The following is a 56,240-nucleotide window of genomic DNA, read 5'->3' as shown; positions in this document are numbered from 1 at the left end:
CGCGAGCAGGCTGCCCATCCTGGAGATCCCTTCGGCGAGATCACTTTCGTCCAACGCATAGGAAATCCGGAAGTAGCCAGGGGTCCCGAACGCCTCGCCGGGCACCACGGCGACCTCGGCCTCGCGCAGGATCAGATCGGCCAGCGCCACCGTGTCGGCCGGGCGCGCGCCGCGAATTTCCTTACCTAGCAAGGCTTTCACCGACGGGTACACGTAGAAGGCGCCGAGCGGCACCGGAGTCTCGACGCCAGGGATCTCGGACAGCAGGGAAAGTGCCTTCTGGCGCCGGGAGTCGAAGGCTTCGCGCATCGCGAAAACGGCGTCGAGCGGGCCGCTCACCGCGGCCAGCGCGGCTCGTTGCGCCACGTTCGAAACGTTGCCGCACAAGTGCGACTGGTACGCCGTCGCCGCCTTGACCACGTCTTGCGGACCGAGCAGCCAGCCCACCCGCCAGCCGGTCATCGAGTACGTCTTCGCGACACCGTTGAGGACGATCGTCCGGTCGGCGAGCTCCGGGACCAGGACGGGCATCGAGGGCGCTTCGGCACCGTCGTAGACCAGGTGCTCGTAGATCTCGTCGGTGATGACCCAGAGACCGTTCTCGTGTGCCCAGCGCCCGATCGCCTCGACCTGTTCGCGCGGGTACACCGCGCCGGTCGGGTTCGACGGCGACACGAAAAGCAGCACCTTCGTGCGCGGAGTCCTGGCGGCTTCGAGCTGCTCGACGGTGACCAGATAGCCCGTCGTCTCGTCCGCCGTGACCTGCACCGCGACGCCGCCGGCGAGGGAGATCGACTCCGGGTACGTCGTCCAGTACGGCGCGGGCAGCAGCACCTCGTCGCCGGGGTCGAGCAGCGTCGCGAACGCCGAGTAGACCGCCTGCTTGCCGCCGTTGGTCACCAGGACGCGGCTGGGATCGACCTCGAACCCGGAGTCGCGGACGGTCTTCGCCGCGATCGCCTCGCGCAGCTCCGACAGCCCGCCCGCGGCCGTGTAGCCGTGATTGACCTTGTCCCGGACGGCCGCTTCGGCGGCTTCGAGCACGTTGGCCGGGGTGGGGAAGTCCGGCTGCCCGGCGCCGAACCCGATCACCGGACGGCCCTGCGCCTTGAGCTCCCGGGCCTTCGCGTCGACGGCCAGCGTGGCCGAGGGCGTGATGCCGCCGATGCGAGCCGAGACGCGGGTTGCCGTCGAAGGCGAGGGTGCGGGAGCGCTCATGGCGACATCGTGGCACGATCATGGGGTCGGCCGTGGGGGAGTTTTCCCGCGGAAGGCTGCTCCGCGCCGCTTTGAGGGGCGCGGTTGCGAAGCTGTTCGGGGGTTGCCGTAGACTTCTGGTCTTGGAACGCACTACGGTCATCCCCGCCACGGCGGTGGGGACGATGGAATGCGTCCTCGGGAGCTCCAGAGCATCGGGGCTCCAAAGGGGTGTAGCTCAATTGGCAGAGCAGCGGTCTCCAAAACCGCAGGTTGCAGGTTCAAGTCCTGTCACCCCTGCGTTAGCGAACTGGTGAAGGCGGAGGAGTGGTCGTGAGCGACAGCGACGCCAGCGGTGAGAAGGCGCAGGACGGCGCCGGGCAGAAGCCCGACGAGCAGTCCCGCCCGGTGACCGCCGCTGCCCGGCGTGAGCGCCGTGCGTCCGCGCGCCCGTCCGGTAAGGCCGACGCCAAGTCGGACGACAAGACCCGCCCCGCCGGCAAGGCGAAGGCCGGGGACAAGACCGAGAAGTCCAAGGACGCCAAAGGCACGGCGACCCCGAAGCGCGACCGCAAGCCGAAGCAGGCGTCGATCTTCGCCCGGCTCATGCGCTTCATCCGTGAGGTCTGGGCCGAGCTGCGCAAGGTCATCTGGCCGAACCGCAAGCAGATGGTCACCTACACCGCGGTGGTGCTGGTCTTCGTGGTGTTCATGGTGGCGCTGGTGAGCGGCCTCGACCTGGCCTTCAAAGAGGTCGTCGGTGCCGTCTTCGGCAGCTGAGGCAGCCGGCCGCGGTGCCTGAGGGCGCCGCACGGTGGCCTGCGCCACGGCAACCGATCAACTGAGAGGACGGAACGTGACCTCCGACAACGGCACAGCAGCCGGTCATGAGCTGACCGAGCTTTCCGACGAGCAGGTGCACGCGGCACTCGGCGACGAGCAGTCCGAGCACCTGGACTCCGTCGAGGTGCCCGCCGCAGGCGACGAGGTCGACGAAGCCGGAGATGTCGCGGATGCCGAAGAGGCGCCCGTCGAGACCGACGACACCGCCGCCGAGTCCGGCGAGGACGTCGACCCGGTCGCCAAGCTGCGCGCGGAACTCAACGCCGCTCCCGGTGAGTGGTACGTCGTCCACTCGTACGCGGGTTACGAGAACAAGGTGAAGACCAACCTCGAGACCCGCACCCAGACGCTGGACGTCGAGGACTACATCTTCCAGATCGAGGTCCCGACCGAAGAGGTCACCGAGATCAAGAACGGCCAGCGCAAGCAGGTGCAGCGCAAGGTGCTGCCCGGCTACATCCTGGTCCGCATGGACCTGAACGACGCCTCGTGGAGCGCGGTGCGCAACACGCCGGGTGTCACCGGGTTCGTCGGTGCCACGTCGCGTCCGTCGCCGCTGACCGTGGACGAGGTGCTCAAGTTCCTCGCGCCCAAGGTCGAGACGGCCGCCCCCGCCAAGCCCGGCAAGGGCGAGGCCGCTTCCGCCGAGTCGCAGCTGGGTGCCCCCGCGGTCGAGGTGGACTTCGAGGTCGGCGAGTCGGTCACCGTCATGGACGGCCCGTTCGCGACGCTGCCCGCGACGATCTCCGAGGTCAACGTGGACGGACAGAAGCTGAAGGTCCTGGTGTCGATCTTCGGCCGGGAGACCCCGGTCGAGCTGTCGTTCAACCAGGTCTCCAAGATCTGACGGCCGCCAGACGGCCGGCAGTCCCCGCGTACTGGCAGGTGTGCGGGGGACTCAAGTCAGTAAGAAGGAACAAACGAAATGCCACCCAAGAAGAAGAAGCTTGCGGCGATCATCAAGCTGCAGATCAAGGCGGGTGCGGCCAACCCCGCGCCGCCGGTCGGCCCCGCGCTGGGTCAGCACGGCGTCAACATCATGGAGTTCTGCAAGGCCTACAACGCCGCGACCGAGTCGCAGCGCGGGGACGTCGTCCCGGTCGAGATCTCCGTGTACGAAGACCGCACGTTCGACTTCAAGCTCAAGACGCCGCCGGCCGCGAAGCTGCTGCTGAAGGCCGCGGGCGTGGAGAAGGGTTCCGGCGAGCCGCACAAGACCAAGGTCGCCAAGGTCACCTGGGACCAGGTCCGCGACATCGCGAAGACCAAGGAATCCGACCTGAACGCGCACGACATCGACCAGGCCGCGAAGATCATCGCCGGCACCGCCCGCTCGATGGGCATCACGGTCGTCGACTGAGCTCCACCCAGCACCACCGTGGGAGAGCCAAGTGCTGGCTCCAACACCACACTGATCCGTTGAAGAGTTAAGGACAGAAGCAATGCCCAAGCACAGCAAGGCCTACCGCAAGGCTCTTGAGCTGGTGGACCGCGAGCGGCTCTACGCCCCGCTCGAGGCCGCGAAGCTGGCCAAGGAGACTTCCTCCGCGAAGATGGACGCCACCGTCGAGGTCGCCATGCGCCTCGGTGTCGACCCTCGCAAGGCCGACCAGATGGTCCGCGGCACCGTGAACCTGCCGCACGGCACCGGTAAGACCGCCCGCGTCATTGTCTTCGCCGTTGGTGACAAGGCCGCCGAGGCCGAGGCCGCCGGCGCGGACGTGGTCGGCACCGACGAACTGATCGAGCGCATCCAGGGTGGCTGGCTCGAGTTCGACGCCGCGATCGCGACGCCGGACCAGATGGCGAAGGTCGGCCGTATCGCCCGCATCCTCGGCCCGCGTGGCCTGATGCCGAACCCGAAGACCGGCACCGTGACCCCCGCGGTCGCGAAGGCCGTGACGGACATCAAGGGCGGTAAGATCAACTTCCGCGTGGACAAGCAGGCCAACCTGCACTTCGTCATCGGCAAGGCCTCGTTCGACACCGAGAAGCTGGTGGAGAACTACGCGGCCGCGCTGGACGAGATCCTCCGCGCCAAGCCGTCGTCGGCGAAGGGTCGCTACCTGAAGAAGGTCACGATCTCCACGACGATGGGCCCGGGTGTCCCGGTCGACCCGGCCCGGACCCGCAACCTCCTCTCCGAGGACGCGTGAGTCTGAGTTAGACATCACTGAGAAGGGGGCGGTCCCGCTACGGCGGGGCCGCCCCTTTTTCGTGTTTGCTTGAGGGCATGCCTACCTTCGCGTCGTTCGACGGGCTTCAGCTGAGCTACACCGTTTGGGAAGGCCGAGGGCGTCCGGTACTGCTGCAACACGGTTTCGCCGCCGACACGAACGCCAACTGGATCGCGCCGGGCGTCGTCGACACCCTCCAGGACGCGGGGCTGACCGTGATCAGCCTGGACGCGCGCGGCCACGGGCGGTCGGCGAAACCGCACGACGAGGCGAGCTACGGCGACGATGCGATGGTCCGCGACGTGTCGGCGCTGCTCGACACGCTGAACCTCGACGAGGTGTCGATGGTCGGCTACTCGATGGGCGCGATGATCGCGCTTGGCGCCGTGGCCGCCGACCCGCGGATCCGGTGTCTCGCGATCGGCGGGGTCGGTTCGGGGATCGTCGACTTCGGCGGCGTGGACACCCGCGTCGTCACGCCGGAGGCGATCAGCGATGCTCTCCTGGCGGAGGACCCTTCGACGCTTCCGCCGTCTTCGGCGCCGTTTCGTATGCTGGCCGACGCTCTGCGGGCGGACCGGATCGCGCTGGCGGCCGTCGCGCGCGGGACGGCGAACCCGAAACTGGACCTGACGGCGATCGCGGTGCCGACCCTGATCCTGGCCGGGGACACCGACCCGCTGGCCGCGGAACCCGAACGCCTGGCCGCCGCCATCGCCGGCGCCCGCCTGGTCCGCGTGCCCGGCGATCACATGGCCGCCGTCATGCACCCCGCCTTCGGCTCCGCGCTGACCGGCTTCCTGACTTCGCACGACCTCTGACCTGCGTTTAGCCCCCTAATCGCGATCCGGCGCGCACCTGCGTTTAGCCCCCTAATCGCGATCTGGGGTGGAAACGCCCAGGTCAGTTGCCCGTGGGCGGGGCGGGGCAGGGGTTGGGGGAGTTCGCGTGCCCGGTGATCAGCCATTGGCCCATCTCGACTTCCTGCAGGGTGAAGCTGCCCAGCAGGGGGCCACCGCGGATGGTGTACCAGCACGAGTGGATCGTCAGGTTCTGCCGCGGGACCACACTCGACATCGGGCGCACCGCGTAAATGTAGGGCGTGATGTCGGTGACCTTCGCGTTCAGGGCCGGGACGGCGGTCGCGCAGTCCGGGTAGCCGAGGTCGCGGGCGAACTGGGCCTGCGCCTGCTCGCTCATCGACAGGCAGACCTTTTCGACGCGGGTGGCAGGCGGGTACGGCTTGCCGATCGTGTCGTAGATGGCCCGCACCGCCTCCCACGGGTTGGTCGAAAGCACCTGGTTGGTGCGGTGCTTGCCCCCGCCGCCCTGGACGAACGTCGCCGTGTCCTCCCCCGCGTCGCTGGGGAAGATCTGCCGGTAGGCGATGGTCGCGCCGATGCAGATCAGCAGGATCACGATCACCCAGGCGAGGAGCTTCCCGCCCAGACGGCGCAGCCAGCGCGGCGCACGCGGCCGAGGGGCCTTGACGAGTTCACCGGGAGGAGGCCCCGGAGGTACCGGGGGCTGTCCTCCGTAGTGCTGGGTCATGGGCTGCGCGGGCTGCGACGGCACGAGGCCCTGCTGCTGCGCCTCGGTGAACTTCAGATAGTCCTGGAACTGCTGAAACTGCTGGAACTGGCGCAGTTGTTCCTCGTCCAGCCGGGGCGCGGGCTGACCTCCCGCCTTGGGCTCGATGTCCGTGCCGGGCTCGTTGTCCGGCTTTCCGTCATCACGCTGCTCCGCCACGTCACCATGATGCCTCGCGAGCCCTCCCGCGCACTCCGCCGGTCGCGTTTAGCGGGCTAAACGCGATTTGGCAGGGGGTGCCGCCGGGGACGAAACAGGGTCACGTATTCTTGTCAAGGTTCTACCGAAGACCGCTGGTCTTCTCCCGGTCATCTGGCCTGGAGAACGAAGGCCCCGCTAGGGCGGGCGACCCGCGCAGGAGGAACGAGGCTCGTCCATGACGCATGTCGTCGTGTGCTCTGACGCCCCGCGCCTGTCTGCGCTGGGGCGTTTCGTCGTTTCAGGGCTCTCAAGGCCAGTGGACCACTAGCCAAGAGAGGAGGCGACCATGGCGAAGCCCGACAAGGAGGCGGCCGTCGCCGAGATCGCGGAGAGCTTCCGCAGCAGCTCGGCCACAGTCGTTACCCAGTACACCGGCCTCTCCGTGTCCCAGCTGTCCCAGCTGCGCCGCGCTCTCGGCACCAATGCCAAGTACCGGGTCGCGAAGAACACCCTCGTCAAGCGTGCCGCCACGGACGCCGGAATCGAGGGTCTCGAGGACCTGTTCGTCGGCCCGACCGCGATCGCCTTCGTCGAAGGTGAAGCTGTTGACGCCGCGAAGGCGCTTCGCGACTTCGCGAAGGACAACAACGCGCTTGTGATCAAGGGCGGCTACATGGACGGCAAGACGCTGTCCGTGGACGAGATCACCAAGATCGCCGATCTCGACAGCCGTGAGGTCCTGCTCGCCAAGGCGGCGGGCGCGTTCAAGGCGAAGCTGTCCCAGGCCGCCGCGCTGTTCCAGGCGCCGGCGTCCCAGGTCGCCCGCCTGGCTGCCGCGCTGGAGGAGAAGCAGCGCAACGCCGGTACCGAAGCAGCCGAAGCACCCGCCGAGAGCTGAACACCCCCACCCCCGAACTTTTAGTTCGTTTCAGAGAGGAAAGCCACCATGGCGAAGCTGAGCACCGCCGAGCTGATCGACGCCTTCAAGGAGCTCACCCTTCTTGAGCTGTCCGAGTTCGTGAAGGAATTCGAGACCACCTTCGACGTGACCGCGGCCGCCCCGGCTGCCGTCGTCGCCGCCGCCCCGGGTGCCGCCCCCGCCGCGGCCGCCGAGGAGCAGGACGAGTTCGACGTCGTCCTCGAGTCCGCCGGTGACAAGAAGATCCAGGTCATCAAGGTCGTCCGTGAGGTCGTCTCGGGTCTGGGCCTGAAGGAGGCCAAGGAGCTGGTCGAGGCCGCTCCCAAGGCCCTCCTGGAGAAGGTTGACAAGGAGGCCGCCGAGGCCGCCAAGGAGAAGCTCGAGGCCGCGGGCGCCAAGATCACCATCAAGTGATCCCGGGCGCGTCAGCGCCTAACGCAGCACCGCCGAAGGGGCGGGCATCCACACGGATGCCCGCCCCTTCGCTGTCTCCGGCTCCTCCCGCCCCGACCTGCGTTTAGCCCCCTGATCGCGACGCGTAGCCACGCTAAGCATCTGGGCGCGCCCAGGGCATCGGATCGCGTTTAGCCCGCTAAACGCGATCCGCGCGGCGCGGAGGACGGCAGGGGCCCTGACCTGCGTTTAGCCCCCTAATCGCGATCCGGCCTGGGCAGTGCCGCTGTGGATCTGCGCGCGGGAGTGACGTGCACTACGGTGCTGCAAGCGGTGCACGGGCAGGCGGCGGGCTGCGCGAAAAGTTACCCGTGGGTCTGGCCAGAAAAGAAAACTGGTGAGTAACCTGTTCGCACTCAGCTCGTTGCACCTGGTTGACGCGGGTATCGCTGCGCGAACGCATGCGTCCTCCCGGGCCAGTGGCACGGGAAGGCAGTGCGCGACGACGCGGAACAGCTCCTGGAGGTGCGATGGGTGCCGAGGTGGTCATCGAAGGTCTTTCCAAGTCCTTCGGTAAGCAGGCCATCTGGCGGGACGTCACGCTGACCCTGCCTCCGGGCGAGGTTTCGGCGATGCTCGGTCCGTCCGGAACCGGTAAGTCCGTCTTCTTGAAGTCGATGATCGGTCTGCTCAAGCCGGACCGTGGCCGTTGCATGATCAACGGCGTCGACATCGTGACGTGCTCCGAACACCAGCTCTACGAGGTGCGCAAGCTCTTCGGCGTCCTTTTCCAGGACGGCGCGCTCTTCGGCTCGATGAACCTCTACGACAACGTGGCGTTCCCCCTGCGGGAGCACACGAAGAAGTCGGAGACCGAGGTCCGCCGGATCGTGCTCGAGAAGCTCGAGATGACCGGTCTCAACGGCGCCGACAAGAAGCTGCCCGGCGAGATCTCCGGCGGTATGCGCAAGCGCGCCGGGCTCGCCCGCGCCCTGGTGCTCGACCCGCAGATCATCCTGGTCGACGAGCCGGACTCCGGTCTCGACCCGGTCCGCACCACCTACATCTCCCAGCTCTTCCTCGACGTCAACGCGCAGATCGACGCGACGTTCCTGATCGTCACGCACAACATCAACCTCGCCCGCACCGTCCCGGACAACCTGGGCATGCTCTTCCGCAAAGAACTGGTCATGTTCGGCCCGCGCGAGGTGCTGCTGACCAGCGAGGAGCCGGTAGTCAAGCAGTTCCTCAACGGCAAGATGGACGGCCCCATCGGCATGAGCGAGGAGAAGGACTCGGCCCAGCTCGCCGCGGAGCGCGCGATGTTCGAGGCCGGTCACCACGCGGGCGGTGTCGAGGACGTCAGCGGGGTGCCGCCGCAGATGCAGCCGACGCCCGGCGTGCCGACCCGGATGGGCGCGGTCCGCCGCAAGGACCGCGTCATGCAGATCCTGCACGGCCTGCCGCCCGAGGCGCAGCAGAGCATCATCGAGTCGCTCTCCCCGGAGGAGCAGCAGCGTTACGGTGTCCGCCCGCAGCGCCTCGCGACCGCCGGCCACCGGTCGTCGCCCGCCGAGACCTCGATCCCGAACCACCACCAGGGCCAGCTGCCCGACGACCAGGTCGCCCACATCCCGCATCCCGGGAGAGCGGGCAACCACCGCTTGCGGCCACAAGATCCGGGGTCGGGTGGCGCGTGAGCTCTTCCGCTTCATCGGCGAAGATCCCCGGGATCGGCATGGTGCGCGAGACCGGGAACCTGTTCGCTCTCGGCCTCGACATCGTTCGTGGCATTTTCCAGCGCCCGTTCCAGCTGCGGGAGTTCATCCAGCAGGCCTGGTTCATCGCGAGCGTCACGATCCTGCCGACGGCGCTCGTCGCGATCCCGTTCGGCGCGGTCATCTCGCTGCAGTTCGGATCGCTCGCCCGCCAGCTCGGCGCCCAGTCCTACACGGGCGCCGGGTCGGTGCTCGCCACCGTGCAGCAGGCCAGTCCGCTGGTCACGGCGCTGCTGGTCGCGGGCGCCGGCGGTAGCGCGGTCTGCGCGGACATCGGCGCGCGGACGATCCGCGAAGAGATCGACGCCATGGAGGTGCTCGGGGTCTCCGCGGTGCAGCGCCTGATCGTGCCGCGTGTGCTCGCGATGATGCTGGTGGCGCTCCTGCTGAACGGCATGGTCAGCGTCATCGGCGTGCTCGGCGGGTACTTCTTCAACGTCGTCCTCCAGGGCGGGACGCCGGGCGCGTACCTGGCGAGCTTCTCCGCGCTGGCCCAGCTGCCGGACCTCTGGGTCGGCGAGCTGAAGGCGCTGATCTTCGGCTTCATCGCCGCGGTCGTCGCCTCCTACCGGGGACTGAACCCGTCCGGCGGCCCGAAGGGCGTCGGTGACGCGGTGAACCAGTCGGTCGTCATCACGTTCCTCATGCTGTTCGTGGTGAACTTCGTGATCACGCTGATCTACCTGCAGATCGTGCCCGGAAAGCTGGACTGACGCATGACCTTCCTCCAGGGCGCCAAGCGGGTCGCCAACCGTCCTTTGCAGACTCTGGACAACCTCGGTGACCAGATGTCGTTCTACGGCCGCGCGTTGCTGTGGACGCCGAGGACGCTTCGCCGCTACATGAAAGAAGTTCTACGGCTGCTCGCCGAGGTGAGCTTCGGTTCCGGCTCGCTCGCGGTCATCGGCGGCACGGTCGGCGTGATGGTCGGCCTGACCCTGTTCACCGGTGTCCTCGTCGGTCTTCAGGGTTACTCGGCGCTGAACTCGATCGGCACCTCGGCCTTCACCGGCTTCCTGACCGCCTTCTTCAACACCCGCGAGATCGCCCCGCTGGTCGCCGGGCTCGCGCTTTCGGCGACGGTCGGCGCCGGGTTCACCGCCCAGCTGGGCGCGATGCGTATCTCGGAGGAGATCGACGCGCTCGAGGTCATGGGCGTGCCGAGCCTGCCGTACCTGGTGACCACGCGGATCATCGCCGGTTTCGTCGCGGTCATCCCGCTGTACGTCATCGGCCTGCTGAGTTCGTATCTCGCGTCGCGGTTGGTCGTTATCTACATCTACAACCAGTCAGCGGGTACCTACGACCATTATTTCGACCTGTTCCTACCACCACAGGATGTGTTGTATTCCTTCATCAAGGTGCTGTTGTTCAGCGTCTTGATCATCCTGTCCCATTGCTATTTCGGATACCGGGCCTCCGGTGGCCCCGCCGGTGTCGGCGTGGCCGTCGGTAAAGCGGTCCGGCTGAGCATCGTCACGGTGTCCATCATGAACTTCTTCATCGGTTTCGCGATCTGGGGAACCGACGTCACGGTGAGGATCGCAGGATGATCGCGACAATCCGGCGCAGGCTGCTGGGCCTGCTTCTGGTCGCCGTGCTCATCGGCGGAGTGGCGCTGAGCATCGCGCTGTACCAAAGGGCGTTCACGCCCGTCGTCAGCGTGAAGCTCCAGTCGGGCAACATCGGGAACCAGTTGCTGAAGCAGTCCGACGTGAAGGTCCGCGGTCTGATCGTCGGTTCGGTGAAGGACATCGCCGCGACGCCGGACGGCGCCGAACTCACGCTCGCGCTGAATCCGGAGTCGGCGAAACTGATCCCCCAGAACGTTTCGGCGCGATTCCTGCCGAAGACCTTGTTCGGTGAGCGCTTCGTTTCCCTCGAAATCCCGGACGTGCCTTCGGAGAAGACGATCGCCGAGGGCGACGTGATCACCCAGGACCGTACGTCCGGCGCGGTCGAGCTGGAGCAGGCCTTCGCCCACCTGATGCCGGTCTTGCAGGCCGTCCAGCCGCAGAAGCTGTCGAGCACGCTTTCGGCGATCTCGACCGCGCTCAACGGCCGCGGCGACCAACTCGGCGACACCCTCGCGCAGCTCGGCAATTACGTCGGCGAACTGAACCCGCACGAGCCCAAGCTCCAGCAGAACCTCAAGGAGCTCGCGAAGTTCTCGGACAACCTCGACGCCGTCGCCCCGGATCTGGTGCAGACCCTGGACAACCTGAGCACCACCACCCGCACCGTGGTTGACCAGAAGATGAACCTGGCGAACCTCTACGGCAGCGTCACCCAGGCTTCGGTCGATCTGCAGACGTTCCTGCGGAACAACGCGGACAACCTGATCCGGCTCGCCGACACCGCCCGCCCGACGGCGGAGCTGCTGGCGAAGTACTCGCCGGAGTACCCGTGCGTGATCGGGCAGATGGCGGCCAACCTGCCGAAGATCGACAAGGCCCTCGGCAAGGGCACCGACCGGCCCGGTCTGCACGCGACCATCGAGGTCACCGTCAACCGCGGGCCGTACCTGCCGGGCAAGGACGAGCCGAGGTTCGAGGACAAACGCGGTCCGCGCTGCTACGACCTGAAGCAGTTCCCGGACCCGTTCCCGCAGTACCCGCCGGACGGCCCGATCAAGGACGGCAGCACGGTCAAACCCCCGGCACGCTCGGCGAACGACGGTCTCTCGCCTTCGAACGGCTTCGCGAACTACGGCGGCTACAACGGCGGGGGAGCGCCCGGCGGTAGCCCGTCCTACAGCGCGTCCGAATCGGACTTCCTCGCGCAGCTGGTCGCCCCGCAGGTCGGCATGGCCGCGTCGGACGTGCCCGGCTGGGGCTCGCTGCTCGTCGGCCCGCTCTATCGAGGAGCGGAGGTGCACGTCAAATGACTGGAACGGTAGTTGCGCCCCTGGTCGAGAAGGCGGCCGGAGCGCGCGCGCTCCGGCCGGAGGCCTCGCTATCGCGGGGGCAGGCCGCCTTCTCCGCACGACCGCCGGTTTCGGCTGGTAGCCGCGGCCTGGCCAGGCGATCGCGATCGCGCGCGAACGGGGGAAGGGCATGAGGGGTCTGCTCGCTCCGCTGATCAAACTCGGCGCCTTCATCGTCGTCACCGTGCTGTTCACGACCATCCTCGGGATCAGCATCGCCAACGTGAACACCACCAGTACCAACGCCTACAAGGCGCGGTTCAGCGACGCGACCCTCGTGCTGCCCAACGACGACGTCCGCATCGCCGGTGTCCGGGTCGGGCAGGTCAAGGAGGTCCGCATCGTCGACCGGCGTCAGGCCGAGATCGAGTTCGAAGTGGACGCCGGCCGCAAACTGCCCGCCGGGGTGACCGCGCAGATCAAGTTCCGGAACCTGGTCGGCCAGCGCTACCTCTCACTCGGGCAGGGCACCGACACCTCCGGCAAGACACTGGAGCCCGGCGGGAACATCCCGCTGGAGCGGACCACGCCCGCGCTCGACCTGACGCAGTTGTTCAACGGGTTCAAGCCGCTGTTCACCGCGCTCAACCCGGACGACATCAACAAGCTGTCCTACGAGGTCATCCAGGTCCTTCAGGGCGAGGGCGGCACGGTCGAAAGCCTGTTGAAGCACACCGCGTCGCTGGCCACCACGATCGCCGACAAGGACAAGGTGATCGGCGAGGTCATCGACAATCTGAACTCGGTGCTCGACACGGTCAACGCGCATACGCCGCAGCTGAACGACCTGATCGTCAAGCTGCAGCAGCTGGTCTCCGGGCTGGCCGCGGACCGCGAGCCGATCGGCGACGCCATCGACTCGCTCGGCACCCTCGCCCAGACGACCTCCGGTCTGCTCGGCGAGGCCCGCGAGCCGCTCAAGCAGGACATCGCCGCGCTCGGCACGCTGACGAAGAACCTCAACGACAGCCAGCCGATCGTCGAGCACTTCATCCAGTTCCTGCCGCAGAAGGTGACGGCGCTGACCCGCACGGCCGACTACGGCTCCTGGTTCAACTTCTTCGCTTGTGAGATGACGGGAGCCGTCGCCCTGCCTCCGCTGATCAACGAACCGATCAACCTGCCGCTGCTGCCGGTGAACCGGGCGAGGTGCACGGCATGAAGTCGTTCCAGAAACGCAATCCGATCCCGATCGCGCTGGTCGGCATCTCGGTGCTGCTGCTCGGTTTCCTCGCCGCGCTCAACTCGGAGGACCTGCCGGTCATCGGCGGCGGGACGACGTACTCCGCGGACTTCAGCGAGGCTTCCGGCCTGCAGGAGGACAACGACGTGCGGGTCGCCGGCGTGAAGGTCGGCAAGGTCTCCGAGATCAAGCTCGACGGCGACAAGGTCCGGATCTCCTTCAAGGTCAAGGACGCCTGGCTGGGTGACAAGACCAGCGCGGCCATCAAGATCAAGACCGTGCTCGGCCAGAAGTACCTGGCGCTCGACCCGCAGGGGCAGCGCACGCTCGACCCGAGCGCGACGATCCCGCGTGAGCGCACGATGTCGCCGTTCGACGTCCTCGACGCCTTCCGCGGGCTTTCGCAGACCGTCGACGACATCGACACGACGCAGCTGGCGAAGAGCTTCGACGTCATCACGGACACGTTCGCGGACACCCCGGCCGACGTGAAGGGCGCCCTGAACGGCCTTTCCCGGCTTTCGGACACCATCGCCAAGCGTGACTCGCAGCTGTCGAGCCTGCTCGCGAACACGCGGCAGGTCTCGCAGACGCTCGTCGACCGCGACGCCGAGTTCCAGAAGCTGCTCGCCGACGGCAACAAGCTGCTCGGCGAGGTGGCCAAGCGCAAAGACGCGATCTCCGCGCTGCTGGACGGCTCGCGCAACCTCGCCACCCAGCTCAAGGGCCTGGTCGACGACAACGACGCGCAGCTCGACCCGGTGCTCACCCAGCTCGACCAGCTGACCTCGATGCTCCAGCGCAACCAGGACGCCCTCGGCCAGGGCATCGCGCGGTTCGCGCCGTTCATCCGGGTGTTCACGAACACGATCGGCAACGGCCGCTGGTTCGACAACTACATCTGCGGGCTGGTCCTGCCGTCGTTCGGGCCGATCAACGACAAGGGGTGCTACGAGAAATGAGTACCCGTCTCGGAGCCGGATTGGCTCGCGGCTTCACCATCGCGATCGTGCTCGCGCTGGTCGTCGCCGGCGCGCTGTGGTGGACGCTCAAGGACGCCGGCCGCAACCACGTGACCGCGTACTTCGCCGGCACCGTCGGCCTCTACGAGGGCAACAGTGTCCGCATGCTCGGCGTCGACATGGGCACGGTCACCAAGATCCAGCCGATGGGCAACCAGGTCCGCGTCGAACTCGAGTACGACCGTTCGGTGGCCGTGCCCGCGGACGCGAAGGCGATCATCGTGTCGCCGTCGCTGGTCAGTGACCGCTACGTACAGCTCGCCCCGGCCTACAAGGGCGGCCCGCGGATCGCCGACGGCGCCGTCATCGGGCTCGACCGCACCGAGGTCCCGCTGGAAGTCGACGAGCTCGCCGCCAGCCTCTCCCGGGTCAGCAAGTCGCTCGGGCCCAACGGCGCCAACAAGAACGGTTCGCTGTCGAACCTGCTCGACACCGCCGCCAAGAACTTCGACGGCAACGGGCAGGCACTGCACGACACGATCACGAAACTCGGCCAGGCCGCGGGCACGTTGTCGGGCAACAAGGACGACCTGTTCAAGACCGTCGAGAACCTCGGCTCGTTCTCGCAGACGCTGGTGAACAGCGACAAGCAGGTCCGCGACTTCGAGCGGCAGCTCGCCGACGTCAGCGGATTCCTCGCGGGCGAACGGGAAAACCTTTCGGCCACGGTGAAGCAGCTGTCCGACACGCTCACCGCGGTGCAGGCGTTCATCGAGAAGAACCGCGACCGGCTCAAGTCCAATGTGGACAAGCTGGCCAGCGTGACCAAGGTGCTCGTGGACCAGCGCGGCGCGCTCGCCGAGATCCTCGACGTCGCCCCGGTCGGCCTCGGGAACCTGGTCAACACCTACAACGCCTCGTCGGGCACGCTCGACGCGCGGGCCAACCTCAACGAGCTCACCCAGCCGCCGCTGGTGATGGTGTGCAACCTGCTCAAGCAGACCCCGGACGCGCTCGACGCGCTGGGCGACGCGTGCAAGGGGGTCGCCGGACTGGTCGACGGGCTGGTGCCGCTGCCGTCGATCGCGCAGGTGATCCAGTCTTCGCAGGCGGGCCAGTTGCCGCCGCTTCCGCTCCCGATCGCCGGTGAGCTCTACGGTTCGGGGGCGAAGTGATGAAGAAGATCGCTCTTATCGCCTCCGGGACGGTCGCGGCGCTGACGTTGAGCGGCTGCGGGTTCAGCGGGATCTACGACGTCCCGCTGCCCGGTGGCGCCGAACTCGGCGACCACCCGTACACGGTCAAGGTGCAGTTCCGGGACGTGCTCGACCTGACCCCGCAGGCCGGGGTGAAGGTCAACGAGGTCGCCATCGGCCGTGTCGAAGCGATCGGGCTGACCCAGGACGGCTGGAACGCCGAGGTCACCCTCCGGGTCAACGGCGACGTGAAGCTGCCGGCGAACGCGCTCGCCAACGTCAAGCAGTCCAGTCTCCTCGGTGAGAAGTACGTCGAGCTGGCGGCGCCCGCCGACGGGCAGGGCAAGCTCGCCGACAACGCCGTGATCCCGCTGGCCCGCACGAACCGCAGCGTCGAGGTCGAAGAACTGCTCGGCGCGCTTTCGCTGCTGCTCAACGGTGGCGGGGTCGAACAGCTCAACACCATCACCAAGGAACTCAACAACGCCACCACCGGCCGCTCGCCGGAGCTCAAGGCGCTGCTGAACAACACCAACGAGCTGGTCACGAACCTGGACAAGCAGTCCGCGAACATCACGCGGGCGCTCGACGGGCTGAACCGGCTCTCGCTCACCCTGAACGGCCAGAAGGACAAGCTGGTCGGCGCGGTCGACAACCTCGGCCCCGGTCTCGGCGTGCTGGAGCAGCAGCGCGGTCAGCTGGTGACCATGCTGAACGCGCTCAACCACCTCTCCGGGGTCGCCGTCGACACGGTGAACAAGAGCAAGGAAGACCTCGTCGCCGACCTCAAGGCGCTGCAGCCGACGCTGCAGAAGCTCGGCGAGGCGGGCTCGGATCTGCCGAAGGCGCTGGAGATCCTGCTGACCTTCCCGTTCAGCGACGCCGCCTACGACGGCGTCAAGGGCGACTACTTCAACCTGTTCGCGAAGATCGACCTGAACCTGAACGAGATCCTCAAGAACCTCGGCCGCAGCCGGGAGAACCCGCTCAAGGACGCCATCCCGGTCCCGGGGCTGACCGGCGGCACCGAAGGGCCGGGCGCGAACCCGCCGCTGCCGATCCCGGACAGCGTCGGCGGTGTCGCCGGCGGCCAGGCGAGCGCGCCGCAGGGCGGCGGACAGCCGCAACAGACCGGACCCGCCGGTATCTTCGGCGTGCTGTCGGGAGGTGCCGGCTGATGCTGGTCCGTAGGACGAAGATCCAGCTGGTCGCGTTCGCGATCATCTCCGTGGTCGCCATCGTGTACGCGCTGATCCGGTTCGCCGGGCTCGGCCAGGTCTTCGGCGACGAGGGCTACACGGTGAAACTGCAGCTCAAGCAGTCGGGCGGCATCTTCCAGAACGCCGAGGTCACGTACCGGGGCTTCAACATCGGCCGGGTCGGCGAACTGCGCCTGACCAAGACCGGGCTGGAGGCGGACCTCAACATCTCGCCGGACGCCCCGCGGGTGCCCGCCGATCTCGATGCCGTCGTCGCGAACCGGTCGGCGGTCGGTGAACAGTTCGTCGACCTGCGGCCGAAGAGCGAGAACGGGCCGTTCCTGAACTCGGGTTCGGTCATCCCGGCCGACAAGGTCAAGACTCCCGTGCCCACCGAGCAGCTCATCGGCGACCTCGACAGCCTCGCGGCTTCGGTGCCGACCGACTCGCTGCGCAAGGTCGTCGACGAGTCGTACAACGCCTTCAACGGCACCGGTCCGGACCTGCAGCGGCTGCTCGACACCGCGCGGAGCTTCACCGCGACCGCGCAGGAATACCTGCCGCAGACTGTCCAGCTGCTGGAAAAGGGCGGGCAGGTCCTCGAAACGCAGAACGACATGGCGAGCTCGATGAAGTCGTTCAGCGCGGACCTCAACAAGCTCTCCGGCACCCTGAAGAACTCCGACGCCGACATCCGGAAGCTGATCGGGATCACCCCGCAGGTGGCGAACCAGATCAGCGAGGTGCTCGCCGAATCCGGACCGGGGCTGGGCGCGCTGACGGCGAACCTGCTCACGACGTCGAACCTGCTGGTGACCCGGCTCGACGGGCTCGAGCAGGGCCTGGTGACGTACCCGATGCTGGCCGCGGGCGCGAACAGCGTCGCCAACGACGGCACCGCGCACCTGGGCCTCGCGCTCAACCTGTTCAACCCGCCTTCGTGCACCAAGGGTTACATCGGCCTCGACAAGTACCGCGAAGGCACCGACACGACGCCTCGCGCGCCGAAGGACGACGCGTACTGCGCCGAGCCGAAGGGCAGCCCGATCAACGTGCGCGGTTCGCAGAACGTGCCGTACAACGGGGTCCCGCAGATCCCGTCGGAAGGCGACGTCGCGGCGAACGCCGGCCGCTCGGCCGAGGAACTGGCCAGCCTGCGCGCGGCACAGGGCATGCCGAGCGTCCTGCAGAGCCCAGGGGTCAGCCTGCCCACCCTCGGCACGCTGCTGGGCCTGCCCGGCTGAGGCCGAGACCGTATATCTAACCTGGAGTGTCATGAGTTCTTCTCGATCGCGGACCCTGGTCCTCGGGGCGGCGGCGTTCGCGCTCGCCGCCTTCGTCGCCGCGGCGATCTTCGGTGTCATGTGGGCCGTGGCCGCGTCGGACGACAACGCCGACCTGGCGCGCTCGCGGGACGAAGTGGTCAGGGCGGGCGGCACCGCGATCAAGGCGTACACCGAGGTCGACTTCGAGAAACTCGACGAGTTCTTCGCCAAGCAGAAGGCCGTCTCCGACGACAAGATGAGCCAGCAGCTGGCCCAGCTGGAGCCGACCTACCGCAAGGCGCTCGGCGATGCGAAGACCAAGGTCGTGACCACCATCCAGGACATCGCGGTCGAGGAGCTCGACGACCACGAGGGCAAGGCGAGCTTCCTCGCCGCCATCTCCACCCAGGTCACCCAGGGCGACAAGGCGAGCTCGAAGGCGCTGCGCCTGGAGGTCTCGATGACCAGGGTCGGCGATGAGTGGAAGCTGTCCGGGATCGACAACGTGCCCCTCGTCGCGGCCGGTCAGTAAGAGCGTCACCTAGAACGGAGCCACGTAGTGCCCCCCTCCCGTCGCCAGCCCCCTCGCAGCACTCCGCCGGTGCGCCGCCCCCGGGTGGCCGGCCTGCGACGGCCCGGTGCGTCTCCTGCTCCCGCCTCTCCCGAAGTCCCAGCTTCAGAGGTCGAGGTCGACGAAACGCCGGCGCCGGTTCGCCGCCCGTCGCCGCGACCGGCTCCGCGTCCTGCCCCTGAACCCGAGCCTGAGACCGTTGAGACGGCTGAGCCCGTTGAGGCTGAGGCTGAGCATGCGGTGGCCGCTGTCGAGGTCCCTGAAGAGCCCTCCGAAGACGAGGTTGTCGCGAAGCCGAGCCCGCGTGCGAAGGTCCGCGCGGCTGCCGAAGAGAAGCCGGACGACCTCGAAGAAGCCGAAGCCGAGGTCGCTTCCGATGAGGATTCAGACTCTTCGGAGACCAAGAAGCCGGGTTCCAGGCAGCTGATCCTGGCGGGTGCGCTGGTCGTCGTCGGCCTGCTGCTGGCCGCGACCGCGGTGCTCTTCAAGATCCAGGCCGACGAGGTGTCCAGCTCGACGGACAACACCGCGCTGCTGGACGTCGCGAAGACCGCGCAGGTCAAGGACCAGGTCGCGAAGGCGACCGAGGCGCTGTTCTCGTACGACTACAACAACATCGCGAAGACCGAGACCGCGGCGGGTGACCTGCTGGTCAACGACGAGGTGCGGGCGAAGTACAACCTGCTGATGGGCGAGGTCAAGCGGCTGGCCCCGCAGCAGAAGATGGTCGTGACCTGCAAGGTCACCCGCAGCGCCGTCATCCGGCTGGAAGGCGACCGGGCCGACGTGATGGTGTTCGTCGACCAGAGCTCGACGCGGGCCGACACGAACAAGACCACCGCCGGGAGCGCGCAGCTGCACTTGAACGCGGAGCTGCAGGGCGACAAGTGGAAGATCACGGCGATGAACACCTACGCCGCTCCGCCCAACCCGGCCGCTTCCTCGGCCCCCGCCGCACCCCCGGCCCCCTCGAAGTGACCCCGCCCGGATCGCGTTTAGCCCGCTGAACGCGATCCGCCATGGTGAGCCGCCCAAGACGTCAACGGTCCACAAGGGACACTAGCTCTCGTCAGGGCGCTTGCGCGGGTCGTGAGTGGGGTTTCGGGTTCTAACCCGAAACCCCACTCACGACCACCTGCGCCGACCATGCCACGTTTGCCTTACCCCTCAATAACCGTCCTTATCACTCACGACAGACATGAACCGGACGCTCAACTGGTGCGGCATGTCACTTGTGGACACCTCCTGGGAGGTCGGCTCGGTTCAGAAACCGCGCAGATAGGTGTCAATCAGACGTTTCACCGTCAAAGAGGGATCCCTCGCGGACAGCTACGGCCGGTTCTGTCGTCTTGGGCTCGCCCCGCCCGAATGCCCGACGGCATCATCAGACGTCGCGCGCTGTGGCATTCGCGACACACACCGAGACCATGGACCTCGCTCAGCGCCACGTCGGAGGCGCGGCGAAGGGGCCCTTCCCCGTATTCGAGGAGGCCTTCGCGATACCCCGGGTACTGACCGCCGTGCATCGCCGATCACGCCAGCCTCACGATTCACGTGCCGACCCGAACCGTCACTCACGCCCCCGGCACCCGCTGACGTTCCGGCCGGATCGCGTTTAGCGGGCTAAACGCGATCCGGCCCTGAGCAGAGTGCTTCAGCGGCGCAGCGCGTACCGCGCCTCCTTGGCCTGTTTCGCGATCTTCCGGTCTGGGTGGTCCTCGGCGATCACGTCGAGCAGTTCCAACCTGGCCGGGTGGGCGGCCGACGCGAGAACCTCGATGACACTCGCCTGGTCATCCATTGAGCGCAGCTCATCGAGGAAGCCGCCCAACTCGTGCAACGCCGCGAAATGGTCGGCGAACCCGAGGGCCATTTCCTCAGGGGCGATCGTCTCCGGGGTGACCGCGCCTCGCTCGACCAACCAGACCGCCGCCGCCGCTCCGGCGACGCCGCCCTCGGATCGGACGCGGGCGCCGGCGGTCAAACCAGGGTCTCCGGCTTCGGTCAGGGTCAGGAAGGCGAGGAGTCGCTCGGATGGGCTTTCGGTCCGTCGAAGGAACTCCGCGGCCTCATGAGCGGCGTCGCCCGGAGAACGGTGGTTCACCCATGCCCTGATCTCGGCTTCCATCACCTCGGGTGAGGACAGCGAGAGACGGGCGAACATCTCGTCGAGACCCACACCGGCCAGCTCGCCCACTACCGGCGCGTCGATCCCCGACTCACGGAGCATCCGATTGGTCGCCCACACCCCGATCGGCGTCAGCCCGACGAGCGTCGGGTCGGGGGCTGCCTTGCCGGTCAGTTCGGCCAGCTTGGCCAGCTCCGCCGGGTCGGTCGTCGTGCTCCGTTCGACCGCGCCGAGCCGTTCCATCAGATCCAGCGTGAGCATGAGGCCGTGCCGCCACTCGGGATCGGGTTCGACGCCAAGGTCGAGTCCGGCGAGCAGCGACGGCATTTCATCGGCGAGTTCATAGACGAGTTCAAGGGGGATCAGGCTGTCGGCCGCCGAATACAGCGTCATCCGGAGCGCGGCCAGGAACTGGGGGAATACGGGGCCGAAGGAAAACGGTACCGGGTGTTCCTCGGCGACGAAGCCGTAACCGGCTTCCTCCATCGCCCGGTAGGCCCGCTCCCAGAGCTCTAGCGGTTGTTTGAGCAACTTCGCGTTTTTCTTCATCGGCACGTGGGCGCCCTGTGGATCCGGACCAGGCCGCACGCTTCAGCCCAGCGAGGAATCACGGTCATCCTCGGCTCGCCTGTGCCGCTCAGTTCCGCGACGTAGCGTCGTAGCTCCCGCAAAGCGGCGCTGCGTTCCGCCGCATCCAGAAGTTCGGCCGCGGAAGGCAGTAACACGGGCGCCTCGGCTGGCATCTCATCGTCTTCCAAGTCCAGATCAAGCTCGCACGCTCGGCATATCACCCCAGTTTCCCAATCCGCGTCCAGCATCCGCTCTTGGCCCCCGGATCGCGTTTAGGGGGCTAAACGCGATCCGGGCCTCTTTCCTGTGCGTCGCACCAGCCGGCTCACCGGTCACAGCCGCCACACGCCCCGGAGCGCCCCGAGGACCTGCCAGGGCACCCCGCCCTAGGCCCGGTGAACTCTCCGAGTCGACCTCCACGGGATCGCGTTTAGCCCGCTAAACGCAGGTCGGCGCCCCAACGCCGTCACCTGCGGGTACCGGGCGGTAACCAGGATGATCGTCCTGTGAAGCACGCCGGGAGGAGCTTCTTAAACGCTGCGCCAACCGGCGGGACCACCGCGCGGCATCTTGACTCAGAGCCCCTGTGGGGTCACGCTTACTGGCAACGGTGAGAACCGGCGGTGCCCTTGCGGGAGGGTCGGTCCGGGGAGGCCGAGGAGAGGCATACCTGAAGACGTTGCGATGCAGGCTGGGCCCCATCGGGAGCGCCCCCTGGACAGACCGCGACGTTCGGGCTAGACTGCTTCTTTGCGCTGCCCTCTTTCAGGCTGCCCGGAGCCGGTAGTTAGGATAGTGGGCACACGGCACCCTTGACAGATCGCATCAGCTGTTGCTGACGCGGCTGCTCACCGCTCATTGTCCCCGGAAGGACGCATCTTGGCAGTCTCTCCCGCGAACCAGGCCACTGCTGCGACCACCTCGGCTGTATCTCGCTCGGAGTCCACGGGAATCCCGGGAGCCCCCAAGCGGGTCTCCTTCGCAAAGATTCGCGAGCCGCTCAGCACCCCGAACCTGCTCGACGTGCAGATCAGGTCCTTTGAATGGTTCACCGGCGACGAGGCGTGGTTCGAACGCCGCGTCGAAGAAGGTGAAGAAAACCCGGTCGGCGGCCTGGAAGAGGTCCTCAACGAGATCTCGCCGATCGAAGACTTCTCCGGATCCATGTCGCTGTCCTTCTCCGACCCGCGCTTCGACGAGGTCAAGGCCTCCGTCGAGGAGTGCAAGGACAAGGACATGACGTACGCGGCCCCGCTGTTCGTGACCGCCGAGTTCGTGAACAACAACACCGGCGAGATCAAGAGCCAGACGGTCTTCATGGGCGACTTCCCGGTGATGACCGACAAGGGCACCTTCGTCATCAACGGCACCGAGCGTGTCGTCGTGTCCCAGCTGGTCCGTTCGCCGGGTGTGTACTTCGACACCAGCGTCGACAAGACCACCGACAAGGACGTCTTCAACGTCCGCGTCATCCCGAGCCGGGGTGCCTGGCTCGAGTTCGACGTCGACAAGCGCGACACCGTCGGCGTCCGCATCGACCGCAAGCGCCGCCAGCCGGTCACCGTGCTGCTGAAGGCGCTCGGCTGGACCACCGAGGCGATCCGCGAGCGCTTCTCCTTCTCCGAGACGCTGCTCGCCACCCTCGAGAAGGACCACACCGCCGGCACCGACGAGGCGCTGCTCGACATCTACCGCAAGCTGCGCCCGGGCGAACCGCCCACGAAGGAGAGCGCGCAGACGCTGCTGGAGAACCTGTTCTTCAAGCCGAAGCGCTACGACCTGGCCAAGGTCGGCCGGTACAAGCTGAACAAGAAGCTCGGCCTGACCACGCCGTACGACACCGGGACGCTGACCGAAGAGGACATCGTCTCGACGATCGAGTACCTGGTCCGCCTGCACGCGGGCGAGGACAAGGCGACCGTCGGCGACCAGACCATCCCGGTCGAGACCGACGACATCGACCACTTCGGCAACCGCCGTCTCCGCACCGTCGGCGAGCTCATCCAGAACCAGATCCGCGTGGGTCTGTCCCGGATGGAGCGCGTCGTCCGCGAGCGGATGACCACCCAGGACGTCGAGGCGATCACGCCGCAGACCCTGATCAACATCCGTCCCGTCGTGGCGGCGATCAAGGAGTTCTTCGGTACTTCGCAGCTGTCGCAGTTCATGGACCAGAACAACCCGCTGTCGGGGCTGACGCACAAGCGTCGTCTGTCCGCCCTCGGCCCGGGTGGTCTGTCGCGTGAGCGCGCCGGCATGGAGGTCCGTGACGTCCACCCGTCGCACTACGGCCGCATGTGCCCGATCGAGACGCCGGAAGGCCCGAACATCGGCCTGATCGGTTCGCTCTGCTCGTACGCGCGGGTCAACCCGTTCGGTTTCATCGAGACCCCGTACCGCAAGGTCGTCGAGGGTCGCGTCACCGACCAGGTCGACTACCTCACCGCGGACGAGGAAGACCGCTACGTGAAGGCGCAGGCGAACGCGCCTATCTCGGAAGACGGCACCTTCGTCGAAGACCGCGTCCTGGTCCGTAAGAAGGGCGGCGAGGTCGAGCTGATCGACCCGCTGGACGTGGACTACATGGACGTCTCACCGCGGCAGATGGTCTCGGTCGCGACGGCGATGATCCCGTTCCTCGAGCACGACGACGCGAACCGCGCCCTGATGGGTGCGAACATGCAGCGCCAGGCCGTGCCGCTGCTCCGCAACCAGGCGCCGTACGTCGGCACCGGGGTGGAGCTGCGTGCCGCGGTCGACGCCGGTGACGTGCTCGTCGCCGAGCAGTCCGGTGTCGTCGAGGAGCTCTCGGCCGACCTGATCACGATCATGCACGACGACGGCACGCGGAAGAGCTACGGACTGTACAAGTTCCGTCGCTCGAACCACGGCACCTGCTTCAACCACCGCCCGATCGTCAACGAGGGCGACCGGGTCGAGCAGGGTCAGGTCATCGCCGACGGCCCGTCCACCGAGAACGGTGAGATGGCGCTCGGCAAGAACCTGCTCGTCGCGGTCATGCCGTGGGAGGGCCACAACTACGAGGACGCGATCATCCTCTCCGAGCGCCTGGTGCAGGACGACGTGCTCACGTCGATCCACATCGAGGAGCACGAGATCGACGCCCGCGACACCAAGCTGGGCGCCGAGGAGATCACCCGGGACATCCCGAACGTCTCCGAGGAGGTCCTGGCCGACCTCGACGAGCGCGGCATCATCCGCATCGGTGCCGAGGTCCGCGACGGCGACATCCTGGTCGGCAAGGTCACGCCCAAGGGTGAGACCGAGCTGACCCCGGAGGAGCGCCTGCTCCGCGCGATCTTCGGCGAGAAGGCCCGTGAGGTCCGCGACACCTCGCTGAAGGTGCCGCACGGTGAGACCGGCAAGGTCATCGGCATCCGCGTGTTCTCGCGCGAGGACGACGACGAGCTGCCCCCGGGCGTCAACGAACTGGTCCGCGTCTACGTGGCCCAGAAGCGGAAGATCCAGCCGGGCGACAAGCTCGCCGGCCGCCACGGGAACAAGGGTGTCATCGGCAAGATCCTCCCCGCCGAGGACATGCCGTTCATGGAGGACGGCACGCCCGTCGACATCATCCTGAACACCCACGGTGTCCCGCGGCGTATGAACATCGGCCAGGTCCTGGAGCTTCACCTGGGCTGGCTGGCGTCGCAGGGGTGGAAGATCGAGGGCAACCCGGACTGGGCGAAGAACCTCAACGAGGAGCTCTACGACGTCGACCCCGGCACGAACACCGCGACCCCGGTGTTCGACGGCGCGAAGGAAGAGGAGCTCACCGGGCTGCTCGGCGCGACCAAGCCGAACCGCGACGGCGAGCGCATGGTCAAGCAGAACGGCAAGGCCACGCTGCTGGACGGCCGCTCCGGCGAGCCGTTCCCGTACCCGGTCTCGGTCGGCTACATGTACATCCTGAAGCTGCACCACCTGGTCGACGACAAGATCCACGCCCGGTCCACCGGTCCGTACTCGATGATCACGCAGCAGCCGCTGGGTGGTAAGGCGCAGTTCGGTGGCCAGCGGTTCGGCGAGATGGAGTGCTGGGCGATGCAGGCGTACGGCGCCGCATACACCCTGCAGGAGCTCCTGACGATCAAGTCGGACGACGTGGTCGGCCGCGTCAAGGTGTACGAGGCCATCGTCAAGGGGGAGAACATCCCCGAGCCGGGTATCCCGGAGTCGTTCAAGGTGCTCCTGAAGGAGCTCCAGTCGCTCTGCCTCAACGTCGAGGTGCTGTCCAGCGACGGCGCCGCGATCGAGATGCGCGACTCCGACGACGAGGACCTCGAGCGTGCCGCGGCCAACCTCGGCATCAACCTGTCCCGCAACGAGTCGCCCTCGGTGGACGACGTCGTGCACTGACCCGCGATGAGGCGGGAGTCCCTCGGGCTCCCGCCTCCGCTCGCCAACTCCTCTAGTCGCATCAACCCCAAGGGGATGTAAAGACGTGCTGGACGTCAACTTCTTCGATGAGCTCCGCATCGGCCTCGCCACCGCCGACGACATTCGTCAGTGGTCCTTCGGCGAGGTGAAGAAGCCGGAGACCATCAACTACCGGACGCTCAAGCCCGAGAAGGACGGCCTCTTCTGCGAGAAGATCTTCGGCCCGACCCGGGACTGGGAGTGCTACTGCGGTAAGTACAAGCGGGTCCGCTTCAAGGGCATCATCTGCGAGCGCTGTGGCGTCGAGGTCACCCGCGCCAAGGTGCGTCGTGAGCGGATGGGCCACATCGAGCTGGCCGCTCCCGTCACCCACATCTGGTACTTCAAGGGTGTTCCCTCCCGCCTGGGCTACTTGCTCGACCTGGCGCCGAAGGACCTCGAGAAGATCATCTACTTCGCGGCCTACGTGATCACCGGTGTGAACACCGAGCTGCGGCATAACGACCTGCCGACCCTCGAGAACGAGATCGGTGTCGAGCGCAAGAACCTCGAGACCAAGCGCGACGCGGACATCGAGGCACGGGCGCAGAAGCTGGAAGCCGACCTGGCCGAGCTGGAGGCGGAGGGCGCCAAGTCCGACGTCCGCCGCAAGGTCAAGGAAGGCGGCGAGCGCGAGATGCGTCAGCTGCGTGACCGCGCCGGTCGCGAGCTGGACCGTCTCGAGGAGGTCTGGACGACCTTCACGAAGCTCGACACCCGTCAGCTGATCGCCGACGAGCTGCTCTACCGCGAGCTCGTCGACCGCTACGGCGAGTACTTCACCGGCGGCATGGGCGCGGAGGCCATCCAGAAGCTGGCCACCGAGTTCGACGTCGCCGCGGAGGCCGAGAGCCTGCGCGACACCATCCGCAACGGCAAGGGGCAGAAGAAGCTCCGCGCGCTGAAGCGGCTCAAGGTCGTCGCGGCCTTCCAGGCCACCGGCAACGATCCGCGCGGCATGGTGCTCGACGCCGTCCCGGTGATCCCGCCGGACCTGCGCCCGATGGTCCAGCTCGACGGTGGCCGGTTCGCCACCTCCGACCTGAACGACCTCTACCGCCGGGTCATCAACCGGAACAACCGGTTGAAGCGGCTGATCGACCTCGGCGCGCCCGAGATCATCGTCAACAACGAGAAGCGGATGCTGCAGGAGGCCGTCGACGCGCTGTTCGACAACGGCCGCCGCGGCCGCCCGGTCACCGGTCCAGGTAACCGCCCGCTGAAGTCGCTGTCCGACCTGCTCAAGGGCAAGCAGGGCCGGTTCCGCCAGAACCTGCTCGGCAAGCGTGTCGACTACTCCGGCCGTTCGGTCATCATCGTCGGTCCGCAGCTGAAGCTGCACCAGTGCGGTCTGCCGAAGGACATGGCGCTCGAGCTGTTCAAGCCGTTCGTCATGAAGCGGCTGGTCGACCTGAACCACGCGCAGAACATCAAGTCCGCCAAGCGGATGGTGGAGCGGTCGCGTCCGCAGGTGTGGGACGTGCTCGAAGAGGTCATCACCGGCCACCCGGTGATGCTGAACCGTGCGCCGACCCTGCACCGCCTCGGTATCCAGGCCTTCGAGCCGCAGCTGGTCGAAGGCAAGGCCATCCAGCTGCACCCGCTGGTCTGTGAAGCGTTCAACGCGGACTTCGACGGTGACCAGATGGCCGTGCACCTCCCGCTGTCCGCGGAGGCGCAGGCCGAGGCCCGCATCCTGATGCTGTCGGCGAACAACATCCTTTCGCCGGCGTCGGGTCGTCCGCTCGCCATGCCGCGTCTGGACATGGTGACCGGTCTGTTCCACCTGACCCGCCTGAACGAGAACGCCGACGGCGCGGGCAACGCGTACTCGTCGCCCGCCGAGGCGATCATGGCGTTCGACCGCAAGGCGCTGAGCCTGCACGCCCCGATCAAGATCCGCATCACCGACCGTCAGCCCGCCAAGGCGGACGAAGCGGCGCTGGCGGAGAAGGGCTGGGAGCCGGGCAAGGCGTGGCTGGCCGAGACCACCCTGGGCCGTGTGCTGTTCAACGAGCTGCTGCCGGCGGACTACCCGTTCATCAACGAGCCGATGCCGAAGAAGCGTCAGGCCGCGATCGTGAACGACCTCGCCGAGCGCTACTCGATGACCCAGGTCGCGCAGACCCTGGACCGCCTGAAGGACGCCGGTTTCTACTGGGCGACCCGTTCGGGTGTCACGGTCGCGATCTCCGACGTGCTCGTCCCGGCAGGCAAGAAGGCCATTCTGGACGAGTACGAAGGCAAGGCCGACCAGGTCGAGAAGCGGTACCAGCGTGGTCAGCTGTCGCACGCCGAGCGCAACAACGAGCTCGTCAAGGTGTGGACGCAGGCCACCGAAGAGGTCCACAAGATCATGGAGACGGCGCTGCCGGACGACAACCCGATCGCGATGATCGTGAAGTCGGGCGCGGCGGGCAACATGACGCAGGTCCGGTCGCTGGCCGGTATGCGTGGTCTGGTGTCGAACCCGAAGGGTGAGTACATCCCGCGTCCGATCAAGGCCAACTTCCGTGAAGGCCTGTCGGTGGCGGAGTACTTCATCGCGACGCACGGTGCCCGTAAGGGTCTGGCGGACACGGCGCTCCGTACCGCCGACTCGGGTTACCTGACCCGTCGTCTGGTGGACGTGTCGCAGGACGTCATCGTCCGCGAGATCGACTGTGGCACCACCCGCGGCATCAACATGCCGATCGGTGAGGACATCGGCGACGGCAAGGTCCTGCGCGACCAGCACGTCGAGACCAGCGTGTACGCGCGGAACCTGGCGACCGACGCGGTCGACGCCAAGGGCAACGTCGTGCTCAACGCCGGTGACGACATCGGTGACCCGGCGATCGACAAGCTCATCTCGAGCGGGATCTCCAAGGTCAAGGTGCGCTCGGTGCTGACCTGCGAGTCGGCCGTCGGTATCTGCGCCACCTGCTACGGCCGGTCCATGGCGACCGGTCAGCTCGTCGACGTCGGCGAGGCCGTGGGTATCGTCGCGGCCCAGTCGATCGGTGAGCCGGGTACGCAGCTGACGATGCGTACGTTCCACCAGGGTGGTGTCGCCGGTGACGACATCACGACCGGTCTGCCCCGTGTCCAGGAGCTGTTCGAGGCCCGGGTCCCGAAGGGCAAGGCGCCGATCGCCGACGTCGATGGCCGTGTGCGCATCGAGGAGAGCGAGCGGTTCTGGAAGATCACGCTGATCCCGGACGACGGCAGCGAAGAGATCGTCTTCGACAAGCTGTCCAAGCGTCAGCGGCTCGCGAACACCCCGAACGGCCCGCTGGGCGACGGTGACCGCGTCAACGTCGGTCAGCAGCTGCTCGAAGGCACGCCGGACCCGCACGAGGTCCTGCGCGTGATGGGACCGCGCGAGGCGCAGATGCACCTGGTGGACGAGGTCCAGAAGGTGTACCGGGCGCAGGGTGTGTCGATCCACGACAAGCACATCGAGGTCATCGTCCGGCAGATGCTGCGCCGGGTGACGATCATCGACTCCGGTGCCACGGACTTCCTGCCGGGCGAGCTGCCCGAGCGGACCAAGTTCGAGGCGAAGAACCGGGCGTCGGTCGCCGAGGGCGGCGAGCCCGCCTCGGGTCGTCCGGTGCTGATGGGGATCACGAAGGCCTCGCTGACCACGGACTCGTGGCTGTCGGCGGCCTCGTTCCAGGAGACCACGCGTGTCCTGACCGACGCGGCCATCAACGGCCGCTCGGACAAGCTCGTGGGCCTCAAGGAGAACGTGATCATCGGTAAGCTGATCCCGGCCGGTACCGGGATCAACAAGTACCGCAACATCCAGGTGCAGCCGACCGAGGAGGCGCGGGTCGCCGCTTACGCGATCCCGTCCTACGACGACGGCTACTACACCCCGGATGTGTTCGGCTCCACGCCGGGCGCCGCGGTGCCGCTGGACGACTATGACTTCGGCCGCGACTTCCGCTGACCGAAGCGAAATCCACGAGAAGGGCCCCCGCCGATCCGGCGGGGGCCCTTCCCGTTTCCCGGAATGTTCCAGTTTGAGTCCACCTCACCCGAAACGGGTACGAACTCTTCACCACACTCGCTAGGGTGATCGGGTTCTACGCGGTTCGGGGGCTCTGCGCATTTCCAACGGGTATTCAGGGGTGACTCTGCGTGAACAAATCACCTGGGGTGAGATCCATCGCGCGTACCGCGGGGATCTATCTCGCGACGATCGCCGCCGGCGCGGCCCTGACCGGTGTGTTCGCCGCGCCCGCCCTGGCGGATCCGGAGCCTTCGGCCCCGCCCTCCAGCGCGCCGACGACGTCCGAAGCGCCGAGTAGCACTCCCGCCCCGACGCCCAGCGCGCCGCCGGCCGAGAGTTCTGCACCCGCGGCGCCGAAGCCGCAGGCCGAGCGAGCGAAGGTCGAAGCTTCGGTCACGTTCGAAAAAGACTCCTACCGGATCGACGAAGACGTCCGTTTCACCTTCAAGGTCAAGAACGTCGGCGAAACCCGCGCGGTCGGACTTCAGGTCCACCAATTCTTCAGTGAGCCGGGAGCCCTGTCGATTCCCTACGAGCCGGGCTGGGGAGCGTGGGGACGTGCACCGGGGGTGAGCCTCGAGCCCGACGAGACCAAAGAGCTGACCGTCACCGGGCAGATCGGGGACCTCGACAAGGACATCGCGGTCGTCCGGGGCTTTGTCGCCGACGAGACCGGGTTCAGCGCCGGTGAGTTCAACGGCACTGTCTCCGTCGAGAAGGTCACCGGCCGCGTGGCGGGTGTCGTGTTCGGCGACAAGAACGGCAACGGCAAGCTCGATGACGGCGAACAGCTGGCCGATATCCCGCTCACCTTGCGGTACACCATCGGTTCCAAGGAGTACAAGGCCACGAGCGACGCCGACGGGAAAATCGATTTCGGGGACGTCCCGGCCGTCGAATATCTTCTCAGCGGCGGCAGCGACTCGATCAAGGGCTGGTTGTTCCCCCTCAAGGTCATTCGGGCCGGCGCGGACACCACGGACTTGCCCATCCGTGGGGTGCAGCCGTTGAACGGTGCACTCAAAGCGTCGGTGTCCTTCACCAAGGACACCTACAAAGTCGGCGAGCTCGCCCACGTCACCGTGACACTGACGAACTCGGGAACCATTCCGCTCGTCGGCATCGTGGCCGGGTGCAATCGCGCCGGAGCGGACTTCGCGCTGAAGAGCAATGGTCCTGGTTGGGGAGAGCTTTCCTACCTCGCGGGTGGGGCGACCATCGCTCCCGGCCAGACCCGCACCTTCGACGTGACCGAGAAGGTCCCGGACGCCGCGCTGCACCATGGCCGCGTCGCGGTGGGTTGTGACTTCGGCTATGCCGACGTCGGTATCGACGGCAACCCGGTCGCGAACGACGAAGCCTCGGTGCCGGGTGGGATCGCCTCCCTCGCGGGTCAGGTGGTCCACAACACGGACCCGGGCAAACTCGAGGCGGGGCTCGCCGGGGTCAAGGTCGTACTCGCCTCCGACGGTGACTGCCCGACCATCGTCGAGACGACGACCGACGGGGAGGGACACTTCAAGATCGCCAACTTGGTGCCGGGGCCGAAGTACCGCCTGTTCTTCGCCCCGCCGCAGGGTTGGCGGATCATGCATGACAACCCGAAGTCGATCTACGTCGTCGGTCCGGCGGACAACCCTGCCCGGCTTCGCGTCGAAGCCACGAAGGGCGAGGAACCGCCGCTCACCTTGCCCACCCGGCGTCCTGGCTGTGACGCGTCCGGGACCAGCACACCCGCCCCCGGCGCGCCAGGTAACCAGGCTTCCGGCGGCGGAACGGGTCTGGCCCGCACCGGTGCCGACGTCCTCGGCCTCGGCGCTCTCGCCCTGGCCACCCTGGTACTCGGTGCGGGTCTGGTCTTCACCTCGCGCCGCCGTCACCGCCAGGCTGACTGACCTGCGTTTAGCCCCCTAATCGCGATCTGCCACCTGCCCGCGTCCGGTGCCACCGGATCGCGTTTAGCGGGCTAAACGCGATCCGGTGGCACTTGCGTTTAGCGGGCTAAACGCGATCCGCCCACACGCCGCCCGACGCCTCGCCCGACCTGCGTTTAGCCCCCTAATCGCGATCCGGAGGGCGGGGCCGCAGGTCAGTAGGTGTTCGGAAGGGTGCCACCATGCCTCGGCGAGTTCCGGGTTTCGGCCGCCGCGAGTCTCGCACGCCGGGGCCGGCGGGTCGGTGTGCGAGAGCGTGTCCAAGCAGTCGTGCCCGGTGCCCATGTCGACCGTGTTGTCCGGTATCGGATCGCCTGCGCCGAGGGGGAGATCTTCGACGTGTGCCGCCTCGTGGGTCCGCGAAGTGGCAGAGTTCCCGGGAAAGCATAACGAACCCATAATGGCCGCGGTCGTGCCGGACGCGGGTTACTGGTCCGTTGTGACCTGCGGTAGTGCTGCCAGGTGGCCTAATTCCCAACGCTCGGAAAATCGCCACCTGTTCGGCGCAATGACCCATCCGCATCGCGGGAAATTCACCCTGCCGTGGCATGTCCCATTCTTTGATCGCGAGATTGACACTCCAGCGGCTTCGCACGAGTATTTCGCCCATGCAATCCCCCGTCGCCTTGGTGTGGCGCCGGCACGTTGACTTGCGGCAGCAGGCAAGCGCGCTGTGTACGGATTCCTGACCTATTCCGGGCTGGTCGCGTCGTAGGCGAATCCGCGTATCCGAAACGGATGCGCCTGATCTTTGCGCGCTGACGCTTTCCGCTGTGCCGCAACGGTTCCCCGCTGGAACCGGCGGTTGATTGCTTTCCCTTTGATCCGTGCCGGTGACGCCTGCGCGAAAAGGGAGAGGCGTGCCAATTGTCTGGCGCTTCGGTAGCGAAAACAGGGAGAAAGAATGCTATCCGACTCGCCAAAGTGGCGAAAAGTGGTGATCGGCGCCTTGGCGGCGGCGCTCGCCGTGGGCACGGTGACCTATACCGGCTCCACGACGAGCGCCTACGCCGACGTCCAGGTCGTCAAGGACGCGAAGAAGGCGGCCGACGGCAAGGAGTACTGGGTCCAGAACCACCTGGTGTCCAAGGATGTCGCGGCGTCCCGGAGCGCGGACGGCAAGCGCCAGAAGTGGCTGCTGGTCTGGGCCGGTGACGAGAACATCGCCGACACCCTGGTCAAGGACATCAAGAACCTGCCGGGTTCGCTCGGTGGCGGCCTGAACAAGATCAAAAACGCGTTGCCCGGTCCGGACTTCCTCGCCGTGATCGACGCGACGCAGGGTTCCCCGACGTACGGCAAGGTCGTCAACACCGCCACCGTCGGGCCGCTCGTCGAGAACGAGCCGCACCACATGCAGTACGTGTGGCACAAGGGAGACACGATCTACGCCGGCGCGCTGTTCGCCGCCGCGACGTACGCCTTCGACGTCTCCGCGTTGCCGCAACTGAAGCTCAAGGGCGTCAGCCTCCCGACGCAGACCCTCGGCGGCTCAGTCCCGGACGCGTACTGGGTGCTCAAGGACGGCACCGCCTACGGCACCTACATGGGCGGCCCGGCCCGCACACCTACGCCAACGGTTCCACCGTGGTGGGCAACGGTTTCGCCGGTAGCCCCGGCGAGGTCGTCCGCTTCGACCAGAACGCGCAGGTGCTGTCGGAGCCCCGGCGGCCACGCCGCAGGGTGACAACAAGAAGCTGTGCGACAACCTCCCGCGACTGGACGAGCCGACCTGCGCCAACCCGCACGGCATCCAGGCCCGTGAGGACCTCAACACCCTGGTCACCAGTGACTACGCCGAGCCGCGCAACATCATCCTCGACCCGGTGAAGCAGTCGTCGCCGTATCTGCGGCGGCCGACCGTCCGCATGTGGGACATCTCCGACCGCAACAAGCCGAAGCTCAAGGCGGTCTCGTACCTGCCGGACGGCCCTCGCGCCGATCCCGCGGACCCGCTGCACGCGGAAAGCCGCGCGGTCATGGAGACCACGGTGACCAACCTGCCCGGCCGCAAGGGCGCCTTCGCCCAGACCATGCAGGGTGGCGCGGTGTTCTACACACCGGACATCACCGCCAAGGAACCGCATTGGATCCAGGTGTTCGACGACGGCGCCGCGAACAAGGCGATCCACCCGAACAACGACTCCAACGGCGGTGGCTCCAACGGCGGCTGGATCCAGACCAGCCCCGACGACAAGTACCTCTACCGCGCGATCACCGGACGCTCCAAGGGCGCGCTCGGCCCGCACGACCCCGGCACCACCGGCGGCGTGTACGTCCTCGACATCCAGAAGCTGGTCGCCGCGGGCGACAAGGTCGAGAACATCAAAGGCCGGATCGACACGAAGGAGAAGTCCCAGCAGGGCGGTGGCGGCGATCTGCCGACCGTCGTCGGCGCGGCGCCGATCAACCCGGGCACGCCCGGCGGCGGCCCGCACTGGGGCGCGTACGACAACTTCGTGCTCGGCGACGACGGCTACTACCACGAAACCGACAAACCGCAGCACCTCGCGGTGTCGAACTACTTCGTCGCACGGTCCGGTTTGGACGGTGACCACAAGGTCAACCTGCTGAACCTCGGCGAGGACGGGAAGGTCGCGGTCGACCAGAACTTCCGGGACGAGTTCACCGGACAGGTCGGGATCAACTTCAACCGGAAGACCTGGCCGCACGGGTCCTTCGGCAACGCCAAGCCGCACTCCGAACTGTTCGTCGTGGCGGACGCGGATCTCAAGTAACCCTGCTCGGCGCGGAAGGTCATGGGTGGCGGGCGCACCCCGCCACCCACGGCTCCGCCGATCTGTTCGGAGAAGGTCCCATGGATCACCACGTCATCCCGGCGAGTTCGGGTTCGGCCGGAGTCGACATCGCCCTCGTCCTGCTCCGGCTCGGACTTCTGCTGGCGACCGCTTTCCTTGCCGGCACGGGGATCCTGCGCCCGCTGGCGGGTGAGCTGCCCCGACGGCTTCGGCTCGCCATCGCCGTACTCGGCGGGCTTTCCGCCGCGCTCGCCGCGGTTTCCGCCTTCGCGACCGACGTCAACGTCATCGCGCTGATCGTGCATCTCGTGCTCGCGCTGGCCATTCCCGTCCTGATCCGCCGTCCGCCGGCGGGCCGCTGGGCGGCCCTCGCGCTCGCCGCATTGGTGGTGCTCGAAACCTCGCTCGGGCGGACAGGCGTCGACTTCGCCATAGACACCGTCTACGTCGCGGCCGCGGCCTTGTGGTTCGGCGTCACCGTTCTTTCCGTCTGGGTGCCCGCGGAGCAATGGCGCCAGACGAACTTCCGGCTCGGCCCGCTTTCCCTGACACTGGGCGGACTTCTCGTCGTCGCGGGCGCGCTGTCCGGACTCGCCGGCGGGGTCGCCTCGGCCGACCCGCTGCCGGGTCTGCCCACCGGCGGCGACCCCGCGGTCTGGCTGATCCCCGGCCTCGACCTCGGCGGACTGCTCGGACCGGCCGTCCCCGTGCCCACCGACCTCCTCGCCCCGATCTACGGGATCATCACGCCGATTTCGTAAAACCGTTACCAGCAAAGGAGAATCTCATGAAGAAGACCTTCGTCCGCGCGGTCACCGGCGCCGCGCTCGCCGGTCTCGTCGTGCTCGGCTCGGCGGCTTCCGCGCTCGCCGCGCAGGACGCCCCGAACGATGTCGTGGTCGTCGACGAACCCGACACGAGCGACCTCCACAACATCTGGACGTTCGCGCCGCTCGGCGTCCCGGTGCTGGGCCTCGTCCAGTCCCTCAACGGCGTCCCCGGCCGGCTGCTGCCGTCCTGACTTCCGCGGCGGCGCGGCTCCCGGGGCCGCGCCGCCGCTTTCGGTGAGGAGACCGATGGCCGACAGACACCTGATCGGGCGCATCGCCATCGCGGGGATCGTGGTGGCCGCGCTCGCGACGTGTGTGGTGCTGCTCAACGGCGGTGAGGAACCGCAGGCCGAGACCGTGGCCGTGGTCGGCGAGCCGACCGAGGCCGAACCGTCGCGGGGGCCGGATCGCACGATCACGCGGACGCCCAGTCAGGCGCAGCCGGTGTCGAACGACTGGCGGATCGCGTACGAGCTGGCCGGGACGGGGACCGCGACCGTGGTCCACGACTCGAACGGGCTGGGGCTCGTGCACCAGGAGCTGCAGGTGACGCTGCCGTGGCGCAAGGAGCTCACGTGGAAGAACACCGGCACGCCGCCGACCGTCCAGCTGATGGGGCAGGGCGAGGGCGCCACCTACGCCGGCCGCCTCGCCCCTCCTGACCTGCGTTTAGCCCCCTAATCGCGATCCGGCGCGCAGCGAAAACCGGTGGCCACGATGGGCAGAATGTAGCCATGACCTGGAGCTTCGAAGTCACCCCCGTCGATCACCCGGACGCCGCCCAGCTGCTGCGCGAGTACTTGGACGAGATCGCGTCGCGCTACTACGAGCGCCAGGTCACCGAAGAGGAGCTCGACGTCTTGCTCGAGGAGAACCACAGCCGCGACATGGTCCCGCCGACAGGTGCCTTCCTCCTCGCGCGACGGGACGGGGTGCTGGCCGGCTGCGCCGGTCTCCGGGTCGTCGCGCCCGACACCACCGAACTCAAACGCGTCTTCCTGCGGAAGTCCGAGCGCGGCAAGGGCGGCGCGGCGCTGCTCGTGGCCGCCGCCGAGGACGTCGCCCGCGGCCTCGGGGCCACGCTGATCCGCCTCGACACCCGAGACGACCTCGTCGAGGCGAGGGCTCTGTACGCACGCCTCGGCTACGAGACGGTCGAGCCCTTCAACGACGACCCCTACGCGCACCACTACTTCGCGAAGTCCCTGGCCCCGGCGGTGCCGGATCGCGTTTAGCCCGCTAAACGCGACGCGGGCGCGGGGCGAAGGTCGCCTTGGCGAGGAGGGCACCGGCGAGGACGGGCGCCAGCCCGATCAGCAGCAGGAAGACGCCGGTGTCCTTGCCCTCGATCAGCGGATGCCACCACAGCGGCGTCACGGCGATGTCGACGACGTCACCCCGCTCCGGGAACGTTCCGAAGGACATCCACCGCAGGTCCTTCACCTCGTGCGTCTCGCCGTCGAGTTCGTAGGTGCCGTCCACCAGGTTGCCGTTGCCGCAGCTGGTGCAGCTCGAAGTGCTCGCCTCCGCCCGCAGCGTCGCGGTCACGGTGAGCCGCGCCTCGGGGGCGAGCCCGGTCAGCGCGGTCAGCGCGTTCACCGCGAGCGCCAGCCCCGGCAGCACCAGGGCGAGCGCGACGACCGTGCGCGCCACCAGCGACAGCGTCGACAGCGGCTGTCGTCCGGCCGTTTCCCGGCGCCGGTTGAGCGGACCGCGGAGTCCGGCGAGCGGGCCTCGCCGTCCGCCGAGCCAGCCGGCGTCGCTGGTGTCGGACGCGGCCGCCACCGAACGAAAGTCCGCGTCTTCCCAGTCCACTTCGGACGCCAGGACGGCCAGACGGCGCGAGTCGGCGAACATCATCTCTTCGGTCAGCGTCCCGGCTTCGGAGGTCCACAGTGAACCGCCGTGGAAGGCGACTTCGCGGACCCGGAACCACGGATCGCCTTCGAACAGCGCGCGGACGCCGGGGGAGAGAAGAGCCTCGGCGAACTCCGGATCGGACGTCGTCACGGTGAACCGGCGGTCGAACTCCGTGCCGGTCTCGAACCGCTGCAGCAGGGCATCCGGCTTCGGCGCCCCGACGGTGTTCCGCGTGATGCGGGCGTCCTCCAGCGGCGTGAACCGCTCCGGCTCGAAAGCACCCGTCGCGGGGGTGATGACGACCGACGGCACGACCGGCGTCCGAAGCTGGATCAGGGCGTACGTCCCATCGGTCAGGTCGGCTGTCCTGGCCGGCTCCGGGAAGTCCGCCGAGCCGCCGAGCCGGTACTCGACTCCGAGCAGGCGGTGCCCGTTGTGGTCGAACTCGACCGCGGTCGCCACCGACTCGGGCGACGCGTGGGTGACGGCGATCCCCCGCGAGGGGAGTACGCCGAAGCTAGGCTCACCGGATCCGTCGAGCCTGCCGATCCACGTCTTCTGCCGATACCCCCGCCAGGCCGCCAGAGCCGCGATGACCAGGGGGAACGCGAACCACAGCCAGCCGGGCACCGCGCTGCCGGACCCCGTCGAGAGCCAGTACAGCGACGTCTCGGAGACGAGGATCCCGCAGAGCGCGTAGCTGACGGCGGCCGCGGTGGGCCGCCGTCCGTCGAATCGCCCGCCGAACAGCAACAGCGCCAGGGCCAGGGTGTATCCACCGGCGATGAGCCACGGCCCGGCCAGCTGATCGTCCATCGGGCGACCCTACTGGTCCATGTCGAGGTTCTCGCGCGTCTCCTCTTCGCTGTGGCGACCGCCGGTCCGGCCGTACTCCTGCCCGGCGGTGACGTTCTTCGTGTTGTCGATGACCTTGTTCGCGACGTCGAAGGCCGCCTTGCCCTGGTACGCCGAACCCTTCGACAGATCGCTGGGGTTGACCCCGACCACCTGCTTGATCGCCTGGTTCGGCACACCCTTGAGGACGTCCTTCGCGGCGTCGCCGAAGGTGCCCAGCTGAGTCCCGGAGCCCTTCGCGAACGCGCCGACGATCGCCTTCTCCTGGCCGGGGGTCATCCCGACCTTGCCGGCCTTCGTCAGCTTCGAACCCTGTTTCACCAGGTCGTCGGTCCACTTGAGCATGAAGCCCATGAACTTGTCGAGCAGCTTGCCGAGTTTGCCGAGGTGCTTGGTGATCTTGCCCATCGCGCTCGCGGCCTTGGCGATCGTCGCGGTCATCGCGGCGGCCACCGACGAGCCGAGGCTCACCACCGAAGCGGCCAGCGCGGGCAGCCAGATGTAGATGGCCCAGGTGACCAGCTCGGAGATGATCGATTTGACGACCTCTTCGATGACGGTCATCACCATCGACCACATCTGCAGCGTCTCGGCCACCGTCCCGGCGCTGTTGCCGATGCCCTTGATGCCGACGGCGAAGTCGCCGAGCGCGTTCCTGGCGGCGTCGCCCGCGTCGCCCACCCAGTCCTTCAGGGACTCGTCGCCGGTCTTGACGAAGTCGTCGGCCAGCGTGACGAAGCCCTTGGCGATGTTGCCGAAGTTGCCCGCCGCGGTCTTGAGCGCCGGGCCGTCACCCGTGACGAAGTGCAGCGCGTCCTGCAGTGGCTGGATCAGCTCGATCAGGATGTTGAGGCCGTTGCTGACCAGCCAGCCGACCGGGTCGAGCACGAAGCTCGCGAGATCCGCGCCGGCCCCCGCGATGAACCCGGCGCCGTCCTGTACCAGCTGCCCCCCGGCGGCCACCAGGTCGCCGGGGCCCTGCGCGGTGCTGAACTTCTCGTAGGCGTTGGCGACGGTGGTGACGCCCTTGCCCGCGATCGGCACCTTCTTCGCCGCGTCGAGCGCGTTCTTGCCGAAGCTGTCGTCACCCGTGATCTTGACGCCGGCGGCGATGCTCGCCTTCTCGTCGGTCATGCCGTCCCCCAGCTCACTTCGGTCCGTCGATCTTGGCTTCGTACTTCCCCAGGGTGATCGTCGCGTCGTTTTCGAAGCCGTTGTAGATCGACGCCGCCTGGGTCATCTTCCCGGAGAACGAGTCGACCCCGGTCTTCATCAGCTCGAGCAGCTCACGCAGGTCGGCGAGTTTGCCGGTGTAGGTCTGCTTCACCGCGAGCCCGATCAGGCCCCACGACTTGTCCGTGACGTCCGCCTGGTCGACGAGATCGCCGAATTTGCCGGCCTCGTCCTTGTAATAGCCGAGCTTGTTGGCGTAGTCGGTCAAGGCCTGCGTCTTGACCGCGTGCCCGCCTGGTCCGGTCATCGGTGATCCTCCTCGTCGAACAGGTTCTTGAGGAACTGGTCACCGGCCGAGTTCCCGCCGGACGGCGCCGGCCCGGGAGTCGGTTCGTCCGACCGCCGGAGCACCGTCTCCTCGCTGAAGTCGTCTTCGTTCCGAGGGCGGCGCGCGGTGTTCTGTGGTGGCTCCTCCGACATCTGAGACCGCAGATCGTCCGCCGTGGTTCCCAGCGCTTCCGCTTGGGCTTCGAGGACCTGTTCTTCGACGTTCAGATGGAAGGCTCCGCCGAACTGCGCGTCGACGATCCCCGCCTGCTTCCGTGCCGCGTCGGCCACCGCGGTGTGCAAAGTGGACAGAATGGCGGCGGCGAGCTGTTGTGGCTGCTGCCGAAGGGCTTCCGGGCTGAGACGAATGTCCTTCACGGACCCGCCGGGCCCCGCGACGACGGTGACCGAGCGGTCCGGCGATGTCGCCACCGACTCCAGTTCCGCCAGTTCGCCCTGCATCTCGCCGACCTTCGCGAACTGCGTCTCGGCCTGTTTGATCTTGGATTGGAATTTCTCGAACTCGGCGACCAGCTGTTCGAACTCGGCCGACATGGAGCCTCCCCGTGCAAGTGCGTGTGACCGCTATCACCGCGGCCATCGTGACCTATTCACGGGTCTGACGCGATGGCGTGCTTTCCGGATCCATCCGGCTCACCCGATAGGGGATATAGGTAGCGTGGTCCGCCGAGCAGGGCGGTATCAGTACGGACGAGGGGAGGCGTCGTGGACGCCGAGCAGAAGGAAAGCAGCGAAGAACCCAGGCGGGGGAGTCACGCGGCGCCGGAGGGGGCACCCGTGCATCCGTTGATCGATCTCTCCCGGGACCCGCATCCGGGCCGGGCGGACCACGCCAAGCCCGACGAGGAATGAAGGCCGGGCGCGCAGCGCGTCCGGTGAGGGCGATGGCGGGGCCGGGGGTGGAGAACCGGCCCGAAACGCCGTTCCATCAGGGTCGCCGCGGCATGACGCCCGGCACGATATAGTTATCGACCCCCCGATTTGGCCGGTCCGGAAGTGGCCGGGTATCTTTGGAGACCGTGCCCGGCAGGCGTCGGGCCGTCCCGTGTGCCGTGCGGCATGGACGGGGTGCTCAGGCATCCGGTCCGAAGGCTTCGCCCACGCGGGATCCGACGGAAAATCCCTACGGGAAGTTACCGGTCGCGAGACCGTGACGCGGGCCGACACGCCCGACCGCGGGGGCCGGAGACAACACGTAGTAGCAAGATCGCGAACAGAAAGCTGGTCCATTGCCCACGATCCAGCAGCTGGTCCGTAAGGGCCGCCAGGACAAGGCTGCCAAGCAGAAGACCGCGGCCCTCAAGGGGAGCCCGCAGCGGCGTGGCGTGTGCACTCGCGTGTACACCACAACCCCCAAGAAGCCGAACTCGGCGCTTCGCAAGGTCGCTCGTGTGAAGCTGACCAGCGGCATCGAGGTCACCGCCTACATTCCCGGTGAAGGCCACAACCTGCAGGAGCACTCGATGGTGCTCGTGCGCGGTGGTCGTGTGAAGGACCTGCCGGGTGTCCGTTACAAGATCATCCGCGGTTCGCTCGACACCCAGGGTGTCAAGAACCGTAAGCAGGCGCGCAGCCGGTATGGCGCGAAGAAGGAGAAGAGCTAATGCCCCGCAAGGGTCCGGCCCCGAAGCGGCCGCTGATCTCTGACCCCGTCTACGCATCCCCGCTGGTCACCCAGCTGGTGAACAAGGTGCTGAAGGACGGCAAGCGGTCCCTGGCCGAGCGCATCGTCTACGGCGCCCTCGAAGGTGCTCGCGAGAAGACCGGCACCGACCCGGTCGTCACGCTGAAGCGCGCCCTCGACAACGTGAAGCCCACCATCGAGGTGAAGAGCCGCCGCGTCGGTGGTGCCACCTACCAGGTGCCGATCGAGGTCAAGCCGGGACGCTCCACCACGCTCGCGCTTCGCTGGCTGGTCTCTTTCTCGCAGGCTCGTCGCGAGAAGACCATGATCGAGCGTCTGCAGAACGAGCTCCTCGACGCGAGCAACGGCCTCGGCGCCAGCGTGAAGCGGCGCGAGGACACGCACAAGATGGCCGAGTCCAACAAGGCCTTCGCGCACTACCGCTGGTGATGTCCGCCCGGCTGCCGATCAAAGCCTTGCCGGGCCCCAATTTTGAGACAGGGGAACACTCTCGTGGCACGTGAAGTGCTGACCGACCTGAACAAGGTCCGCAACATCGGCATCATGGCCCACATCGACGCCGGTAAGACCACCACCACCGAGCGGATCCTGTTCTACACCGGGGTCAACTACAAGATCGGTGAAGTCCACGATGGCGCCGCCACCATGGACTGGATGGAGGAGGAGCAGAAGCGGGGTATCACCATCACCTCGGCTGCCACCACCACTTTCTGGGCCGATCACCAGATCAACATCATCGACACCCCGGGCCACGTCGACTTCACCGTCGAGGTGGAGCGTTCGCTCCGCGTGCTCGATGGTGCCGTCGCCGTCTTCGACGGCAAAGAGGGTGTCGAGCCGCAGTCCGAGCAGGTCTGGCGTCAGGCGGACAAGTACGAGGTTCCTCGTATCTGCTTCGTCAACAAGATGGACAAGCTCGGCGCGGACTTCTACTTCACCGTCCGCACCATCGAGGAGCGCCTCGGCGCCCGCCCGCTGGTCATCCAGCTGCCGATCGGCGCCGAGAACGAGTTCGAAGGCGTCGTCGACCTGGTCCGCATGAAGGCGCTGACCTGGCGCGGCGAGGTCCAGAAGGGCGAGGACTACGCCGTCGAGGAGATCCCGGCCGAGCTCGCCGACAAGGCGGCCGAGTACCGGGAGAAGCTGGTCGAGGCCATCGCCGAGACCGACGACTCCCTGATGGAGAAGTTCCTCGAGGGCGAGGAGCTGACCGAGGCCGAGATCAAGGCCGGTATCCGGAAGCTCACCGTGAACCGCGAGGCGTACCCGGTGCTCACTGGTTCCGCGTTCAAGAACAAGGGCGTCCAGCCCATGCTCGACGCGGTCATCGACTACCTTCCGTCGCCGCTGGACGTGCCGGCCGTCGAGGGCACGCTGCCCGACGGCGAGACCGTCGTGTCGCGCAAGCCGTCGACCGAGGAGCCCTTCTCCGCTCTGGCGTTCAAGATCGCCGCGCACCCGTTCTTCGGCAAGCTGACCTACATCCGGGTGTACTCGGGCAAGGTCGCCTCCGGCGCGCAGCTGATCAACGCCACCAAGGAGCGCAAGGAGCGCATCGGGAAGCTCTTCCAGATGCACTCCAACAAGGAGAACCCGGTGGACGAGGCCCAGGCGGGCCACATCTACGCGGTCATCGGCCTGAAGGACACCACCACCGGTGACACCCTCGCCGACCCGCAGAACCCGGTCGTCCTCGAGTCGATGACGTTCCCGGCGCCGGTCATCCGCGTCGCGATCGAGCCGAAGACCAAGGCCGACCAGGAGAAGCTGTCCCTGGCGATCCAGAAGCTGGCCGAAGAGGACCCGACGTTCCAGGTCAACCTGGACGAGGACACCGGCCAGACGATCATCGCAGGTATGGGCGAGCTGCACCTCGAGGTGCTGGTCAACCGCATGAAGTCCGACTACAAAGTCGAGGCGAACATCGGTAAGCCGCAGGTCGCCTACCGCGAGACGGTGCGCAAGACGGTCGAGAAGCTCGACTACGTGCACAAGAAGCAGACCGGTGGTTCCGGTCAGTTCGCGAAGGTCATCGTCAAGCTCGAGCCGCTCGAGTCCACCGACGGTGCCCTCTACGAGTTCGACAACAAGGTCACCGGTGGTCGCGTGCCGCGGGAGTACATCCCGTCGGTCGACGCGGGCGCACAGGACGCCATGCAGTACGGCGTGCTGGCCGGCTACCCGCTCGTCGGGTTGAAGTTCACCTTGTTGGACGGCGCGTACCACGAGGTCGACTCTTCGGAAATGGCCTTCAAGATCGCCGGCTCCATGGCGATGAAGGAAGCCGCGAAGAAGGCCGGTCCGGTCATCCTCGAGCCGCTGATGGCCGTCGAGGTCACCACGCCCGAGGACTACATGGGCGATGTGATCGGCGACCTCAACTCCCGCCGTGGCCAGATCCAGGCCATGGAGGAGCGCGCCGGTACCCGTGTCGTCAAGGCACTGGTCCCGCTGTCGGAGATGTTCGGTTACGTCGGCGACCTGCGTTCGCGTACGCAGGGACGTGCCAACTACTCCATGGTGTTCGACTCCTACGCCGAGGTTCCCGCGAACGTCGCGAAGGAAATCATCGCGAAGGCGACGGGGGAGTAGTTCCCGTCCGCTCGCGGGCATAAGGAACACTCCTGAACGTCCGCAGCATCCGTCAAGAAACGAATCCCCGTCCGACAGCCACGTTGGCCGGTGAGTAAGCAAAACAGTCCAGGAGGACATTCCAGTGGCGAAGGCGAAATTCGAGCGGACCAAGCCGCACGTCAACATCGGGACCATCGGTCACGTCGACCACGGTAAGACCACTCTGACCGCGGCGATCACCAAGGTTCTGCACGACAAGTACCCCGAGCTGAACACCGCTTCGGCGTTCGACCAGATCGACAACGCGCCGGAAGAGAAGCAGCGCGGTATCACGATCAACATCTCGCACGTCGAGTACCAGACCGAGAAGCGTCACTACGCCCACGTGGACGCCCCCGGTCACGCGGACTACATCAAGAACATGATCACCGGTGCGGCGCAGATGGACGGCGCGATCCTCGTGGTCGCGGCGACCGACGGCCCGATGCCGCAGACCCGTGAGCACGTGCTGCTCGCGAAGCAGGTCGGCGTGCCCTACATCGTGGTCGCGCTGAACAAGGCCGACATGGTCGACGACGAGGAGATCCTGGAGCTCGTCGAGCTCGAGGTCCGCGAGCTGCTGTCCTCCCAGGACTTCCCGGGTGACGACGCTCCGGTCATCAAGGTCTCCGGCCTGAAGGCCCTCGAGGGCGACGCCAAGTGGGGCGAGAGCGTTCTCGAGCTGATGGAAGCCGTCGACGAGAACGTGCCGGACCCGGTGCGCGAGCTCGACAAGCCGTTCCTGATGCCGATCGAAGACGTCTTCACGATCACCGGCCGTGGCACGGTCGTGACCGGCCGTATCGAGCGTGGCCGCGTCAACGTGAACGAAGAGGTCGAGATCGTCGGCATCAAGGAGAAGTCGACCAAGACCACCGTCACCGGTGTCGAGATGTTCCGCAAGCTGCTCGACCAGGGTGAGGCCGGCGACAACGTCGGTCTGCTGGTCCGCGGTATCAAGCGCGAGGACGTCGAGCGCGGCCAGGTCGTCGTGAAGCCGGGCACCACCACCCCGCACACGGAGTTCGAGGGCTCGGTCTACATCCTGTCGAAGGACGAGGGTGGCCGTCACACCCCGTTCTTCAACAACTACCGCCCGCAGTTCTACTTCCGTACCACGGACGTGACCGGCGTCGTCACCCTCAAGGAGGGTGTCGAGATGGTCATGCCGGGCGACAACACGGACATCAGCGTCGTGCTGATCCAGCCGGTCGCCATGGACGAGGGTCTGCGTTTCGCCATCCGTGAGGGTGGACGGACCGTGGGCGCCGGCCAGGTCACCAAGATCATCAAGTGATTTAACGCCGACCCGGGGGTCTGATACACCCCCGGGTTCAAGGCGTCAAATCACGTGTGCGACACTATTCAGGTTGCTCGTCCTGGGGCGGCCGAACTCGTACTTCTTCGGAAAACGGGTTCCGGCCGCCCTGGTATGAGCGGCCACGGTCCGCGGAGCACTTCCTTCGGGTGAGGCTAGCGGGCAAGGGCGTTTGAGACGGCGATCAAGCATTTCCGCCGGCTCGATGCCTCCTCACGTTGAGGAAGACCAGGCAAGACGAAGATCCCGCGGGATCCGTCTGTGCGTCGGGCTCGACACGCCCGACCGCGTGGACCGGGGACAGGGCCGTTGAACTGGGAAAACCTCAGTCAGACTGAGGTTTGAAAAGACAAAAGCGGCACGAGACGACAAGGAACGAGCAGCCACCATGGCGGGACAGAAGATCCGCATCCGGCTCAAGGCCTACGACCACGAGGCGATCGACACCTCGGCGCGCAAGATCGTCGAGACGGTCACGCGCACCGGCGCCCGTGTTGTCGGGCCGGTGCCGCTGCCCACCGAGAAGAACGTTTACTGCGTCATCCGCTCGCCGCACAAGTACAAGGACTCACGCGAGCACTTCGAGATGCGCACGCACAAGCGTCTGATCGACATCCTCGACCCGACGCCGAAGACGGTCGACGCGCTCATGCGCATCGACCTGCCGGCGAGCGTCGACGTCAACATCCAGTAGCAGCGGCTGGCGAGCGGCGGAGAGTAAGAGACTCATGTCTGACAGGCAAGTGAAGGGCATCCTGGGCACCAAGCTCGGCATGACCCAGGTCTTCGACGAGAACAACCGGGTCGTCCCGGTGACCGTCGTCCAGGCCGGGCCGAACGTGGTCACCCAGGTTCGGACCCAGGAGAACGACGGCTACAAGGCCGTGCAGCTGGCTTTCGGCGCGGTCGACCCGCGCCGGGTGAACAAGCCGCGCACCGGCCACTTCGACAAGGCGAGCGTGACCCCGCGTCGTTACCTTGCGGAGCTGCGTACCACCGACGCCGAGACCTACGAGGTCGGCCAGGAGATCACCGCCGAGGTGTTCGAGGCCGGTATCGAGGTCGACGTGACCGGTACCAGCAAGGGCAAGGGCTACGCCGGTGTCATGAAGCGTCACGGCTTCAAGGGCCAGGGCGCGAGCCACGGTGCCCAGGCCGTGCACCGCAAGCCCGGCTCGATCGGTGGCTGCGCCACCCCGGGCCGTGTCTTCAAGGGCCTGCGCATGGCGGGCCGGATGGGCAACGACCGGGTCACCACGCAGAACCTGACCGTGCACGCGGTGCGTGCCGAGGACGGCCTGCTGCTGATCAAGGGCGCCGTGCCCGGTCCCAAGGGCGGCCTGCTGTTCGTTCGCAGCGCCGCGAAGGGTGGTAACTGAACATGACCAGCGTCGAGCTGAAGACCCCGGCCGGTAAAGCCGACGGCACGGTCGAGCTCCCCTCGGAGATCTTCGACGTGCAGGCCAACGTGCCCCTCATGCACCAGGTCGTGGTGGCCCAGCTGGCCGCCGCCCGCCAGGGCACGCATGACACCAAGACCCGCGGTGAAGTCCGCGGTGGTGGCAAGAAGCCGTACCGCCAGAAGGGCACCGGCCGCGCCCGCCAGGGTTCGACCCGTGCGCCGCAGTTCGTCGGCGGTGGTGTCGTCCACGGCCCCACGCCGCGCGACTACACCCAGCGGACCCCGAAGAAGATGAAGGCCGCCGCTCTGCGTGGCGCCCTCTCCGACCGGGCCCGTGCCGGACAGTTGCACGTCATCACCGAACTGGTGACCGGCGAGAAGCCGTCCACCAAGTCCGCCAAGGCCGCCATCGCCGCGGTGACCCAGGCCAAGCGCGTTCTCGTGGTGCTGCACCGCGACGACGAGCTGGGCTGGAACTCCGTGCGCAACCTGGCCGAGGTCCACATCATCACGCCCGACCAGCTCAACACCTACGACGTGTTGGTCAACGACGACGTGGTGTTCACCAAGGCCGCTTACGACGTGTTCGTCGCCGGCCCCGTCCGGGGCAAGGGCGCGAAGGCTTCGGCTCGGTCGAGCGAGGTTGAAGGGAGTGACGAGCAGTGAGTGCGATCGCCATCCCCGATCCCCGCGACATCTTGCTCGCGCCGGTGATCTCCGAGAAGTCCTACGGGCTGCTCGAGGACCACAAGTACACGTTCATCGTCCGCCCGGACGCCAACAAGACCCAGATCAAGATCGCGGTCGAGAAGGTGTTCGGCGTCAAGGTGGTCAGCGTCAACACGGCCAACCGCCAGGGCAAGCGTAAGCGGACTCGCGCCGGCTTCGGCAAGCGCAAGGACACCAAGCGCGCCATCGTGACTCTTTCGGCTGAGAGCAAGCCGATCGAGATCTTCGGCGGACCCACCGCGTAAAGGACTGAGCTGACACATGGGCATCCGCAAGTACAAGCCGACGACCCCGGGTCGTCGCGGTTCCAGCGTCTCCGACTTCGCCGAGATCACTCGGTCCACCCCGGAGAAGTCGCTGCTGCGTCCGCTGAGCAAGTCCGGCGGCCGTAACTCCAGCGGCAAGATCACCACCCGGCACAAGGGTGGTGGCCACAAGCGTGCGTACCGGCTGATCGACTTCCGCCGGAACGACAAGGACGGCGTTCCCGCCAAGGTCGCGCACATCGAGTACGACCCCAACCGGTCCGCTCGTATCGCGCTGCTGCACTACGCCGACGGCGAGAAGCGCTACATCATCGCCCCGGAGAAGCTCAAGCAGGGTGACACGGTCGAGAACGGCCCCCGTGCCGACATCAAGCCGGGTAACAACCTGCCGCTGCGCAACATCCCGGTCGGCACCGTGATCCACGCGATCGAGCTCCGCCCCGGTGGCGGCGCGAAGATGGCGCGGTCCGCCGGTGCCAAGGTGCAGCTGGTGGCGAAGGACGGGCCGTACGCCCAGCTTCGTCTCCCGTCGGGCGAGATCCGCAACGTCGACGTGCGCAACCGCGCCACCATCGGCGAGGTCGGCAACTCCGAGCACTCCAACATCAACTGGGGCAAGGCGGGCCGTAACCGCTGGCGCGGCAAGCGCCCCACCGTCCGTGGTGTCGTCATGAACCCGGTCGACCACCCGCACGGTGGTGGTGAGGGTAAGACCTCCGGTGGTCGCCACCCGGTGAACCCGAACGGAAAGCCCGAAGGCCGCACCCGCCGCCGCAAGGCCTCCGACGCCATGATCGTCCGCCGCCGGCGTACCGGCAAGAAGCGCTGAGCAGGGAGGTAGAAGAACATGCCACGTAGCCTCAAAAAGGGCCCCTTCGTGGACGACCACCTGCTCAAGAAGGTGGACGCTCTCAACGAGTCGGGCAAGAAGACCGTGATCAAGACGTGGTCGCGTCGCTCCACGATCATCCCGGATTTCCTGGGTCACACGATCGCTGTGCACGACGGCCGCAAGCACGTCCCGGTGTTCGTCACCGAGGCGATGGTGGGTCACAAGTTGGGCGAATTCGCGCCGACTCGGACCTTCAAGGGCCACATCAAGGACGACCGCAAGTCGCGCCGCCGCTGAGCGGGCACGAGAGAACAAGGAAGCTAGCGATGAACGCCCAGAACGACGTGGCCGAGGCTCTGCCGACGGCTTACGCGCGGGCTCGCTTCGTCCGGGACTCGCCTACCAAGGTGCGCCGGGTGATCGAGCTGATCAAGGGACGTAGCGCCGCCGACGCCTTGGCCGTGCTCCAGTTCGCCCCGCAGGCGGCAAGCGAGCCGGTCGCGAAGGTGCTCGCCAGCGCCGTGGCCAACGCCGAAAACAACCTCGATCTCGACCCGGACACCCTCTGGGTCAAGAACGCCTACGCCGACGAGGGCCCGACCCTCAAGCGCATCCGTCCGCGGGCCCAGGGCCGCGCGTACCGGATCCGCAAGCGGACCAGCCACATCACCGTCGAGGTGGAGTCGCGTCCGAAGGCCGAGGCCAAGAAGGCACAGGGCAAGAAGAAGGCAGGTGGCCGGTAGTGGGCCAGAAGATCAACCCGCACGGCTTCCGCCTGGGTATCACCACGGACTGGAAGTCGCGTTGGTACGCCGACAAGCAGTACGCGGAGTACGTGGCCGAGGACGTCAAGATCCGGAAGCTGCTGTCCACGGGCATGGAGCGCGCCGGGATCTCCAAGGTCGAGATCGAGCGCACCCGTGACCGGGTCCGCGTCGACATCCACACCGCCCGGCCGGGCATCGTCATCGGCCGTCGCGGCGCGGAGGCCGACCGCATCCGCGGCGCGCTGGAGAAGCTGACCGCCAAGCAGGTCCAGCTGAACATCCTCGAGGTCAAGAACCCCGAGGCCGACGCCCAGCTCGTCGCTCAGGGTGTCGCGGAGCAGCTGAGCAACCGTGTGGCGTTCCGCCGCGCGATGCGCAAGGCGATCCAGACCTCCATGCGTTCGCCGCAGGTCAAGGGCATCCGCGTGCAGTGCGGCGGTCGTCTCGGCGGTGCCGAGATGTCCCGCTCCGAGCACTACCGCGATGGCCGCGTCCCGCTGCACACGCTGCGTGCCGACATCGACTACGGCTTCTTCGAGGCCAAGACGACGTTCGGTCGCATCGGCGTGAAGGTGTGGATCTACAAGGGCGAGCTCGTGGGTGGCCTCAAGGCCAAGGAGGCGCGTGACGCCGCCGCGGCCGCCGAGCGTGCCCCGCGCCGTGACCGTGGTGACCGTCCGTCCCGACCGCGCCGTTCCGGCTCGTCGGGCACGACGCCGACCTCGACCGAAGCCGGTCGGGCTGCCGCCGCCGCCAAGAGCGACGACGCCGCCCCCGCGGCCACCGAGGCCCCGGCTGCTGAGACTGCAGAAAAGACGGAGGGCTGACACGTGCTCATCCCGCGCAGGGTCAAGCACCGGAAGCAGCACTCCCCGAAGCGCCACGGTGCCGCCAAGGGCGGTACGAAGGTGAACTTCGGCGAGTACGGCATCCAGGCGCTTGAGCACAGCTACGTGACCAACCGGCAGATCGAGTCCGCTCGTATCGCCATGACGCGTCACATCAAGCGTGGCGGCAAGGTGTGGACGACCATCTACCCGGACCGCCCGCTGACCAAGAAGCCGGCGGAAACCCGCATGGGTTCCGGTAAGGGTTCGCCCGAGTGGTGGATCGCCAACGTGAAGCCGGGCCGCGTGATGTTCGAGATCTCGTTCCCGAACGAGGAGACCGCCCGCGAGGCGCTCCGTCGCGCGATCCACAAGCTGCCCATGAAGTGCCGCATCGTGACCCGTGAAGGTGGTGAGTTCTGATGGCGAAGGCAGGTGCCGCCCAGGCATCGGAGCTGCGTGAGCTCACCGCGGAAGAGCTCGTTCTGCGTCTGAAGGAATACAAGGAGGAGCTCTTCAACCTCCGCTTCCAGATGGCGACCGGACAGCTCGACAACAACCGCCGTCTGCGCACCGTCCGTACGGACATCGCGCGGATCTACACGGTCATGCGCGAGCGTGAACTCGGCCTGTCCGTTTCCCCTGACGCCGAGAGTGAAGGTGCCGCATGAGCGAGCAGCCCAACGCTGAGGCGGCCCCCCGCAACGACCGCAAGGTCCGTGAGGGTTACGTCGTCTCGGACAAGATGAACAAGACGATCGTGGTCGAGCTCGAAGACCGCAAGAAGCACCGTCGTTACGCCAAGGTTCTCCGCAGCACCAGCAAGGTCAAGGTGCACGACGAGAACAACGAGGCGGGCGTGGGCGACCGGGTCACCCTGATGGAGACCCGCCCGCTGTCGGCGACCAAGCGCTGGCGTCTGGTGCAGATCGTGGAGAAGGCCAAGTAAGTAGGGCTCTCTGAGTCCCTTAGTTCCGCAAGGCTCGCGGCTGAAACATCGAAAGATGAACGCGAGAACCAGCGCGACATACAGGAGTAGACGTGATCCAGCAGGAGTCGCGGCTTCGGGTTGCCGACAACACGGGCGCGAAGGAAATCCTTTGCATCCGCGTTCTCGGTGGCTCGGGGCGGCGCTACGCGGGCATCGGCGACATCATCGTCGCCACCGTGAAGGACGCCATGCCGGCCGCCGGCGTGAAGAAGGGTGACGTCGTCAAGGCGGTCATCGTTCGCACGCGCAAGGAGCGCCGTCGTCCGGACGGTTCTTACATCCGCTTCGACGAGAACGCTGCTGTGCTCATCAAGAACGACAATGAGCCCCGCGGCACCCGCATCTTCGGGCCGGTCGGCCGCGAGCTGCGCGACCGAAAGTTCATGAAGATCATTTCGCTCGCGCCGGAGGTGTTGTAGAGCATGAAGGTGAAGAAGGGCGACACGGTCGTCGTCATCGCCGGCAAGGACAAGGGTGCCAAGGGCAAGGTCATCCAGGCCTACCCCGAGCGCGAGCGCGTGCTGGTCGAGGGCGTGAACCGGATCAAGAAGCACACGCGGATCTCCCAGACCCAGCGCGGCGCGCAGTCCGGCGGCATCGTCACGCAGGAAGCGCCCATCCACGTCTCGAACGTGATGGTCGTCGACTCCGACGGCAAGCCGACCCGGGTGGGCTACCGCATCGGCGAGGACGGCAAGAAGGTCCGGGTCTCGCGCCGGAACGGTAAGGACATCTGATCATGACCACCGCAGAGAAGATCGCCCCGCGCCTCAAGGTGCGGTACCGCGAGGAGATCAAGGGGCAGCTCCAGCAGGAGTTCTCCTTCGAGAACGTCCACCAGATCCCGGGCGTCGTCAAGGTCGTCGTGAACATGGGTGTCGGTGACGCCGCCCGTGACAGCAAGCTGATCGAAGGCGCCATCCGCGACCTGGCCGCGATCACCGGGCAGAAGCCCGAGGTTCGCAAGGCTCGTAAGTCCATCGCGCAGTTCAAGCTGCGTGAGGGCCAGCCGATCGGCGCGCGCGTCACGCTGCGCGGCGACCGGATGTGGGAGTTCCTCGACCGGCTGCTGACCATCGCGCTGCCGCGTATCCGTGACTTCCGCGGGCTTTCGCCGAAGCAGTTCGACGGCAACGGCAACTACACGTTCGGTCTCAACGAGCAGTCCATGTTCCACGAGATCGACCCGGACGCCATCGACCGCCCGCGCGGTATGGACGTCACTGTCGTCACCACCGCCAACACCGACGACGAGGGCCGCGCGCTGCTTCGCAAGCTCGGCTTCCCGTTCAAGGAGAACTGAGTCGATGGCCAAGAAAGCACTGGTCCACAAGGCCGCGAAGACGCCGAAGTTCAAGGTTCGCGGTTACACGCGTTGCCAGCGGTGCGGTCGCCCGCACTCGGTGTTCCGCAAGTTCGGGCTCTGCCGGATCTGCCTTCGCGAGATGGCACACGCGGGCGAGCTGCCCGGCGTCCGCAAGTCCAGCTGGTAAGAGTCTTTTTTAACTCCCACTTCGCCACAGGCCCTGCACGTACCGCAGGGAACCAGGGCGAGAAAGGTTGACAGGTCACCATGACGATGACCGACCCCATCGCAGACTTCTTGACCCGTCTGCGTAACGCGAACTCGGCGTACCACGACGAGGTCGTGCTTCCCCACTCGAAGATCAAGGCGAACATCGCCGAGATCCTCAAGCGCGAGGGTTACATCTCGGGCTACCGCGATGAGCCGGGCGAGAAGCACAAGAACCTCGTCGTGGAGCTGAAGTACGGCCCCAACCGTGAGCGCAGCATCGCCGGCCTCCGCCGCGTGTCCAAGCCCGGCCTGCGGGTCTACGCAAAATCGACCGAACTGCCGTCGGTTCTCGGTGGCCTCGGCGTCGCGATCATCTCGACGTCGTCCGGCCTCCAGACCGACCGTCAGGCCAAGCGAAACAGCGTGGGCGGCGAAGTCCTCGCCTACGTCTGGTAAGGAAGGGGGCAAAGACATGTCACGCATTGGAAAGCTGCCGGTCGCCGTCCCCTCCGGGGTCGAGGTGACCATCGAAGGTCAGCAGATCAAGGTCAAGGGGCCCAAGGGCACCCTTGAGCACACCATCGCCGAGCCGATCACCGTCGAGAAGGCTGAGAACGGCACGCTCGAGGTGAAGCGTCCCGACGAGGAGCGCACCAGCCGTGCCCTGCACGGTCTCACCCGGACGCTGGTCAACAACCTCGTCGTCGGTGTGACCGAGGGCTACGAGAAGAAGCTCGAGATCCACGGTGTCGGTTACCGCGTGCAGGCCAAGGGCTCGGACCTCGAGTTCGCCCTCGGCTACAGCCACCCGGTGAAGATCGAGGCCCCGGAAGGCATCACCTTCAAGGTCGAGACCCCCACCCGGTTCTCGGTCTCGGGCATCGACAAGCAGAAGGTCGGCCAGATCGCCGCGGTCATCCGCAAGCTGCGCCGCCCGGACCCGTACAAGGGCAAGGGCCTGCGCTACGAGGGTGAGAAGATCCGCCGCAAGGTCGGAAAGACGGGTAAGTGATCATGAGCGACACGACTACGAAGCGCAAGCCGGTCGGCAAGGACATCTCGACCCGCCGCCGCGTCGCGAAGGCCCGTCGGCACTTCCGCCTTCGCAAGAAGATCAACGGCACGGACCAGCGTCCGCGCCTGGTCGTCAAGCGTTCGTCGCGGCACATCGCCGTGCAGCTGATCGACGACCTCGCCGGCAAGACCCTGGCGTCGGCGTCCACCCTCGAGGCGGACGTCCGCGCGCTGGAAGGCGACAAGAAGGCCAAGGCCGCCAAGGTCGGGGAACTCGTCGCCGCCCGCGCCAAGAACGCCGGTGTCTCGACCGTGGTGTTCGACCGTGGTGGCAACGCCTACCACGGCCGCATCGCGGCGCTCGCCGACGCCGCGCGTGAGGCGGGGTTGGAGTTCTGATGCAGCAGATGCTCGTGAATGGAAGGAAAGCCTGATGCCGGGACGTACACGGCAATTCGGCGGTGGCCAGGGTGGACCCGGCGGGCAGGGCGGCAACGACCGCAATGACCGTCGCGACCGCCGTGACCGGCGCGACAGCGGCCGTGGCGGGGCCGGCCAGGAAAAGACCCCGCACCTCGAGAAGGTCGTGACGATCAACCGCGTCGCCAAGGTCGTCAAGGGTGGTCGTCGCTTCAGCTTCACCGCCCTGGTGGTCGTCGGTGACGGCGACGGTCAGGTCGGCGTCGGCTACGGCAAGGCCAAGGAAGTTCCCGCGGCCATCGCCAAGGGCGTCGAGGAAGCGAAGAAGAACTTCTTCCGCGTTCCCCGCGTCGCCGGCACCATCCCCCACCCGATCCAGGGTGAGGAAGCCGCCGGTGTCGTGCTGCTCCGTCCGGCTTCGGCCGGTACCGGTGTCATCGCCGGTGGCCCGGTGCGCGCGGTGCTGGAGTGCGCGGGTGTCCACGACGTGCTGTCGAAGTCGCTCGGCTCCGACAACGCGATCAACATCGTGCACGCGACCGTGGCGGCCCTGAAGGGGCTGCAGCGTCCCGAAGAGGTCGCGGCCCGCCGCGGTCTCCCGCTCGAGGACGTCGCGCCGGCTCGGATGCTGCGCCAGCGCGCGGGCCAGGGGGTCTGACATGACTCAGCTCAAGGTGACCCAGGTCAAGAGCAAGATCGGCACGAAGCACGCTCACCGCGAGTCGCTGCGCACCCTCGGGCTGCGCAAGATCCGCCAGAGCGTCGTGCGTGATGACACTCCCGAGGTGCGCGGCCTTATCCACACCGTCCGCCACCTGGTGGAGGTCGAGGAGGTCAAGGCATGACTGCCATCAAGATCCACCACCTTCGTCCGGCTCCGGGCGCGAAGCGCGACAAGATCCGCGTCGGCCGTGGTGAGGGCTCGAAGGGCAAGACCGCCGGTCGCGGTACCAAGGGCACCAAGGCCCGGAAGAACGTGCCCGCCGGTTTCGAGGGTGGGCAGATGCCCATCCACATGCGGCTGCCGAAGCTGCGCGGCTTCAAGAACCGGTTCCGCACCGAGTACCAGCCGGTGAACGTGGGCGACATCGCCCGCGTCTTCCCGGAGGGTGGCAAGGTCGGCGCCGAGGAGCTCGTCGCGAACGGTCTGGTCCGCAAGGGCAAGCTCGTGAAGGTGCTCGGCAACGGCGACGTGAACGGCGTCAAGCTGGACGTCACCGCCGACGCTTTCTCCGGCTCCGCCAAGGAGAAGCTCTCCGCCGCCGGTGGCTCCGCCACCACGCTCTGAGCTTTCTTCGCTCGCTTCACCGAAAGGCCCGCCCGGCTCCGCCCGGCGGGCCTTTCGCTTGCGCTCGGCCGACCTGCGTTTCGCGGGCTAATCGCGATCTGGCCCGTTCCGCCCCGCCCTCCCGCCGACCTGCGTTTAGCCCCCTGATCGCGATCCGGGCGGCGGGCACCTGGGCGACCGCCAGATCGCGATTAGGGGGCTAAACGCAGGTCGGCCACTGCGGCCGCGAGCGTGGCGGAGGGGTGCCTGAGCTGGAAGGATCGTGAGGTGGCCATACCTCCCGGGCAGGACCCGCAGCTCTTCCAGCAGCCGGACGCCCCGCCGATCGTCGTGTCGGTTTCCGGCTCCATGGATCCCTTAGTGGAGCCGGCGCGATCTGACAGGCTCGAGCCCCGCAGACTGGTCGCGGCGGGCTTGGCCGCTCTGGCTCTGGTCCTGACCCTCGTAGGCTGCCTCTTCCCGCTCTTCAAGACCGAGCATCGGTTCGCCTTCGACGCCAGCGAACAGCTCCTGATCGTGTTCGTGCAGAGCGCGTGGGACACGACGGCGACACAGACCAACGAACCTGCTTTCACCACGTCGACGTCCCCTCTCGGTATCCCGCTCCTGGTCGCCGCGGTGCTCCTTCTGGCGGCCACGATCGTCAGTACGCGGGCAGCCGGGCGTCTACGCCCGGGTGCAATGGACAGGTGGGTCACCACCATCGCGGCAGTGTTCCTCGCCGGCGTCGTCAGCAGCATCGCCACGCTGAGCGGCGGGCGCCAGCTGGGAGAAGACGTCAAGGTGACCCTGACACTCGAAGCGGGTATGTGGGCCCTCTTCGCCGCGGTCGTCGCCGCAGTGAGTGCGGCGGTCATGAGCCACCGCGTCCAGGACGAAGACGTCCCGATGAGTGGCGACTCGGCTCTCACGGAAATGCCCACACCGAAGGACGGCATCTCCATGACGGTGCTCCCACCGGAGCCTCCGGACTATTCAGCCTTCGCGCCGCCGCCGGACCCCGGCGCGAAAGAGCGCGATTAGCCCGCTAAACGCGCTCGCGGTCGCCGATACGGTGAGGGAGGAGGTGACCGATGACTTGGGCGGTGGTCTTTTTCGGAGCGGCGGTCCTCGTGGCTTTTACGCCAGGGGCGAACAATCTGCTCGGCATGCACCACGGCATGACACAGGGGGCCTGGAAAGGGCTCGCCGGACTGTTAGGCCGATTGGCCGCATTCACGGTGCTGATCGCGGCCGTCGCCGCCGGACTTGGACGGCTCCTCGCGGCTTCGGAGCTTGCACTCACAGTGATCAAATGGGCCGGCGTCGCCTACCTGGTCTGGATTGGCGGGCGCCTGCTGTGGTCGACGTTCCGTGCCGGCGGCACCGCACTGGT

At 67.1% G+C, this 56,240-nt stretch carries 60 protein-coding genes, 1 tRNA gene and 1 pseudogene (2 of these 62 cut by a window edge); 55 read left to right on the top strand and 7 right to left on the bottom strand.

Annotation, left to right across the window (positions count from 1 at the left end; genetic code table 11):
* On the bottom strand, positions 1-1,218 hold the 5' portion of the coding sequence (locus AC069I_RS02740) for a pyridoxal phosphate-dependent aminotransferase (RefSeq protein ID WP_478224946.1). Its footprint begins 12 nt before the window's first position; 1,218 of the gene's 1,230 nt are visible here — the first part of the coding sequence; its start codon is at positions 1,216-1,218; its stop codon lies off the left edge, out of view.
* 206 nt (positions 1,219-1,424) lie between these two features.
* On the opposite strand from AC069I_RS02740, the gene AC069I_RS02735 reads away from it, so the two are divergent.
* From AC069I_RS02735 to AC069I_RS02710, 6 genes are all read left to right on the top strand, one after another.
* Positions 1,425-1,497, top strand: a tRNA-Trp gene (locus tag AC069I_RS02735).
* A 27-nt stretch (positions 1,498-1,524) separates the two neighbouring features.
* Positions 1,525-1,977 carry a preprotein translocase subunit SecE gene (secE, locus tag AC069I_RS02730; protein ID WP_007031001.1) on the top strand — a complete coding sequence of 151 codons (453 nt, stop codon included), beginning with the start codon at positions 1,525-1,527 and terminating at the stop codon, positions 1,975-1,977.
* Positions 1,978-2,053: 76 nt separating this feature from the next.
* Positions 2,054-2,887: a transcription termination/antitermination protein NusG gene (gene nusG, locus AC069I_RS02725; protein ID WP_478224947.1), complete on the top strand. Its 834-nt coding sequence runs from the start codon at positions 2,054-2,056 to the stop codon at positions 2,885-2,887.
* A 78-nt stretch (positions 2,888-2,965) separates the two neighbouring features.
* Positions 2,966-3,400: a 50S ribosomal protein L11 gene (rplK, locus tag AC069I_RS02720; RefSeq protein WP_005152062.1), complete on the top strand. Its 435-nt coding sequence runs from the start codon at positions 2,966-2,968 to the stop codon at positions 3,398-3,400.
* 82 nt (positions 3,401-3,482) lie between these two features.
* Complete coding sequence (gene rplA / locus AC069I_RS02715; protein ID WP_007031003.1) at positions 3,483-4,196, top strand: 50S ribosomal protein L1; 714 nt, start codon at positions 3,483-3,485, stop codon at positions 4,194-4,196.
* Between the two features lie 77 nt (positions 4,197-4,273).
* Positions 4,274-5,038, top strand: coding sequence for an alpha/beta fold hydrolase (locus AC069I_RS02710; protein ID WP_478234002.1), 765 nt, complete (start codon positions 4,274-4,276; stop codon positions 5,036-5,038).
* Between the two features lie 82 nt (positions 5,039-5,120).
* Here AC069I_RS02710 and AC069I_RS02705 read toward each other — a convergent pair whose 3' ends face one another.
* A complete protein-coding gene (locus AC069I_RS02705; RefSeq protein ID WP_478234001.1) occupies positions 5,121-5,966 on the bottom strand; it encodes a hypothetical protein in 846 nt (281 codons plus the stop codon).
* A 328-nt stretch (positions 5,967-6,294) separates the two neighbouring features.
* Between AC069I_RS02705 and rplJ the strand changes: the two genes are divergently transcribed.
* The 13 genes from rplJ (at position 6,295) to AC069I_RS02640 (ending at position 19,318) form a co-directional block, all read left to right on the top strand.
* Entirely contained in the window at positions 6,295-6,846 is a 552-nt protein-coding gene (gene rplJ, locus AC069I_RS02700) for a 50S ribosomal protein L10 (protein WP_034304192.1), read from the top strand.
* Between the two features lie 48 nt (positions 6,847-6,894).
* A complete protein-coding gene (rplL, locus tag AC069I_RS02695; RefSeq protein WP_034304194.1) occupies positions 6,895-7,281 on the top strand; it encodes a 50S ribosomal protein L7/L12 in 387 nt (128 codons plus the stop codon).
* 509 nt (positions 7,282-7,790) lie between these two features.
* On the top strand, positions 7,791-8,960 hold the full coding sequence (locus AC069I_RS02690; protein WP_478224950.1) for an ABC transporter ATP-binding protein: 1,170 nt from the start codon (positions 7,791-7,793) through the stop codon (positions 8,958-8,960).
* 38 nt (positions 8,961-8,998) lie between these two features.
* Positions 8,999-9,751, top strand: a complete 753-nt coding sequence (locus AC069I_RS02685) for an MlaE family ABC transporter permease (protein WP_125732839.1) — start codon at positions 8,999-9,001, stop codon at positions 9,749-9,751.
* 3 nt (positions 9,752-9,754) lie between these two features.
* Positions 9,755-10,591, top strand: coding sequence for an MlaE family ABC transporter permease (locus AC069I_RS02680; RefSeq protein WP_016331063.1), 837 nt, complete (start codon positions 9,755-9,757; stop codon positions 10,589-10,591).
* Complete coding sequence (locus AC069I_RS02675) at positions 10,588-11,925, top strand: MCE family protein (protein ID WP_478224951.1); 1,338 nt, start codon at positions 10,588-10,590, stop codon at positions 11,923-11,925. Before AC069I_RS02680 ends, AC069I_RS02675 begins: the two co-directional genes overlap by 4 nt.
* A gap of 169 nt (positions 11,926-12,094) precedes the next feature.
* Positions 12,095-13,126, top strand: a complete 1,032-nt coding sequence (locus AC069I_RS02670) for an MCE family protein (RefSeq protein WP_340684775.1) — start codon at positions 12,095-12,097, stop codon at positions 13,124-13,126.
* Positions 13,123-14,109: an MCE family protein gene (locus AC069I_RS02665; RefSeq protein WP_478264702.1), complete on the top strand. Its 987-nt coding sequence runs from the start codon at positions 13,123-13,125 to the stop codon at positions 14,107-14,109. The genes AC069I_RS02670 and AC069I_RS02665 overlap by 4 nt, the downstream gene beginning before the upstream one ends.
* On the top strand, positions 14,106-15,284 hold the full coding sequence (locus AC069I_RS02660) for an MCE family protein (RefSeq protein WP_340684773.1): 1,179 nt from the start codon (positions 14,106-14,108) through the stop codon (positions 15,282-15,284). The genes AC069I_RS02665 and AC069I_RS02660 overlap by 4 nt, the downstream gene beginning before the upstream one ends.
* Entirely contained in the window at positions 15,284-16,483 is a 1,200-nt protein-coding gene (locus AC069I_RS02655; RefSeq protein WP_478224954.1) for an MCE family protein, read from the top strand. The genes AC069I_RS02660 and AC069I_RS02655 overlap by 1 nt, the downstream gene beginning before the upstream one ends.
* Positions 16,483-17,748 carry an MCE family protein gene (locus AC069I_RS02650; RefSeq protein WP_478224955.1) on the top strand — a complete coding sequence of 422 codons (1,266 nt, stop codon included), beginning with the start codon at positions 16,483-16,485 and terminating at the stop codon, positions 17,746-17,748. The genes AC069I_RS02655 and AC069I_RS02650 overlap by 1 nt, the downstream gene beginning before the upstream one ends.
* Positions 17,749-17,779: 31 nt before the next feature.
* Positions 17,780-18,301, top strand: coding sequence for a hypothetical protein (locus tag AC069I_RS02645; protein WP_478224956.1), 522 nt, complete (start codon positions 17,780-17,782; stop codon positions 18,299-18,301).
* 84 nt (positions 18,302-18,385) lie between these two features.
* Positions 18,386-19,318, top strand: coding sequence for a hypothetical protein (locus AC069I_RS02640; protein ID WP_478265149.1), 933 nt, complete (start codon positions 18,386-18,388; stop codon positions 19,316-19,318).
* 676 nt (positions 19,319-19,994) lie between these two features.
* Here the strand turns inward: AC069I_RS02640 and AC069I_RS02635 are convergent.
* The gene (locus AC069I_RS02635) at positions 19,995-21,023 is read right to left on the bottom strand and encodes a hypothetical protein (RefSeq protein WP_478264701.1); all 1,029 of its coding nucleotides are present in this window, start codon (positions 21,021-21,023) and stop codon (positions 19,995-19,997) included.
* 894 nt (positions 21,024-21,917) lie between these two features.
* Between AC069I_RS02635 and rpoB the strand changes: the two genes are divergently transcribed.
* The 8 genes and pseudogenes from rpoB to AC069I_RS02595 all read left to right on the top strand — a co-directional run bounded on the left by rpoB (position 21,918) and on the right by AC069I_RS02595 (position 36,236).
* Complete coding sequence (rpoB, locus tag AC069I_RS02630; protein WP_478224958.1) at positions 21,918-25,418, top strand: DNA-directed RNA polymerase subunit beta; 3,501 nt, start codon at positions 21,918-21,920, stop codon at positions 25,416-25,418.
* A gap of 85 nt (positions 25,419-25,503) precedes the next feature.
* Positions 25,504-29,415 (top strand): DNA-directed RNA polymerase subunit beta', encoded by a 3,912-nt coding sequence (locus tag AC069I_RS02625; RefSeq protein WP_340684770.1) that lies wholly within the window; start codon positions 25,504-25,506, stop codon positions 29,413-29,415.
* Positions 29,416-29,606: 191 nt separating this feature from the next.
* The gene (locus AC069I_RS02620) at positions 29,607-31,373 is read left to right on the top strand and encodes a hypothetical protein (protein ID WP_478264700.1); all 1,767 of its coding nucleotides are present in this window, start codon (positions 29,607-29,609) and stop codon (positions 31,371-31,373) included.
* Between the two features lie 988 nt (positions 31,374-32,361).
* A pseudogene (locus AC069I_RS02615) lies at positions 32,362-34,150 on the top strand (hypothetical protein).
* 80 nt (positions 34,151-34,230) lie between these two features.
* Positions 34,231-34,932 carry a hypothetical protein gene (locus AC069I_RS02610; protein WP_478264699.1) on the top strand — a complete coding sequence of 234 codons (702 nt, stop codon included), beginning with the start codon at positions 34,231-34,233 and terminating at the stop codon, positions 34,930-34,932.
* 26 nt (positions 34,933-34,958) lie between these two features.
* A complete protein-coding gene (locus AC069I_RS02605; protein ID WP_478264698.1) occupies positions 34,959-35,192 on the top strand; it encodes a hypothetical protein in 234 nt (77 codons plus the stop codon).
* A gap of 55 nt (positions 35,193-35,247) precedes the next feature.
* Positions 35,248-35,682 carry a hypothetical protein gene (locus AC069I_RS02600; protein ID WP_478264697.1) on the top strand — a complete coding sequence of 145 codons (435 nt, stop codon included), beginning with the start codon at positions 35,248-35,250 and terminating at the stop codon, positions 35,680-35,682.
* A 53-nt stretch (positions 35,683-35,735) separates the two neighbouring features.
* Complete coding sequence (locus AC069I_RS02595) at positions 35,736-36,236, top strand: GNAT family N-acetyltransferase (protein ID WP_478224964.1); 501 nt, start codon at positions 35,736-35,738, stop codon at positions 36,234-36,236.
* 4 nt (positions 36,237-36,240) lie between these two features.
* Here the strand turns inward: AC069I_RS02595 and AC069I_RS02590 are convergent, their stop codons facing one another.
* From AC069I_RS02590 to AC069I_RS02575, 4 genes are read right to left on the bottom strand one after another with little or no spacing between them, the layout of a single operon-like run.
* On the bottom strand, positions 36,241-37,677 hold the full coding sequence (locus AC069I_RS02590; protein WP_478264696.1) for a hypothetical protein: 1,437 nt from the start codon (positions 37,675-37,677) through the stop codon (positions 36,241-36,243).
* A gap of 9 nt (positions 37,678-37,686) precedes the next feature.
* Positions 37,687-38,850, bottom strand: coding sequence for a hypothetical protein (locus tag AC069I_RS02585; protein ID WP_478224966.1), 1,164 nt, complete (start codon positions 38,848-38,850; stop codon positions 37,687-37,689).
* Positions 38,851-38,863: 13 nt separating this feature from the next.
* A complete protein-coding gene (locus AC069I_RS02580; protein ID WP_340684760.1) occupies positions 38,864-39,196 on the bottom strand; it encodes a hypothetical protein in 333 nt (110 codons plus the stop codon).
* Positions 39,193-39,771, bottom strand: a complete 579-nt coding sequence (locus AC069I_RS02575; protein ID WP_478224967.1) for a YbaB/EbfC family nucleoid-associated protein — start codon at positions 39,769-39,771, stop codon at positions 39,193-39,195. Before AC069I_RS02575 ends, AC069I_RS02580 begins: the two co-directional genes overlap by 4 nt.
* Positions 39,772-39,942: 171 nt before the next feature.
* Between AC069I_RS02575 and AC069I_RS02570 the strand changes: the two genes are divergently transcribed.
* The 28 genes from AC069I_RS02570 to AC069I_RS02435 all read left to right on the top strand — a co-directional run.
* Positions 39,943-40,089, top strand: coding sequence for a hypothetical protein (locus tag AC069I_RS02570; protein ID WP_091597937.1), 147 nt, complete (start codon positions 39,943-39,945; stop codon positions 40,087-40,089).
* A 377-nt stretch (positions 40,090-40,466) separates the two neighbouring features.
* Positions 40,467-40,841 (top strand): 30S ribosomal protein S12, encoded by a 375-nt coding sequence (gene rpsL / locus AC069I_RS02565; protein WP_003102113.1) that lies wholly within the window; start codon positions 40,467-40,469, stop codon positions 40,839-40,841.
* Entirely contained in the window at positions 40,841-41,311 is a 471-nt protein-coding gene (rpsG, locus tag AC069I_RS02560) for a 30S ribosomal protein S7 (protein WP_007031033.1), read from the top strand. Before rpsL ends, rpsG begins: the two co-directional genes overlap by 1 nt.
* A 63-nt stretch (positions 41,312-41,374) precedes the next feature.
* Positions 41,375-43,474 (top strand): elongation factor G, encoded by a 2,100-nt coding sequence (gene fusA / locus AC069I_RS02555; protein WP_034304237.1) that lies wholly within the window; start codon positions 41,375-41,377, stop codon positions 43,472-43,474.
* 124 nt (positions 43,475-43,598) lie between these two features.
* Positions 43,599-44,792, top strand: coding sequence for an elongation factor Tu (gene tuf / locus AC069I_RS02550; protein WP_007031035.1), 1,194 nt, complete (start codon positions 43,599-43,601; stop codon positions 44,790-44,792).
* Between the two features lie 409 nt (positions 44,793-45,201).
* The gene (gene rpsJ / locus AC069I_RS02545; protein ID WP_003102098.1) at positions 45,202-45,507 is read left to right on the top strand and encodes a 30S ribosomal protein S10; all 306 of its coding nucleotides are present in this window, start codon (positions 45,202-45,204) and stop codon (positions 45,505-45,507) included.
* Positions 45,508-45,541: 34 nt separating this feature from the next.
* Positions 45,542-46,192, top strand: a complete 651-nt coding sequence (gene rplC, locus AC069I_RS02540; protein ID WP_007031036.1) for a 50S ribosomal protein L3 — start codon at positions 45,542-45,544, stop codon at positions 46,190-46,192.
* 2 nt (positions 46,193-46,194) lie between these two features.
* Entirely contained in the window at positions 46,195-46,881 is a 687-nt protein-coding gene (gene rplD, locus AC069I_RS02535) for a 50S ribosomal protein L4 (RefSeq protein WP_192747829.1), read from the top strand.
* Positions 46,878-47,189, top strand: a complete 312-nt coding sequence (gene rplW / locus AC069I_RS02530) for a 50S ribosomal protein L23 (protein WP_005166778.1) — start codon at positions 46,878-46,880, stop codon at positions 47,187-47,189. The genes rplD and rplW overlap by 4 nt, the downstream gene beginning before the upstream one ends.
* A gap of 16 nt (positions 47,190-47,205) precedes the next feature.
* Positions 47,206-48,039 (top strand): 50S ribosomal protein L2, encoded by an 834-nt coding sequence (gene rplB, locus AC069I_RS02525; protein ID WP_005166779.1) that lies wholly within the window; start codon positions 47,206-47,208, stop codon positions 48,037-48,039.
* An 18-nt stretch (positions 48,040-48,057) separates the two neighbouring features.
* Complete coding sequence (rpsS, locus tag AC069I_RS02520) at positions 48,058-48,339, top strand: 30S ribosomal protein S19 (RefSeq protein ID WP_003102083.1); 282 nt, start codon at positions 48,058-48,060, stop codon at positions 48,337-48,339.
* A gap of 29 nt (positions 48,340-48,368) precedes the next feature.
* Positions 48,369-48,785 carry a 50S ribosomal protein L22 gene (gene rplV / locus AC069I_RS02515; RefSeq protein ID WP_005166780.1) on the top strand — a complete coding sequence of 139 codons (417 nt, stop codon included), beginning with the start codon at positions 48,369-48,371 and terminating at the stop codon, positions 48,783-48,785.
* On the top strand, positions 48,785-49,636 hold the full coding sequence (gene rpsC, locus AC069I_RS02510; RefSeq protein WP_340684758.1) for a 30S ribosomal protein S3: 852 nt from the start codon (positions 48,785-48,787) through the stop codon (positions 49,634-49,636). The genes rplV and rpsC overlap by 1 nt, the downstream gene beginning before the upstream one ends.
* A 3-nt stretch (positions 49,637-49,639) precedes the next feature.
* Positions 49,640-50,059: a 50S ribosomal protein L16 gene (rplP, locus tag AC069I_RS02505; RefSeq protein WP_005166782.1), complete on the top strand. Its 420-nt coding sequence runs from the start codon at positions 49,640-49,642 to the stop codon at positions 50,057-50,059.
* Entirely contained in the window at positions 50,059-50,307 is a 249-nt protein-coding gene (gene rpmC, locus AC069I_RS02500) for a 50S ribosomal protein L29 (protein ID WP_007031040.1), read from the top strand. Before rplP ends, rpmC begins: the two co-directional genes overlap by 1 nt.
* Complete coding sequence (gene rpsQ, locus AC069I_RS02495; RefSeq protein ID WP_007031041.1) at positions 50,304-50,585, top strand: 30S ribosomal protein S17; 282 nt, start codon at positions 50,304-50,306, stop codon at positions 50,583-50,585. The genes rpmC and rpsQ overlap by 4 nt, the downstream gene beginning before the upstream one ends.
* Positions 50,586-50,677: 92 nt before the next feature.
* On the top strand, positions 50,678-51,046 hold the full coding sequence (gene rplN / locus AC069I_RS02490) for a 50S ribosomal protein L14 (protein WP_005166785.1): 369 nt from the start codon (positions 50,678-50,680) through the stop codon (positions 51,044-51,046).
* 3 nt (positions 51,047-51,049) lie between these two features.
* Positions 51,050-51,364: a 50S ribosomal protein L24 gene (gene rplX / locus AC069I_RS02485; RefSeq protein WP_005166786.1), complete on the top strand. Its 315-nt coding sequence runs from the start codon at positions 51,050-51,052 to the stop codon at positions 51,362-51,364.
* Between the two features lie 2 nt (positions 51,365-51,366).
* Positions 51,367-51,930, top strand: coding sequence for a 50S ribosomal protein L5 (gene rplE, locus AC069I_RS02480; RefSeq protein WP_007031042.1), 564 nt, complete (start codon positions 51,367-51,369; stop codon positions 51,928-51,930).
* Between the two features lie 4 nt (positions 51,931-51,934).
* Entirely contained in the window at positions 51,935-52,120 is a 186-nt protein-coding gene (locus AC069I_RS02475) for a type Z 30S ribosomal protein S14 (RefSeq protein WP_005166789.1), read from the top strand.
* Positions 52,121-52,200: 80 nt separating this feature from the next.
* Positions 52,201-52,599 carry a 30S ribosomal protein S8 gene (rpsH, locus tag AC069I_RS02470; RefSeq protein ID WP_007031043.1) on the top strand — a complete coding sequence of 133 codons (399 nt, stop codon included), beginning with the start codon at positions 52,201-52,203 and terminating at the stop codon, positions 52,597-52,599.
* Between the two features lie 16 nt (positions 52,600-52,615).
* Positions 52,616-53,155 (top strand): 50S ribosomal protein L6, encoded by a 540-nt coding sequence (gene rplF / locus AC069I_RS02465; protein WP_034304256.1) that lies wholly within the window; start codon positions 52,616-52,618, stop codon positions 53,153-53,155.
* Between the two features lie 2 nt (positions 53,156-53,157).
* Positions 53,158-53,556, top strand: a complete 399-nt coding sequence (rplR, locus tag AC069I_RS02460) for a 50S ribosomal protein L18 (RefSeq protein WP_007031045.1) — start codon at positions 53,158-53,160, stop codon at positions 53,554-53,556.
* Between the two features lie 34 nt (positions 53,557-53,590).
* Complete coding sequence (rpsE, locus tag AC069I_RS02455; protein WP_007031046.1) at positions 53,591-54,235, top strand: 30S ribosomal protein S5; 645 nt, start codon at positions 53,591-53,593, stop codon at positions 54,233-54,235.
* A 1-nt stretch (position 54,236) separates the two neighbouring features.
* The gene (gene rpmD / locus AC069I_RS02450) at positions 54,237-54,422 is read left to right on the top strand and encodes a 50S ribosomal protein L30 (RefSeq protein WP_007031047.1); all 186 of its coding nucleotides are present in this window, start codon (positions 54,237-54,239) and stop codon (positions 54,420-54,422) included.
* Entirely contained in the window at positions 54,419-54,865 is a 447-nt protein-coding gene (gene rplO / locus AC069I_RS02445; RefSeq protein ID WP_034304258.1) for a 50S ribosomal protein L15, read from the top strand. Before rpmD ends, rplO begins: the two co-directional genes overlap by 4 nt.
* A 267-nt stretch (positions 54,866-55,132) precedes the next feature.
* A complete protein-coding gene (locus AC069I_RS02440) occupies positions 55,133-55,888 on the top strand; it encodes a hypothetical protein (RefSeq protein WP_478264695.1) in 756 nt (251 codons plus the stop codon).
* A gap of 50 nt (positions 55,889-55,938) precedes the next feature.
* Positions 55,939-56,240: the 5' portion of a LysE family translocator gene (locus AC069I_RS02435; protein ID WP_478264694.1), read on the top strand. 331 nt of this gene lie beyond the right edge of the window; only the first 302 of its 633 coding nucleotides appear in the window; the start codon lies at positions 55,939-55,941; the stop codon falls past the right edge of the window.

The organism is Amycolatopsis sp. NPDC043885 (assembly GCF_056435685.1).
This window is presented reverse-complemented; position numbering and strand designations above follow the sequence as displayed.

Bases quoted from the DNA above. Each gene is read 5' to 3' on its own strand.
- rplK (WP_005152062.1), top strand. From the start codon at position 2,966: ATGCCACCCAAGAAGAAGAAGCTTGCGGCGATCATCAAGCTGCAGATC.
- rplA (WP_007031003.1), top strand. From the start codon at position 3,483: ATGCCCAAGCACAGCAAGGCCTACCGCAAGGCTCTTGAGCTGGTGGAC.
- AC069I_RS02710 (WP_478234002.1), top strand. From the start codon at position 4,274: ATGCCTACCTTCGCGTCGTTCGACGGGCTTCAGCTGAGCTACACCGTT.
- rplJ (WP_034304192.1), top strand. From the start codon at position 6,295: ATGGCGAAGCCCGACAAGGAGGCGGCCGTCGCCGAGATCGCGGAGAGC.
- rplL (WP_034304194.1), top strand. From the start codon at position 6,895: ATGGCGAAGCTGAGCACCGCCGAGCTGATCGACGCCTTCAAGGAGCTC.
- AC069I_RS02690 (WP_478224950.1), top strand. From the start codon at position 7,791: ATGGGTGCCGAGGTGGTCATCGAAGGTCTTTCCAAGTCCTTCGGTAAG.
- AC069I_RS02685 (WP_125732839.1), top strand. From the start codon at position 8,999: ATGGTGCGCGAGACCGGGAACCTGTTCGCTCTCGGCCTCGACATCGTT.
- AC069I_RS02680 (WP_016331063.1), top strand. From the start codon at position 9,755: ATGACCTTCCTCCAGGGCGCCAAGCGGGTCGCCAACCGTCCTTTGCAG.
- AC069I_RS02675 (WP_478224951.1), top strand. From the start codon at position 10,588: ATGATCGCGACAATCCGGCGCAGGCTGCTGGGCCTGCTTCTGGTCGCC.
- AC069I_RS02670 (WP_340684775.1), top strand. From the start codon at position 12,095: ATGAGGGGTCTGCTCGCTCCGCTGATCAAACTCGGCGCCTTCATCGTC.
- AC069I_RS02665 (WP_478264702.1), top strand. From the start codon at position 13,123: ATGAAGTCGTTCCAGAAACGCAATCCGATCCCGATCGCGCTGGTCGGC.
- AC069I_RS02660 (WP_340684773.1), top strand. From the start codon at position 14,106: ATGAGTACCCGTCTCGGAGCCGGATTGGCTCGCGGCTTCACCATCGCG.
- AC069I_RS02655 (WP_478224954.1), top strand. From the start codon at position 15,284: ATGAAGAAGATCGCTCTTATCGCCTCCGGGACGGTCGCGGCGCTGACG.
- AC069I_RS02650 (WP_478224955.1), top strand. From the start codon at position 16,483: ATGCTGGTCCGTAGGACGAAGATCCAGCTGGTCGCGTTCGCGATCATC.
- AC069I_RS02645 (WP_478224956.1), top strand. From the start codon at position 17,780: ATGAGTTCTTCTCGATCGCGGACCCTGGTCCTCGGGGCGGCGGCGTTC.
- AC069I_RS02610 (WP_478264699.1), top strand. From the start codon at position 34,231: ATGGATCACCACGTCATCCCGGCGAGTTCGGGTTCGGCCGGAGTCGAC.
- AC069I_RS02605 (WP_478264698.1), top strand. From the start codon at position 34,959: ATGAAGAAGACCTTCGTCCGCGCGGTCACCGGCGCCGCGCTCGCCGGT.
- AC069I_RS02600 (WP_478264697.1), top strand. From the start codon at position 35,248: ATGGCCGACAGACACCTGATCGGGCGCATCGCCATCGCGGGGATCGTG.
- AC069I_RS02595 (WP_478224964.1), top strand. From the start codon at position 35,736: ATGACCTGGAGCTTCGAAGTCACCCCCGTCGATCACCCGGACGCCGCC.
- AC069I_RS02590 (WP_478264696.1), bottom strand. From the start codon at position 37,677: ATGGACGATCAGCTGGCCGGGCCGTGGCTCATCGCCGGTGGATACACC.
- AC069I_RS02585 (WP_478224966.1), bottom strand. From the start codon at position 38,850: ATGACCGACGAGAAGGCGAGCATCGCCGCCGGCGTCAAGATCACGGGT.
- AC069I_RS02580 (WP_340684760.1), bottom strand. From the start codon at position 39,196: ATGACCGGACCAGGCGGGCACGCGGTCAAGACGCAGGCCTTGACCGAC.
- AC069I_RS02575 (WP_478224967.1), bottom strand. From the start codon at position 39,771: ATGTCGGCCGAGTTCGAACAGCTGGTCGCCGAGTTCGAGAAATTCCAA.
- rpsG (WP_007031033.1), top strand. From the start codon at position 40,841: ATGCCCCGCAAGGGTCCGGCCCCGAAGCGGCCGCTGATCTCTGACCCC.
- rpsJ (WP_003102098.1), top strand. From the start codon at position 45,202: ATGGCGGGACAGAAGATCCGCATCCGGCTCAAGGCCTACGACCACGAG.
- rplC (WP_007031036.1), top strand. From the start codon at position 45,542: ATGTCTGACAGGCAAGTGAAGGGCATCCTGGGCACCAAGCTCGGCATG.
- rplD (WP_192747829.1), top strand. From the start codon at position 46,195: ATGACCAGCGTCGAGCTGAAGACCCCGGCCGGTAAAGCCGACGGCACG.
- rplB (WP_005166779.1), top strand. From the start codon at position 47,206: ATGGGCATCCGCAAGTACAAGCCGACGACCCCGGGTCGTCGCGGTTCC.
- rpsS (WP_003102083.1), top strand. From the start codon at position 48,058: ATGCCACGTAGCCTCAAAAAGGGCCCCTTCGTGGACGACCACCTGCTC.
- rplV (WP_005166780.1), top strand. From the start codon at position 48,369: ATGAACGCCCAGAACGACGTGGCCGAGGCTCTGCCGACGGCTTACGCG.
- rpmC (WP_007031040.1), top strand. From the start codon at position 50,059: ATGGCGAAGGCAGGTGCCGCCCAGGCATCGGAGCTGCGTGAGCTCACC.
- rpsQ (WP_007031041.1), top strand. From the start codon at position 50,304: ATGAGCGAGCAGCCCAACGCTGAGGCGGCCCCCCGCAACGACCGCAAG.
- rplX (WP_005166786.1), top strand. From the start codon at position 51,050: ATGAAGGTGAAGAAGGGCGACACGGTCGTCGTCATCGCCGGCAAGGAC.
- rplE (WP_007031042.1), top strand. From the start codon at position 51,367: ATGACCACCGCAGAGAAGATCGCCCCGCGCCTCAAGGTGCGGTACCGC.
- AC069I_RS02475 (WP_005166789.1), top strand. From the start codon at position 51,935: ATGGCCAAGAAAGCACTGGTCCACAAGGCCGCGAAGACGCCGAAGTTC.
- rpsH (WP_007031043.1), top strand. From the start codon at position 52,201: ATGACGATGACCGACCCCATCGCAGACTTCTTGACCCGTCTGCGTAAC.
- rplF (WP_034304256.1), top strand. From the start codon at position 52,616: ATGTCACGCATTGGAAAGCTGCCGGTCGCCGTCCCCTCCGGGGTCGAG.
- rplR (WP_007031045.1), top strand. From the start codon at position 53,158: ATGAGCGACACGACTACGAAGCGCAAGCCGGTCGGCAAGGACATCTCG.
- rpsE (WP_007031046.1), top strand. From the start codon at position 53,591: ATGCCGGGACGTACACGGCAATTCGGCGGTGGCCAGGGTGGACCCGGC.
- rpmD (WP_007031047.1), top strand. From the start codon at position 54,237: ATGACTCAGCTCAAGGTGACCCAGGTCAAGAGCAAGATCGGCACGAAG.
- rplO (WP_034304258.1), top strand. From the start codon at position 54,419: ATGACTGCCATCAAGATCCACCACCTTCGTCCGGCTCCGGGCGCGAAG.